Source organism: Actinosynnema sp. NPDC053489 (genome assembly GCF_044544865.1).
Taxonomy (GTDB): Bacteria; Actinomycetota; Actinomycetes; order Mycobacteriales; family Pseudonocardiaceae; genus Actinosynnema.
Window position 1 is genome coordinate 458,970 of the sequence record NZ_JBITXT010000005.1, and the last position, 57,671, is coordinate 516,640.

The window sequence follows — 57,671 nt, forward strand, 5'->3', positions numbered from 1 at the left end:
CCCAAGCTGGAGCACCCCGGTTACGCGGCCGTGCCCACCGACGCGCTCGGCGTCGAGGTGGCGACCTGGGTCGACGGCGAGGACCCGTACGCGCTGGTCAAGCGAGCGCTCAAGGGCAACCGCACGGCGGTCTCGGACATGATGCCCGCGCTGCACACCCTGAGGTTGCGCGACGTGGTCGGCCCCGACCAGGTGCTGGCCGGGCCGGTGCTGCGCGAACTGCGCATGCGCAAGGACGCGGCCGAGGTGGCGGCGTTGCGCAAGGCGGGCGCGGCGATCGACCGGGTGCACGCGCGGATGGCCGAGTGGTTGCGCCCCGGTCGCACGGAGGCCGAGGTCGGGGCGGACATCGCCGCCGCGATCGTCGCCGAGGGCCACGCGCTGGCCGAGTTCGTCATCGTCGGCTCCGGGCCGAACGGCGCGTCGCCGCACCACGACCTGTCCGACCGGGTGATCGAGGCCGGTGACGTGGTGGTGGTCGACATCGGCGGGCCGGTGGCCGAGGGCTACAACTCCGACTCCACCCGGAACTACGCGCTCGGCGAGCCGCGGGACGCGGACGTGTGGCGGACCTACGCGGTGTTGCAGGCCGCGCAGCGGGCGGCCGTGGAGGCGGTCCGGCCCGGTGTCACGTGCGAGGCGGTGGACGCCGCCGCCCGCGACGTCATCGCCGACGCGGGGTTCGGCGAGTTCTTCGTGCACCGCACCGGCCACGGCATCGGGCTGGACGTGCACGAGGACCCCTACATCGTGGCGGGCAACGACCTGCCGCTGGAGCCGGGCATGGCGTTCAGCGTCGAACCCGGCATCTACCTGCCGGGGCGGTGGGGCGCGCGGATCGAGGACATCGTGGTCGTGACCGCCGACGGCGTGGAGAACCTCAACAACCGTCCGCACGAGTTGGTGGTGTTGCCCGCGTGACGAACCTGGAGCCGATAGACCGGGCGATCCTGCGGGAGCTGGCCGCGGACGGCCGGTGCAGCTTCACCGACCTGGCCGAGCGGGTCGGGCTGAGCGTGTCGGCCGTGCACCAGCGGGTGCGGCGGCTGGAGCAGCGCGGCGTGGTGCGCGGCTACGCGGCGCGGCTGGACGGCGACGAGGTGGGCCTGCCGCTGACCGCGTTCATCTCGCTGACCCCGATCGACCCGGCGGCCCCGGACGACTACCCGAAGCGGGTGGAGCACCTGCCGCAGATCGAGGCGTGCTACTCCGTGGCCGGCGACGCGTCGTACGTGCTGCGGGTGCGGGTGGCGTCGCCGACGGCGCTGGAGGAGCTGCTGCGGCAGATCCGCGAGGTGGCGAACGTGTCCACCCGCACCACGGTGGTGCTGTCCACGCCGTACGAGGACCGCCCGCCCGCGGTCTAGTCGACCGGGTCGCCGGGGATCGCGTCGTAGGCGGCCTGGACGCGCGCGTGCGCGGGGTCGTCCGCGGCGAACTCCACGTCGTCGACGCGCGACACCGCGACCACGCCGATCGAGTTGGTGAGGAACGCGGCGCGGAACCGGCCCAGGTCGGTCAGCCGCACCACCTCCCGGCGCGACGGCAGCTCCCGTTCCAGCAGTTGCATGGTGATGCCGTGCAGGCAGTCCGCCTCGGGCCACACGATGTCGCCCGCGTGGTCGATGAAGGCGATGTTCGCGATCGCGCCCTCCACCACGACGCCGTCGGCGGTCAGCAGGGCGTCGTCGAACCCGGCCCGCTCGGCGCGCCGCCCGTGGTGGATCTGGCCGAAGCCGCCGATGTGCTTCACGTGCGGCAACGGGCGTGTGTAGGCCACCGGCACCAGGCTCCGGGGCGTGGTGGGCGGCGGGACCGGCGGGCGCACCGCGACCAGCACGGACGGCTCGTCGACGCCGAACGCGACGACCCGGACGGCGGCGTCGCGGACGTCGCCCAGCGCGTGGGCGACCAGGCCGCGAACGTGGTCGCCGTCCAGGCCGGACCCGTACAGCTCGTGGTTGGCCCGGTCGAGCCGGCGCAGGTGCAGGTCCAGGCCCTTCACCCGGCGGTCGCGGACCTGCATGGCGGTGAAGTGCCCGTAGTTGGCCAGCACCCCGGTCGCCAACCGCTCGGGCGTCGCCGCTTCGCCGTCGATCTCGATCCTCAGCACGGGCACGACCGTAGCGTGGCGGGATCCGAGGGTCGCCGGTCGTTGCCGCCGGCGCGGGCGGCGGAGAGGGTGGGCGTGTGGAGCGAGAGGTCCTGGTGATCGGATACGACGGTGCGGCGCTGACCGACATCGCGGGCCCGGCGGACGTGTTCGCCGGCGCGAACCGGGCGCTCACGGCGTGCGACCCGGGCGGCGACGGGTACCGGGTGCGGTTGGCGGCGGTCGGCGGCGGGTTCGCGGTGACCGGCGGGCTGCGCATGGAGGCGGAGGACCTGCGGGAGGTGTCCGGAGGGGTGGACACGGTCCTGGTGGTCGGCGGCTTCACGTTCGCCGACGCCGCCCGCGACGACGAGCTGCGGCACCACCTGCGCCGGGTCGCCGGCGACGCGCGGCGGGTCACCGCCGTGTGCACGGGCGCGTTCGTGCTGGCGGCGGCCGGGCTGCTGGACGGGGCGCGGGCCACGACGCACTGGGCCTACTGCGCCCGGCTCGCCGCCGACCACCCGGCGGTGGACGTGGTGCCGGACGCGATCTACGTGCACGACGGGCGGCTGGCCACGTCCGCCGGCGTCACCGCGGGCATCGACCTCGCGCTGGCGCTCGTGGAGCGCGACCACGACGCGGCGCTGGCCCGGCTGGTGGCCCGGTGGATGGTGGTGTTCCTCCAGCGGCCCGGCGGGCAGTCGCAGTTCAGCGTGCGGTCCCGGGTGCCGCCGGTGCGGGAGCCGGGGCTGCGGGCCGTGCTGGACGCCATCGCCGACGACCCGGCGGCCGGTTGGACGGTCGAGGAGATGGCCCGGCGCGCCGCGATGAGCCCCCGGCACTTCGCCCGGGTGTTCCCGCGCCGGGTCGGCGTCTCGCCCGCCCGGTACGTCGAACGGGCGCGGGTCGAGGCCGCCGCGACCGTGCTGGAGTCCGGCGACGAAGGGCTGGACGTCGTGGCCCGGCGCACGGGGTTCGGCTCCGCGGAGACGCTGCGCCGGGCGTTCCAGCGGGTGCTCGGCGTGACGCCGGGCGGTTACCGCGAACGGTTCCGCACCACCGGTGCGGCGTAGGAGGGGATCGGGATGGACGTCGCTTTCGTGCTCTACCCGCGGATGACCGCGCTGGACCTCGTCGGCCCGTACGAGGTGCTGGCGCACCAGCCGGAGGTGACCGCGCACTTCGTCGCCGCGTCGCCCGACCCGGTGGTCACCGACGCCGGCTTGGCGCTCGTGCCGACGACCACGTTCGCCGCGCTGGACCGCGCCGACGTGATCGTCGTGCCCGGCGGCGCCGGCTGGGCGGAGGTGCTGGCCGACGGCGTCGTCGCGGCCTGGTTGCGGGCGGTGCACCCGACCGCGACCTGGACCGCGTCGGTGTGCAGCGGGTCGACGCTGCTGGCGCAGGCCGGCCTCCTGGACGGTCGGCCCGCGACCACGCACTGGGCGTTGCGCGACGAGCTGGCCGCGCTGGGCGCGGTGGTGCGCACCGACCGCGTGGTGGTGGACGGGTCCGTCGTCACCGGCGCGGGGGTGTCGGCCGGGATCGACCTGGCGCTCACCCTCGCCGGCCTGGTCTGGGGCGACGAACGGGCCCGGTTCACGCAGCTGTTCCTCGAGTACGACCCGGCACCGCCCTACCGGGCGGGCGCTCCGGAGTCCGCGCCGCCCGCCCTCGTCGCCCTCGCCCGCCGCGCCTTCGACGCAGGCCGAACGGCGGGAACCGGCCCGGGCCGGACGTGGTGACCGCGCCGCCTCCCGCGTGAGTCCGCGGTCGTCCCCGCGACCTCCCTCACGGTCACCCTCCGGGCTTGTACGGTGACGTGCCGGACGCACGCCGCGCAACGCGCGACCCGGCAGGCCCGGGAAACTCATCGGTCGCCGCGGAGATCGGGGGAGCAGTTGGTCGGGGGCACGGGGTTCCGAGCGGTGTTCGCGGTGCCGGAGTTCCGGGTGCTGTGGTCGGCGGCGGTCCTGTCGACCGTCGGCGACCAGTTGGCCCGGGTGGCGCTGTCGGTGCTGGTGTTCCAGCGCACGGGGTCGGCGGCGTGGACCGCGCTGACCTACGCGTTGACGATGCTGCCGGCGCTGGTGTCCGGCGTGCTGCTGACGGGCCTGGCCGACCGGTACCCGAGGCGGACCGTGATGGTGGCGGCCGACGCGGTGCGGGCCGTGCTGCTGGCCGTGATGGCGGTGCCGGGCGTGCCGCTGCCCCTGGTGGCCGGGCTGCTGGTGGTGGCGCAGCTGGCCGAGCCGCCGTTCGCCGCCGCGCAGGGCGCGCTGCTGCCGACCGTGCTGGGCGAGGAGTACGAGGCCGGGCAGTCGGTGCACCTGATCACGCACCAGGCCGGGCTGCTGGCCGGGTTCGTCGGCGGCGGGCTGGTGGTGGCGTGGCTGGGCACGTCCGGGGCGCTGCTGGCCGACGCGGCGACGTTCGCGGCCTCGGCGCTGCTGCTGCGGTTCGGGCTGCGGCACCGGCCCGCTCCGGTGTCCGTGCCCGCCGCGCACGTGCGGATCCGGGCGGGCGCGGCCCTGGTGTGGCGGGACCGGCGGCTGCGGCTGCTGGTCGGCATGGGGTGGCTGGCGCTGTTCACCGTCGTGCCGGAAGGGCTCGCCGCGCCGTTCTCGGCGGAGGTCGGCGCGGGCGCGGCCGGCGTCGGGCTGCTGCTGGCCGCCGATCCGGCCGGGATGGTGCTGGGCACCGTGCTGCTGCGCTTCCTGCCCGGGTCCACGCGGGTGCGGCTGGTCGGCGTGCTGGCCGTCGCGACGGCGCTGCCGCTGGCCGGGTACCTGTTCGCGCCGAACCTCGTGGCCGCGGTGGCGTTGCTGGCGGTCAGCGGCGCGTTCAGCGCCTACCAGGTGACGGCGGGCGCGACGTTCGTCCGCCTGGTGCCCGACGAGCAGCGCGGCCAGGCGTTGGGCTTCGCCCGCAGCGGCCTGGTCGCCGCCCAGGGCGTCGGCGTCGCCGGCGGCGGCCTGCTGGCGTCCGCGACGGGCTCCCCGACCACCGCGATCGCCGTCGCGGGCATCGCGGGAGCCGTCCTGGCCGTCACCGCCACCACCGCGTGGGCCCGCGTCGCGCCCGCGGCGGTGGCCTGACCGCCGGGGTGCCGACCGCCGGAGTGCCGACCACCGGGGTGCTGTGGCGCAACCGGTCGTTCCTGCTGCTGTGGGCGGGGCAGGGGGTCTCCCTCGTCGGGTCGCAGGTGACGGTCGTGGCGATGCCCCTGGTGGCCGCGTGGACGTTGGGCGCGGGCGCGTGGGGGATCGGGGTGGTGGCCGCGTGCGGGCGGCTGCCGTACCTGGTGTTCGGGCTGCCGGCCGGGGTGTGGGTGGACCGGTTGCCGCGGCGGGTGGTGGCCGGGGTGTGCGCGCTGGGGCAAGCGGTGAGCACGGCGGTCGTGCCGGTCGCCGCCGCGCTGGAGGTGCTGTCGTTGCCGCTGCTGGCCGCCGTCGCGGCGGTGGCGGGGACGTTCGCGGTGTTCGGCGACATCGCCGGGCTCGCGCTGGTGCCGATGGTGGTGCCGCGCGCGGGGCTGACGCGGGCCCAGGGGGCGGTGGAGGTGGGGCAGGCCACGGCGCAGGTCACCGGGCCCGCGCTGGGCGGGTGGCTGGTCGGCGCGGTCACGGCGGCCGGCGCGTTGGCCGTCGACGCGGCCAGCTTCCTCGTCGCCGCGGTGGCGCTGACGTGGGTGCGGGTCGTCGAACGGCCGCGGGCCCGCGCCGGGGTGTGGGCCGGGGTGCGGGCCGTGTTCGGCCACCCGGGGCTGCGGCGGGTCACGCTGTGCACGGCCACGCAGGTGTTCTGGTTCAACGCCTTCACCGTCGTGGTCCTGCTGCACCTGGTGTCGGCGCTGGGGCTGTCCGCGGCCCGCGCCGGGCTCACGCTGTCCGTCGGTGCCGTCGGCGGCCTGGTCGGCGCGCTCGTCGCGGCCCGGCTGGGCGAGCGGTGGGGGCGGCGGCCGACGATGGTCGCCGCGATGGTGGTGACCGGCGCGGGGCAGGCGCTGGTCGCGGTGGACGGGCTGGTGATCGGCGCGGTGGCGGTGATGTGGTTCGCGTTGCAGGTCTACAACGTCCACCAGGTGCCGGTGCGGTACGAGGCGACACCTCCCGCGCTGCACGGGCGGGTGAACGCGACCATCCGCACCGCGGTCTGGGGCACCGCGCCCGCCGGCGCGCTCGTGGGCGGGCTGCTCGGCGACGCGGTGGGCCCGCGGGCGACGCTCGTGGTCAGCGGCCTGGGCGTGGCGGCCGCGTGCCTGTGGCTGGTCCGGGCGCGCGTCGGGTGACCGCGCCGGCCGACGGCGCCGTCCGGTCGCGTCGTCCGATCGCGCCGGCCGCGGCACGCGGGGTGCTCGCCGCGGCCCGCACGTGGCCTTGCGGGGACGTCGTTCACCGACGTCGGGAGGACCGGTCTTCACCAGATCTTGTCGCGCATGGCGGCGCACCTCCCCTCGCCGTGGTCGGGGACCGGGAACAGCGGACCTCGGGGATCACCAGATCTTGTCGCGCACGACGCACCTCGCTCCCGTCTCGACAGGGCCTGCGACCAGCGGTTTCACCAGATCTTGTCGCGCACCGCAATCACCTCCAGTGGGTTGCGTCACCCCGGTAGCGGCTGACATCGGCCCAGGTCACCATTACTGTGACCCTCCGTCCGGACGTCATGACGGTCCGGGGTAGACAGTCGTGAGGAACCATGGGCAGAGCGCGTTCGACGTCGTCGGGCGATCGACGCTGGTCACTATGGTCCCTGCCCGGGCAGGCCCTGGTGTACGTGCTGTCGGTGGATCTGCTCGCGCTCCTGGCGACCGCCGCGAGCACCGCGTGGCCGGTGCCGGCCGACTCGTGGACCCCGTTCGGCGTCCTGCTCGGCTGCGCCGCGCTGCACCTGCACTGCTCCCGCTGGATCGAGCGCATCCGCCGCGACCACAGCCACCTGCCGCACGTCGACCTGTGCAGCATCTGGATCCTGGCCGGCGCGCTGGTGCTGCCGCCCGCGCTCGCCGTCGCCCTCGTCGTGCTGATGTACGCCCACCGCTGGTGGGTGGTCGGCCGCTGGGACGCCTCGCGCCCACCGCACCGCAACGTGTTCACCACGGCGATGATGGTGCTGGCCACGCTCGCCGCGAGCACCGTGGCGGGCCTCACGGGGCTGCGCGAGGGCCTGTGGGCCGGGCGGTCCGGCGGCGCGCTGGACCTGGTCGGCTTCGTCGGCGCGGGCGCGGCGCAGTGGCTGGTCAACACCACCCTGGTCGCGGTCGTGATCCTGCTGACGGTCCGGCCGCGCTCGGTGCGGGACGCCGTGGGCAGCGCCGCCGACAACCTGCTGGAGGCCGGGCAGCTCGCGCTGGGCGGGTTCGTCGCCCTCGCGGTCGCGTGGTGGCCCGGGTACGCGCTGCCCATGGTCGTCGCCGCCGTCGCCCTGCACCGCACCGTGCTCATCCACCAGCTGGAGCTGGCCGCCCGCACCGACGCCAAGACCGGCCTGCTCAACGCCGAGGCGTGGCACCTGCAGGCGACGCTGGAGCTGCAGCGCACGCGCCAGCAGCCGCCCGGCGCGCGCATGGGCCTGTTCATGATCGACGTCGACCACTTCAAGGACATCAACGACACGCACGGCCACCAGACCGGCGACCTGGTGCTGCGGCGCATCGCCGCGGCGCTGGAGTGCGCGGTGCGGCGCGGTGACGCGGTCGGTCGGTTCGGCGGCGAGGAGTTCGCCGTGCTGCTGCCCGGCGTCGACCTCGACGAGGCGGTGGCGATCGCCGAGCGCATGCGCGCGGAGGTGCACCGGGTGCTCGTGGACGACGGCGACGGCGGCGTGGTGGCCGGGCTGACCGTCAGCATCGGCATCGCGGTGTGGCCGGAGGTCGCCGAGGACAGCGTGTCCGGGCTGCTCGCGGCGGCGGACTCCGCGCTGTACGAGGCGAAGCGGCTCGGCCGCGACCAGGTGCAGGCGGCGGGCGCGCACCGGCGCGCGAGGTGGACCCCCGCGGCCCGCTCCGAACGACCCGGCGTGTAACAACCGCGACTACCACGCGCGATCCGCTACAGGTCGGGCCGCCGGTGGCGTAGTTTCCTGCCCGCCACCCCCGACGCGGTGGCCCAGCCTCGGTTGCAAGGGTCGTGAGCCAGTGGACCTCGGTGCCCCGCACGGTATCCGCTTCCGCTTCGGAGCGGGGCTGCTGCGTGCCGTCCTGCTCGACGTGCACGGCAAGCCTCCGGTCGAGGCGCGCGAGGAGCTGACCGCCGAGGCCGGCGCTCGCGACCTGCTGGTCGAGCAGACCCGCGACGGGCACCTCCGCGCCGTGCTGCGGCAGCGGTTCGACCTGCCCGCGCCCGCGCGGTGGCGGTTGGCCGTCGACGCGCCCGCCACCCGCACCGCCGACGGCGTGTCGTTCGCCCTGCCGGACGCGGTGACCCTGCGGGTGTCGGCCTCGTCGCCGTGCGAGGTCGCCGAGGGCGGGGTGTGCGTGCGGCTGCCCGCCGGGGAGTCCGAACTGGACATCAGCGTGATCAGCGAGCCGGTGTTCGAGGTCGGCGACACGGTCGTGGTGTGCCGCCCGGACCAGGTGCTCGAAGCCGCGGTCGTGGTGTCGTGCCTGCCCGCGGACCGCGTCACGCCCGTCGTCGCGCTGCGGCCCGCGGACGCCTCGTCGCACCGCCGCGACGGGCTGGTCGCCGACCTGCTCGACGCGGTGGGCGTGCGGCGCGTGGTGTTCCTGGCCGAACCGGACGAGGAGCTGTTCGGCGGCCTGCCCGAACGGCTGCACCTGCCGTGCGAGGACCCCGTCGGGCTCACCGGGAAGGCGTGGGAGCTGCTGCGCGGCGGCGAACCCGGCCGCACGCTCGACGTCGCACCCGACGCCGACGCGGTGGCCGCCCTGTTCACCGCCCTGCGCGCGGGGGCCGCGCTGCGCGTGGTCGACGACGCGCCGCCCGTGCCGTTCGACGGGCACGACCCCGACGACGGCGACGAGGCCGTGCTGGTCGAGCGCACCGGCGAGGTCGAGGACCTGGTGGCCGCGGCGTACGCGCACCACCGCGGCGCACGGCTGGTGATCACGCCGAGACCGGACCTGGCCGCGGTGGGCGCGGTGGTGGCCGAGGAGCAGGAGCGGGTCACCGCGGCGGCGCGCGCGATCGGCGACGCCGTGAAGGGCATCGGGTTCGTGGAGGCGCTGTGGCGCTACCTGTCCACCGGCGGGCACGACCCCTACGCGGCGGTCGAGGCCGTGGTCACCGCGCAGGTGCCACCCGAGGCCGTCGCCGCCGTCGGCGACCGGCGGCTGACCGCGTTCACCACCGGCCTGCCCTACTCGTTCGTGCGCACCGGCGACGTGAACTGGGCCCGCAAGCCCATCGGGCACGTCGTGGCCGACCCGACGCTGGTCGTGCTCACCGAGCTGCACCGGGCGGGCGCGGCCCGCGAACCCGGCGCGTTCAGCCTCCTGGTCGACGCCGGCCCGGTCCGCGACCCCGGCGCGACCGAGGACCGGCTGTCGGGCACGATCACGCCACCGGGCCACCACACGCACCCGATCGTGCTGTCCGAACGCGACAGCTCGCCGGAGGTGCTGCGCGCCCTCGTCGCGGACCTGCCCGTCGAGCTGGTGTTCTTCAACCACCACGACGCCGACGACGCGATCGTGCTGGGCGGCCACGCGCTGCCCGACGAGGACCTGCCGCTGGAGCTGCGGCACCGGCCGATCGTGTTCAACAACTCGTGCCGGTCGTGGACGCGGCTGGGCCGCGAGTTCCTCCGGGCCGGCGCGCGCGGCTACATCGGCACCCTGTGGACCATCCCGCCCAACCTCGCCGCCGGGTTCGCCCGGACCGTCGTGCGGCGGCTCACCGCCGAGGAGACGCCCGCGGCGCACGCCATCGTCAACACCGGCACGCCCGGCGGCGTCGAGCGGTCCTACCTGTACGTCGGCACGGTCAACGGCCGGCTGGACGAGTGGCGCGACCGGTCCACCACCGACGCCGAGGCCGCGCTGACCGGCTGCGAGCTGCTGGCCGCCGCCGCCCGGGGTCGCGCCGCGCCGCTCGCGCCCGTGCTGCACCGGGAGATCCGCGCGCTGCGCGAGGTGGCCGAGACCGGCGAGGCGACCGACACCCCGGCCTACGCCGCCGTGCTGCTGGCCGAGCTGGAGCTGGAACCCGACGACGTGCGGGCCGCGGCCCTGGTCGAGCGGGTCGACGCGGTGCTGGACGGCCTGGACGTGCCGGAGGACGAGCTGGAGGCGCTGTGGGCGACCCGGTTCGAGCTGGCCGGCGCCCGGGCCGAGCGGCGCGGGGAATACGGGGCCGCGCTCGCGGACTTCGAACGGTGTGTGGGGTTGGGCGACGCGTGCCGCGACCGAGCGGACGTCCTGCTGCGGATGGCGAGGCTGCTGATGCGCGAAGGCAGAACCGACGAGGCCGGACAGGCGGCGCGGCTGGCGTACGAGGAGCACCGCGCCCGCCGCGACCGACCCGGGCAGCTGGAGTCGCTCACCGTGCTGCACGACCTCGGCGACGCCGACCCCGACACGGCCCTCCGCCACGCCGTGGAGGGCCACGACCTGGCCGAGGAGCTGGGCGACCCGGTGCGGCGGGCCGCGTTCAAGCTCGCCGAGTGCGACCGGCTGCGGGAGCGCGGCGACCTCGCCGGCGCGATCGAGGCCGGGTCGCGCGCCGTGGAGCTGTTCCGCGACCTGGGCGACGGTCGCCGGGAGCTGGCCGCGCTGCGCCGGCTCGGCGCGTGCCACCGGGACCGGGGCGACCTGGAGACCGCGCAGCACTACGCCGCCGTGGGCCTGGCCCGCGCCGAGCAGCTCGGCGCGGCGGCCGAGGTGGCGTCGTTCCACGACGACCTGGGCGGCGTGCTGACCGCGCGCGGGGAGCACGGCGAGGCGCTGGGGCACTACCGGCACGCGGTGGAGCAGCTCGTCGCCGGCGGCGCGTGGGAGCGCGGCGCGGAGCTGCTGCCGCACCTGGCCGTCGGCGCGGTGCGCGCGGGCGACCCGGAGGCGCTGTGGACCGCGGCGCTGTCGGGCGGCCTGATCTGCGAGGTCGCGCCGCGCGAGGTGTGGGCGTCGGTCGTGCCGCTGGTCGTCGACTCGCTGAAGCGGGCGATCGAGACCGGGCCGCTGGAGCTGACCCAGCGCGGCATGACCGACTTCGCCAGCGCGGTGACCGCGGGTCGGCGCGAGGACATGCCGTTCCAGGTGGGGCTGCTCGCCGACGCCGTGGTGGTGCTGCTGGCGTGGCTGATGGACCGGGTCGACCCGCACATCCGCGCGTTCGCCCGCGAGCTGGACCGCACCAGCGGCGGCGTGTTCGACCTGGCCGGCTACGTGGCCGTGCCGTACGCCGAACGCGCGCGCGACCCCGGGACGGGCCGGTCGCGGCCTACCAGTGGCGGCCCTCGCTGAGGTCGTCCAGCTCGGGCCGCGACACGTGCGGCACCCGGAAGCGGACCCCGGCGTCCGGCGCGGCGCTCCACAGGCTGAAGTGCACCAGCTCCCAGGAGCGCGGGTCGATCGCCAACGCCGTGCAGTGCAGCGCGGGGTCGTCCTTGAGCCGCGCCAGCTCCGCCAGCGCCCGGTCGATCTCCTCGACCGGGTCGGCGTCGGCGGGCAGCCGCCACGTGCGCTTGGTCGCCTCGGCCGGCGCCTCGGCGGTGCCGCGCTCGAACGCCAGGCCCGCCCAGTGCTGCACGGTCGGCCGGCCGAAGTCGGCGCTCAGGCCCCGGAACCCCGGCCCCCACAGGAAGCTGTTCATGCCCTCGACGGTGCGCCACAGGTAGAACGGCGCGTACTGGTTGACCGGCGAGCCGTCCACGCCGCGTTCCCGCACGCAGTACGCCTTCAGCGCCAGGCCGGGGAACGCGTCGAGCGCCGAACCGCGCGTGGCGACCCGGGTGCGGATGATCCCCATGTCGTAGTCGGCGGGCAGGGTGATCTCGTAGTGCATCGCGTGCATGGTCAATTCCCCGGGTAGGTGGCGGCGGTGTTCGGGTACAGCTCGCGGTAGGCCGCGAGGTGACCCCGCGGCGTGGTGACGGACTCGGCGCCGAGCAGGCCGTGGACCAGCGCGCGGGCGAACACGGCGCGGGCGGCGGCGAGCACCGGGGCCGGGTCGGCGTCGTGCGTGCCGGTCGAGGCGGCGAAGGCCGTGTCGCCGTCGGTGAGGCCGTGCGCCGGGCGGACGGCGGCGGCCAGCCCGTCCTGGGCGGCGTTGGCCAGGGCGAACAGGTGCGGCAGGCGGGCGTTCGTGGCGATCACGCCGATGACGGTGTTGAACGGCTGCCCGTGGCCGGTCATGGCGGCCCGGGCGGCGGCGAGGTCGTCGCCCCGCCCGGTGGTGGGGAACTCTCCGGGCAGGCCGAGGTGCGCGGCGAACGGCAACCCGGTGTCGACGTCGACCGCCGGGCCGACGGCGTTGAGCGCGGCGACCGCCCCGACCACCACCCCGCCGGGCAGCACGGCGCTCGCCGTGCCCAGACCGCCCTTCAGCGCGGCGTTGAGCGCACCCGTGCCCGCGCCGACGTTGCCCCGCGCGAAGTCGACCCGCGCGTCCCGCACGGCCCGCGCCCCGTCGTCCGGTCCGGGCCGGGCGTGGAAGTCGCCGCCCCGGCCGAGGTCGAACAACGCGGCGGCGGGCACGAACGAGCCGACCTCGCGCGCCGCGCCGTCGGCCGCGGCCAACCCGTACGCGCTCCCGCCGGTCAGCACGACGGCGCGCACCTCCCGCCCGCCGTACCGGGGGTCGAGCGCGGCGGTGTCCCGGGTGGCCGGCGCCCCACCGCGGACGTCCACAGTGGACACCGTGCCCGGCGGGAAGAGGACCGCCGTGGTGCCGGTCAACGCGCCGCCGCCGATCCGCGTGGCGTGCCCGACCAGCACCCCCGGGACGTCGGTGATCGCGTTGCGCACGTCCCCCATGCTACGGACGGCCCGGATCGCTAACCGCGCAGCACGCGCGCACCCAGTTCGCGGACCACGGAGACCAGGAGGTCCACGTCCTCCTCGGTCGTGCGCCAGTTCACGATCGCCGGGCGGAAGGCGACCACGCCCCGGTACACGGTGGTGCCCGCGAAGACCCGGCCGTCCTCGACCAGCGCCTCGCCCAACCTGCGGTTGAGGTCGTCGAGCGACTCGGGCGGCACGTCGCGCGGGTGGAAGCGGAAGCAGACGATGAACACGGTGATCGGCGCCAGCAGCTCCAGGTCCGGTGCCTCCTCGACGCGGCGGCCCAGGCGCAGCGCCAGGTCCTGGTGCCGCTCCACCATCGCCCGGTGGCCCTCGCGGCCGTAGGCGCGCAGCGTCGCCCAGATCGGGAACGCCCGCGCCCGCCGCGACGAGTCCGGGCCGCGGGTGTTGTAGTTGACGAACTCCCCGCCCGGTTCCGGCAGGTACGCGCTGTTCCAGCTGCCGAACGCCCGCTCCAGCGCCGGCGCGTCGCGGACGAAGGCCACCCCGCTGTCGTAGGGCACGTTGAGCCACTTGTGGCAGTCCACCGTCACCGAGTCCGCCCGCTCCACCCCGCGCACGTACCCCGCCGTGCGCGGCGACAGGGCGGCGAACAGGCCGAACGCCCCGTCCACGTGCAGCCACGCGTCGTGCCGCCGCGCCAGGTCCGCCAGCTCGTCGATCGGGTCGAAGTCGCCGCCGTTGACCTCGCCCGCGTTGCCGATCACCACCGCCGGACCGGACGAGGCCAGTTCCCGGTCGAGCGCCTCCACGTCCAGCCGGCCCGCGTCGTCGCGGCTCAGCACCCGCACGGAGTCGCGGCCCAGCCCCAGCACCTGCAGCGCCTTGCGGCTGCTCGGGTGCACGTACCCGCTGGAGAACACCGGCATCGCCGGCAACCCGGCCAACCCGTCGGCGGTCACGTCCACGCCGTGCCGGTCCGCCCACCAGTACCGCGCGCACGCCAACCCGGTCAGGTTCGCCGACGTCGCGCTCGACGTCAGCACCCCGCCGAACGAGTCGGGCAGCCCGAACAGCTCCTTCAACCACCGCAGCACCACCGTCTCGGCCTTGGCGGCCAGCGGCGAGGCCAGCCACATGCCGGCCGGCTGGTCCAGCAGCGACGTCACCCAGTCCGCCGCCTGCGCCGCCGGCGTCGCGCCACCCACCACGAAGTGGAAGAAGCGCGGCCCCGACGAGTGCGTGGCGGCCCGCGTCCCGATCCGCAGCAGGTCCGCGACCGCCGCGGTGGTCCCGTCGCCCGCCTCCGGCAACGGCCCGTCCAAGTCCTGCACGAGGTGTGCGTGCGCAGCGTCGCGCACCGGCAGGTGCGGCAACGCTTCCAGGTACGGTGCGGCGGCCCGCGCCACCATGCCCAACGCCTCGACCGCGTCGTCCCGAGCGTTCAGTGGATCACCCATCAGGGCAGGGTAGGCGGTGACGACGCGCCGGGGACAGGTCGCGCGACGGGGGGACCGACGGCGGGTTCGACGCCTCCTTCGGCCTCCGCCGCGCCGAGCCGCCGTTCGGAGCACGCCGGCCGGTCGCGCGGGACGCCCGCCGGTGCCGCGGCCGGGGTCAGCGCGGGTCGTCGCGCTCCCGCCGCACGGTGACCTTGCGGCCCTTGATCGTGGCGCCCCGCAGCGAGGCGATCACCTGCTGCGCCGCCGCGTCCGGCACCTCGACCAGCGAGAACCGGTCGGCGATCTCGATCGCGCCGATGTCGCGGCCGTTGAGCCGCGCCTCGCCCGCGATCGCGCCCACCAGGTCCTGCGGCCGGATGCCCGAGCTGCGGCCCGCGCCCACGAACAACCGCGTCATGCCCGCGGACGGGCGGCGCGGGCGGCGCGGCTCGCGGCGCTCGGCACCGTCCCGGCCGCGGCGCTCGCCGGAACCGGTCCGCGGCACGTACTCCGGGATCTCCTCCTCGTCCGCCGCCGCGCCGGTGGCCTCGTGCGCCAGCTTGACCGCCGCCAGCGCCACCTCCATGACGTCGAACTCGTCGGTCAGCGTCTCCACCACGACCCGGAAGCTCTCGAAGTCGTCCTCCAGCAGGCTCTCGTGCAGCGCCGCGCGGGTCAGCTCCAGCCGGCGCGCCCGCAGGTCGGCGATGGTGGGCACCTTCTCCACCTGGATGCGCTGCTTGGTGACCCGCTCGATGGTCTTGAGCATGCCGTGCTCGCGCGGCTCGGCCAGGGTGATCGCCACGCCCTCGCGGCCCGCCCGCCCGACCCGGCCGATGCGGTGCACGTAGGACTCCGGCGCGGACGGCACGTTGTAGTTGACGACGTGCGTGAGCTGCTCCACGTCCAGGCCGCGGGCCGCCACGTCGGTGGCGACCAGCAGGTCGGCCGTGCCGTTGCGCAGCCGCGCCATCACCCGGTCCCGCTGCTCCTGGCTGATGCCGCCGTGCAGCGACTCCGCCCGGTAGCCCCGGCCGTTCAACGTCTCGGTGAGCTGGTCGACCTCGTCGCGGGTGCGGCAGAACACGATCGCCGCGGTCGGCGCCTCGACGTCGAGCACGCGACCCAGGGCGGCCGGCTTGTGCGCCCGCGGCACGACGTACGCGCTCTGCCGCACGCGCGGCGCCTCGCCCGGCTCGGGCTGCTCGCGGCCGATGGTGATGCGCACCGGGTCGGTCAGGTGCCGGCGGGCCAGGCGGTCGATGCGGCCGGGCATGGTCGCGGAGAACAACACGGTCTGCCGCTGCTCGGGCGTCTCGGCCAGGATCGTGTCCAGGTCCTCGGCGAAGCCCATGTCGAGCATCTCGTCGGCCTCGTCCAGCACGACGACTTCGAGGTGGTCGAGCTTGAGCGTGCCGCGGCTGAGGTGGTCCACGGCGCGGCCCGGCGTGGCCACGACCACGTCCACGCCCTGCTCCAGCACGCGCAGCTGCCGCCCGATGGGCTGGCCGCCGTAGATCGGCAGCACCCGCGCGCCCAGCTCCCGGCCGTACCGGTGCACGGCCTCGGACACCTGCACCGCCAGTTCCCGCGTCGGCACCAGCACGAGCGCGAACGGGGCCCGCTCGGTGCGCTCGCCGCCCGACATGCGCTCCAGCACCGGCAGCGCGAACGCCGCCGTCTTGCCGGTGCCCGTGGCCGCCTGCCCGAGCAGGTCGCGGCCCGCGGCCAGCGGCGGGATGGCCTCCCGCTGGATGGGGGTGGGCTCCTCGTAGCCCAGACCGGACAACGCCCGGAGCAGTTCGGGGCGCAACCCGAGGTCGGCGAAGCTGGTCCGGTCGTCGGGCTCGTCGTTCATGCCCCAAGTCTCGCTGATCGCCCCTGAACCGCTCGGTGAGGGGGTGGCCGGCCGGACCCGGCCGGTGGACGCGACCGGTGACGCGACCGGTGACGCGGCCGGCGGCCGGGCCCGGTCGGGCGGGAGGCGCCGGGCCGGTCCGGTATTCCGCAGTCGTCGGGCCGGCGGAACGCGTCAGCGCGACGCCGCCGGCGCCGACGCGCGATCACGGCGCCCGCGCCGGCGGGCCCGTCCGAAATCACGGCGAATCGGGGTCCGCCCCGGGCGCGCGGCCCGGCGACCCGCGGGACGAAACGGAAATAACGCCGTCACGATGACGTGAAATACTTTTTGATCCGCGGGATCGGAGAAGGCGGCACGCGTGTTCGGGGGCGAACAGGGGCGGAGATTCACCCGCGGGCAACACTGAAGCCCCCCGCTATACCTCTCCTATACTTCGCGATCGGCTTCCCCGGCATGGTCAACTCACCGGTAGCGTGCCGCGAGATCGACACCGAGCGTGAGTGTCCGACCTGGGGGAGTGGTGTGCGTGGCGGTGGACGACCTGGACGGCCACACCGGGCACGACGTGCGGCCGGTCCTGTTCGGCCTCGACGGCGTGTGGTTCGAGATCCGCCTCGGCGCGGCGAACGCGGCCAGGCTGCGCGCCGCGCTCGACCGGTTCGTGCGGGCCGCGCGGCGGACGCCCGGCGCCCCTCCGATGCCGGTGAGCAGCACCGATGCCCACGTGGCGCGGGCCGTTCGCCGGTGGGCGCGCGAGCACGGGTACCGGATCTCCGACCGCGGCCGGCTGTCCGCGATCGTGCTGGACGCCTACGAGCGGGCCCATTCGGGACGGCGGCGCAACCGGGGTGTTCGGGCCACCCCCGATCACCCGAAGCGCCTAGGCGGCGGTGACGGGCGGTAGCCGTCACCGCCGTCGGGGCGAAGTTCGACGATCGCGGTAACAGCAGCCGGGGGTCGGAGCTGACCCGAACGGCGGCATACCGCCACGGCCCGTCCCACGTGGTTCAAATGATATTTCCCCCCATCGAGGCGGGCTGGGCAACATGACAAACGCTTTAGCCGGGGATTTGGGGTTCGGGCCGCCGGCTACAGCGCGCTCTGCGTCGTCTAGAGACTGGGGGTCGTGACCATGCAGGTGCAGATTCTCGGTGCTGTCGCCCTCGCACGTGAGGATCGTCGGATGGGTGTGGCCGCACGTCAGGTCCGCACCCTGCTCGCGCTGCTGGCGCTTTCCCCGGGCACCCCCGTTCCGTTCGACCAGTTGGTCGAGGAATTGTGGGCGGGTAAACAGATGGGAAACGCCCGCAACGCGCTCCAGGCGAATGTGGTGCGGCTGCGCAAACTGCTGGAGCAGTTCGCCGACGTGCCGGGCGACTGCCTGGTCCGCACGGTGAGCAGCGGCTACGTGCTGGACCTGCCCGCCGAGGCGGTGGACGCGCACCTGTTCCGCGACCTGGCCGACCGGGGTTCCGCGCTGGTGCTGCACCGCCCCGGCGAGGCGATCGACTCGCTGGAGCGGGCGCTGCGGCTGTGGCACGGCCCGGCGCTGTTCGACGTGAGCGACGGCCTGCGGTTCCGCATCGAGGCCGCGCGGCTGGACGAGCGCAGGCTCAGCGCCCGCGAGGACCTCATCGCCGCCAAGCTCGCCAACGGCGAGGACCGCGGCGTCGTGTCGGAGCTCAAGCAGCTCGCGGCGGAGTACCCGGAGCGGGAGCGGTTCAGCGAGCAGCTGATGGTCGCGCTGTACCGCAACGGGAGGCAGACGGAGGCGCTGGACGTCTTCCACCACACGCGCAGGCGCCTGGCCAGCGAGCTCGGGTTGGAGCCCGGCCGCGCGATGCGCCGGCTCTACCAGGCGATCCTCGTCCACGACCAGGTACTGCTGTAGGAGGCGAAGTGCTGGAGTTCCGGGTCCTGGGTCCGGTGGAGGCGCACCACGACGGGCAGGAGGTGCCGCTCGACGGGTCCAAACCGCGCACCGTGCTCACGGCGCTGCTGCTCGCCGACAACGGCGCCGTCTCCGACACCCAGATGAGCGATTTCCTGTGGGGGGACCACCCGCCGGCGACGTTCAACGCGCAGATCTACACCTACGTGTCGCGATTGCGGAAAACGCTGCGCGGCGAGGTCGGCATCACCCGCCGGTCCCGCGGCTACGAATTGCGGCTCGGCGAGTGCGCGTTCGACCTGCGGGAGTTCGAGGACCAGGCGGCGCAGGGCCAGACCGCGCTCGCCGCGGGCCGGTACGAGGAAGCGGCCCGGCAGCTGCGCGCGGCGCTGCGGCTGTGGCGCGGGCCCGCGCTGACCGGCGTGTCCGAGCACCTCGCCGACGCCGAGGCGCCGCGGCTGGAGGAGGCGCGGATCGCCGCGCTGGAGAGCCGCATCGAGGCCGACCTGGCGCTGGGCAGGCACGCGCAGCTGCTGCCCGAGCTGACCAGGCTCGTGCACCAGCACCCGTTGCAGGAGCGGTTCCGCGCCCAGCTCATGACCACGTTCTACCGCTGCGACCGGCAGGCCGACGCGCTCGTGCTCTACGAGGAGGGTCGCCGCATGCTCGCCGACGAGCTGGGCATCGACCCCGGCTCGCTGCTGCGCGAGGTGCACCTGGCGATCCTCACCGCGGACCCGGTGCTGGCCTCGCCGCGACGCGTGGCGGTGTAGCGCGGCCGACCGCCGTATAGCCCGCCGCATAGGCCGGATATAGCCCCGAAAAGCATTCTGGGAACCGGTAGGCAGAAACCCGTGTTCCCGGAGGTGCGCAATGACCAGCTCGGTGCAGATCGACGCGGACGGCAAGGCGAAGATCAAGGAGATCGTGTCGGAAATCCTCGAGATCGACCCCGAGGAGATGACCGACACGAGCCTTTTCAAGGAGGACCACGACGCCGACTCGCTCGGCGCCATCGAAATCCTGTCCGCGTTGGAGCGCACCTTCGGCGTCGAGATCGACCAGGCCGAGCTGACCCGGATGGTCAACCTCGAAGGCGTGATCGCCGTCGTCGCCGAAGCCCAGGCCGCCAAGTAACCGCCCGCCGGTCGAGCGGTCCGGCACCGGACTGGGAGGACGCGATGCACGACGGAGGGCGGCAGCCGCGCCGAGTGGTGATCACGGGTCTGGGCGTGGTCACCAGCATCGGCATCGGCGTCACCGAGTTCCTGGCCGGCCTGCGCGAGGGTCGCAGCGGGGTCAAGCCCATCACCTCGTTCGACACCGCGGGCTTCGGCCACGCCAACGGCGCGGAGGTCGCCGACTTCGACCCGGCGGCGTGGCTCAGCCGGGTGGACCCGGAGGAGCTGGGCCGGGCCGCGCAGTTCTCCGCCGCCGCGGCGCGGATGGCCGTCGCGGACGCGGGCCTGGCGCTGGACGAGCTGCGCGGCAAGCGGGTCCTGGTGTCGGTCGGCACGACCGACGCCGAGTCCCGCGACCTGGACAACCTCGTGGCCCAGCAGCTGGAGGACGGCCCGGAGTCGTGGAACCCGGTCGTCGCGCGCCGCTCCACGGCGGGCCGGTTGTCCTCCGCCATCGTGCGGGAGCTGGCGCTCACCGACGTGGAGGCGGTCACCATCCCCACCGCGTGCGCCGCGGGCAACTACGCCATCGGCAACGGCTTCGACGCCATCCGCGAGGGGGAGGTGGAGGTGGCGCTCGTAGGCGGCGCGGACGCGGTGTGCCGCAAGACGTTCACCGGCTTCTACCGCCTGGGCACGATCGCCCCGCAGGTGTGCGCGCCGTTCGACAAGGACCGCAAGGGCATCCTCACCGGCGAGGGCGGCGGCGTCCTGGTGCTGGAGTCGCTGGAGTCCGCGCTGGCCCGCGGCGCCCGGATCTACGCCGAGGTGCTGGGCTACGGCCTCAACTGCGACGCCAACCACCCCGTGGCGCCCGACCGGGACAGCCTGGCCCGGTGCATCGAGCTGGCGCACCGCAACGCGGGCGTCAAGCCCGAGGACGTCGACTTCATCTCCGCGCACGGCACCGGGACCAAGGCCAACGACGTCACCGAGTCCGGCGCGATCCGGCAGGTGTTCGACGCGCCGCCGCCCACCGTGTCGATCAAGTCGATGCTGGGGCACTCGATGGGAGCGGCGTCCGCGCTGGCGTCCGCGGCGTGCGCCCTGGCGATCACCGAGGGCTTCATCCCGCCCACGATCAACCACCGCGAGACCGACCCCGAGGTGGGGTTGGACTGCGTGCCCAACCAGGCGCGGCCGGCCACGCTGGACGTGGTGCAGAACAACGCGCTGGCCTTCGCGGGCAACAACTCGGTGCTGATCCTGGGCCGGTACCGGGACGCGGTGTGATGCGGGGCGGCGGCGGGGTCCGGGCGCTGTTCCTGCACGGCCTGGCGGGCAAGGCGGCCGTGTGGGACGCGCTGGACCTGCCGCCCCGCTTCGCCGCCGCCCGGCCGGAGCTGCCCTGGCACGGGATGGCCGACCCGGCGTGGGCCCACGGGCCAGACCCCGGCCGGTTCGTGGTCGACGTCGCCGGTGGGCACGACGTCGTGGTGGCGCACTCCCTCGGCGCGAACCTGCTGCTGGAGTGCTACGCCGACGGCCGCGTGCCACCGCGCCCCACCGTGCTGGTGTGCCCGTTCTACCGACCGGAGCCCGCCGACTTCGACTGGCCCACGATCTCCTACTACCTCAACGACTTCCACCGCACGTTCACCGAGGCGCTGCGCGTCGGGGAGACCTCCCGCTTCCCCGAGGCCAAGCGCGAGTGGCTGGCCAGGGCGCTGCGCGACCAGGTCGGCCCGTACGGCTGGACGCGGTGGTTCCAGACCTACCTGCGCACCCCGTTCCTGGACCTGTCCCGGGTCGACGCGCCGGTGCTCGTGGTGAGCGGTGTCGACGACGTCGCCGCCCGGCCCGACGACGGGCGCGCCCTGGCGAAGGCCCTGCCGCGCGGCCGGTTCGAGCCGCTGGACGGGTGCGGCCACTTCCCGATGATCGAACAGCCCGACCGCCTCGCGGCCCTGGTCCGCGACTTCTTCGACGAACACCTGGAGCTGACGTGACCACCACGACCGTCTCGCTGCGTCCCCGCTACGAGGGCTCGAACATCTGCACCTGGATCGGCTTCAAGCACGTCAACTACCTGGTCGAGGAAGCGGTGCTGGACCACCTGCGGCAGAGCGGGTTCCCGGCGGGCGCGCTGTACGAGCGGTTCGGGCTGTGCACCGACCTCACCGACCTGGACACCAAGATCCTCACCGCGTTCCACATCGACGACCTCGCGCAGGCCACCGTCACGCGCGTGGCCGGCGACGGGCCCCTCAAGCTCCTCGTCGAGCTGACCGTGCAGCGGGACGGCAAGACCGTGAAGGCGGTCAAGTCGAAGGTGGCGGTGTCGTTCCGGCTGGACCCGCACGGCTTCGACGCCGAGCCGGCACCGGCCGAGCTGCTGCCGCACGTGGTGGACGCCATCGGCGCGCCCGAGGCCGCGGTGCTGGACCGGGTCGGCGCGGTCGAGCCGGTCCGGGTCGGCGACGCCGACCCGCTGGACCTGCTCACCGCGGGCAGGAACGCGTTCGCGTGGGCGTGGCGGATGCCCTACTTCTACTGCCACTTCACCGAGCGGGTGCAGATGTCGGGCTACCTCCGCCAGATGGAGGAGATCCTGGACCTGTTCGTGGAGGACCGGGGCGTGTCGATCAAGAAGCTGCTGGACGAGCAGAACTGGATCCCGGTCGTGCCGCACTCGCGGATCACGTTCCTGGGCGAGGCGCGGATGGAGGAGACGCTCTACACGGTGTTCACCGTGGAGGAGGTCTTCAAGCGGTTCACCTTCACCGCCCGGATGGACTGCTACGCGCTGCGCGACGGCGAGCTGGTGCCGACCGCGACCGGCCGCATCACCCACGGCTGGGCCGTGATCGAGAACCGCAAGGACTGGAGCCTGGTCGACTTCGACGACCGCCTCCTCGGCGCCATCACCGGCAAGGCGGGCTCGCTCAGCGGGCGTGGTGCGTCGTGACCGCGCCCGTCGTGCCCGCGTCCGTCGTGGACGCGCTGGTCATCTCGGCGTGGTCGGCGGTGTCGCCGTTCGGGATGGGCGCGGAGGCGTTCGCCGACGGCGTGCGGGCGGGCGTCCCGGTGCTCGCCCCGGCCCCGGGCGGCCCGTTCGAGCAGGCGGCTCTGGTGCCCGACTTCAGCGCGGCGGGCGCGCTGGGCAAGAAGGGCACCCGCACCATGGACCGCGTCACGGCGCTGGCCGTGAGCACGGTCGGCCGGCTGCTGGAGGAGTGCGGCCCGGCCCTGCTGGAGCACCCCGACCGGGTGGGCGTGGTGCTGGGCACCGGCTCCGGCAGCGTGCAGTCCATCATGGACTTCACCCGCGACGGCCTCACCGGCGAGAAGCCCTACCACGTCGACCCGGCGCTGTTCCCCAACACGGTGATGAACCGGGCCGCCGGGCAGAGCGCCATCTGGCACCGGATCAAGGGCCCCAACACCACCATCGCGGGCGGCGCGCTGACCGGGCTGCTGGCCCTGAACTACGCGGCGCGGCTGCTGCGCGGCGGGCACGCCGACCGGGTGCTGGTCGGCGCGGCCGAGGAGTACTCCGAGCAGCGGGCGTGGCTGGAGTGGCGCGGCAGCGAGGGCGCGGCCGGCCCGCTCGGCGAGGGCGGCGCGGTGTTCCTGCTGGAACGCGAGTCCGGCCGGGCCGGGCGGCCCGTGCTGGCCCGCGTCGTGGCGACCCGGTTCCGGGGCTTCTTCGAGCCCGCCGGCGCGGCCGACGCGCTGCGCGAGTGCGTGCGGGCGGCCCTGACCGAGGCGGGCGCGGACCCGGCGGACGTGGTGGTCGTCTCCACCGACGGCGCGGAGGAGCGGGCCGTCGCCGAGGCGCTGGGCCGCACGCCCGAGTGGCTGCGGTGCGCGCCGCTCGTCGGCGACACGTCCGCGGCGGCGGCGAGCTTCCAGCTCGCGGCGGCGGTCGCGTCCGGCCGGTCGGGCCTCGCGCTGGTGACCGGTGTCGAGCGCGACGGCACCGTCGGCTGCGTCGTGCTGGACCTGCCGTGACCACCGTCCACGTCGACCCGGCGGACCCCGTGTTCGCCGGGCACTACCCGGGCTTCCCGATCCTGCCGGGCCTGTTCGTGCTCGACCACGTCCGGGCCGCGCTGCCCGGTCGCCGGGTCGTGGCGCTGGACCGGGCGAAGTTCGTGCGGCCGGTGTTCCCCGGCGACACGCTGACGGTGGAGACGACCCTGACCGACCAGGAGGACCACGTGCGGTGCGCGGCGACGGTGTCCACGGGCGCGGGCGTGGTGGCGGAGTTCAGGCTGCGGCTGGTGGCGTCGTGACGGGCCCGGCCGGCATCCGCCGGGTCATCCCGCACCGGTTCCCCGTGCTGCTGGTCGACCGGGTGGCCGAAGTGGACCCGGGCAGCGCCATCGTGACGCTGAAGGCGGTCAGCGGCCGGGAGCCGTGCTACGCCGACCTTGACGCCGAGGACGCCTACCCGCTCGGGCTGCTCCTGGAGTCCTGGGCGCAGTCCGCGGTGCTGCTGACCCGCTGGGGCAACCCGAACCCGGACGTCCTGGCGGACAAGGTCGAGCTGATCAGCGGCATCCGCGACGTCGTCGTGCACGGCGAGGTGGTGCCCGGCGACGTGGTGGAGCACCACGTCCGGCTGGTCCGGGAGGTGGCCGACGCGGCGATCCTCGCCGGCCGCAGCCTGGTCGCCGGGCGCGAGGTGCTGGAGGTCGGCTCGTTCACGATGGCACGGCGCAGGGCGGAGGAACTGGCATGAGGCGCGTGGCGCTGGTGACCGGCGGGTCGCGGGGCATCGGGCACCAGGTGGTGGCCCGGCTCGCGCGCGACGGGTTCGACGTGGCGTTCTGCTACCAGTCGAACCGCGACGCCGCCGAGGTGGTGGAGAAGGAGGCCGCCGCGGCCGGCGCGGCGGTGTTCGCCGCGCGGGTGGACGTGGCCGAGAAGGGCGAGGTGGACCGGTTCGTCAAGGACGTCGAACGCGAGCTGGGCCCGCTGCACGCCGTGGTGTCGTGCGCGGGCATCGTCCGCGACAACCCGCTGGTGCTGCTGAAGGAGGACGACTGGCAGCGGGTGCTGCGGGTCAACCTCGACGGCACGTTCCACGTGGCCAAGGCCGCGGTGTTCGCGATGATGAAGCGCAAGGCGGGCTCGGTGGTGACCCTGTCGTCGGTGGCCGGCGTGCACGGCAACGCGACCCAGACGAACTACTCCGCGTCCAAGGCCGGGATCATCGGGTTCAGCAAGGCGCTGGCCAAGGAGGTCGGCAGGTACGGCATCCGCGTCAACGCCGTCGCGCCGGGGTTCATCGACACCGACATGGTCTCCGGTCTCGGCGACGACTTCGCCGCCCGGGTGTCGGCGCAGATCCCGCTGGGCCGGTTCGGCCGGCCGGAGGAGGTGGCCGACCTGGTGTCGTTCCTGGTGTCGGACCGGGCGTCCTACGTCACGGGCCAGGTGTTCGGCGTCGACGGCGGGCTGGTGATCTGAGGTGGCGCGCAACCCCCGGTTCTACTTCTCGCTGCGCAGCCCGTACTCGTGGCTGGCCTACCACGACCTGCTGCGCGAGCACCGGGACGTGGCGGACGCGATCGAGTGGGCGCCGTTCTGGGAACCCGACGAGCGCAACGAGCGGGCGCTGGCCGAGCGCGGCGAGCAGTTCCCCTACGCGGCCATGTCGCGCGCCAAGCACTTCTACATCCTCCAGGACGTGGCCAGGCTCGCGGCGGCCCGCGGGCTGGAGCTGACCTGGCCCGTGGACCGCGACCCGGTCTGGGAGGTCCCGCACCTGGGCTACCTGGTGGCGTTGCGCGACGGGCTGGGCCCGGAGTACATCGCGGCGGCCTACCGGGCGCGGTGGGAGCAGGGGCGCGACATCTGCGACCGCGACACCGTCGCGGAGATCGCCGCGGAGCTGGGGCTGGACCCCGCCGAGGTGGCGGGCGCCGGCGAGCACCCCGAGCTGCGGGCGCGGGGGGTCGAGCTGCTGGTGGACGTGTGCAGGGACGGCGCGTTCGGCGTGCCGTTCTTCGTGCACCGGTTCACCCGGTTCTGGGGCGTGGACCGGCTGCCCGACTTCGTCGCGCACGTGCGGTCGAAGCTCGCGCCCGCCGCCGCGCTGCCCGCGTCGTCGAGCGCGGTGGGGCTGGGGCGGTCGTCGGACGAGGGGCACGCGGGCGGCTGCGGCTGACCCGGTCCGCTGCGGTCGAAGGGGGACTCCTCGCGGGGTCCCCCTTCGACCGCGTGAGGCGGTGCTAGCAGCGCCACACCGTCGGCTTGTTCTGCTGGCCGGACACCCGGCTCCAGCCGGCCACCTCCCCGCTGTCGGCCGCCACCGCGAGTCCCAGCGTGCCGGGGACGGTGGTCACCAGGGTGCCGAGCTGCCACACGGCCCACGTCAGCGCGGTGTCGGTGGTCCAGCCGACCGACCGGCCGGCGCGGTTGACCGAGTGCAGCGCACCGGAGCCGGCGGGCCGCAGCGGCGTGCCGTCGTGCTCCCACAGCACCCCGCGACCGTCCGCCGTGGCGGAGGCGTGGGTCGTACCGGTCACCCGACCGTTGGCCACGCTCGTGCCCTGCACGGTCGCGCTGCCCGACGGGAGCGCGAGCCGGCGGGCCGTCCCGGCGCGCCACAGCAGCAGGCCGGTGGCGGCGAACGCGTCCGTGCGGCTCGGGTAGTGCTCGACCAGCACCGTGCCGTCCTGGTCGACGCCGACGGCCTTGGTCTGCCCGGTGGTCGGCAGGCCGGGCAGCGCCACCACGGTGCCCGGCGCGGCGGCCGGCCAGAGCACCGCCGTGTGCACGGTGTAGACGGTCACGCCCTGCTGGAGGTCCACTCCGACGTCGCCGACCACGTCGCCGCTGTCGTTGACGCCGGTGGCCCGCGAGCTGTCCGTGCCCGCCGGCACCGGCAGCGCCTCCAGCTTCCCCGCGTTCGAGCGGAACGCCCGGTCGGCCACACCGGGTGCGTAGCCGACCACCGTGCCGGCGCGGTTCACGCCCGTCACGACCGCGTCGTCGCCCTGGCCCGCGAGCGTGCCGAGGTCGGTCACCGCGCCGCCGGACCAGCGCAGCGCGTGGGTCGCCCGACCGCCGAACGGGACCGGCACGTACCCGGCGCCCGCCCAGCCGCCGGCACCGTCCGCCGCCGTGACCGCGCCTCCGGCGACGCCGGTGGGCAGCGGCAGGGTGCTCGACGCGCACGCCGCCGCCGCGACGGGACCGGGCGCGACGGGACCGGGCGCGGCCAGGGCCCGCGGCCCGACCGCCGTCGTCGCCAGCACGAGCGAGGCCGCCAGCGCCGTGGTCGTGCTGAGGTGTCTGGACATGCTCCTCCTTCAACGGGAACCCGCGAACGCGGGTACACCACGGTGGCGAAGCGTCCTGACCGGCGGCTGACCGCCGCCTGATGCGGTTAAACGGTTAAGCGGCGCCGTGTGGAGCCGCTGCGCCGGGGCGTCCTCGGGGTTACCTGCCCCATCGCCGGGCGCGTGCTGCCCGCGATCCACGCGACGCCGGGGCAACGCGGTGGTCGCGGTGGCCGCCCGCGTGGGCTGGCGCGCGGCGGCGGAGGAGGTGGCGCGGCCCTTCGGGGCACGCGTGCACGACGGCTACGACCGGCTGCCGGCCGACCTGGTGGTGGGCGACATGTACCGCTTCCGCTCGCAGCAACGGCGTGCCGCGGCGCTGCCGGCCTCCGGCGTGGTCATGCCGCTAATCTCGCCCGCCCACTCCGCGCGCACGGCCCGGGTCGGCGAGGCGCTGGTCCGGTCGGCCGCGACCGGCGCCGAGGTGGGCCTGCGGCGCCGGCCGTGACACCTCAGTCCAGTGCCGCCGCGGCCTCCACCGGCGGTGTCCGCAGCACGTAGGCCGTGGACAGCAGGGTCGACAGCAGCGTCAGCGCCGTCGCCGAGCCCACCACGACCAGGTAGATCCCGATCGGGCCCCGCGGCCAGTACGTGCCGTCCAACGCGATGGCGAACGGCACGAGCGTCACCAGCGACACGATCGCGCCCAGGATGATCCCGCCGAGCGAGATCACCACCGACTCGACGCCGACCATCCGCAGGATCTGCCCGTGCGTGGCGCCGATCAGCCGTTGCAGCGCGAACTCGCGCCGCCGCTCGCCCGTCGCGATCACCAGCGTGTTCACCAGGGAGATCACCGTGTAGGCCAGGATCATGCCGACCAGCAGGTAGTTCACCCACGCGCCGGTCTGCTCGCCGCCGCCGCCCGCGGCCAACGCCTGCTCCCGGTCCGCGACCCGCAGCTCCGGGTGCCGCGCGGTCAGCGGCGCGAGCGCCGACTCCGGGCCCTTCACCAGCACCTGCGACGCCTGCCCGACGGTGGTGTGGGCGATGACCAGCTCCGCGGGCATCAGGGCCGCGTCGAACGCGCCCGTGTGCACGGCCGCCACCTCCAGGTCGACCTGCGCGCCGTCGCCCAGCTTCATCGTGACCGGGTCGCCGACGGCGGCGCCCAGCCGCTCCGCCCACCCGCTCGGCAGCGCCACCGCGTCGCCGCGCAGGTCGTCCAGCGACCCGGCGGTGACGTCGACGCCCAGGGTGCGCGTGACACCGCCGGGCGTCACGCCCAGCACGGTGATCTCGTCGTCACCGTCCCCGTGGTGGGGGAAGTACGCCTCGGTGTCGACCACGGCCGACGCCGCCTCGACGCCCGGCAGCGCCCGCACCTCGTCCACCACCTCCAGCGGCACGCCCCCGGTCGTGCTGGTCACCACGGCGTCGGCGCGCAGGCTCTCCGCGAACGAGCCGGACGCCGCGCCGGCCTGCGTGGTCTGCAGGTAGATCAACGCCGTCGCGAGGCCCGTGGCCAGCATGACCGGCGTGATGGCGCCGGCCACGCGCACCCGCCGCGCCCCGGTGTTGAGCACCGCGAGGTACCCCGCCAGGCCCGACACCGCGCGCACGGGCCGGCGCAGGACCGCGACCAGCACCCTCGCCGCGGCGGGGGAGAGCAGCGCGATGCCCGACGCCCACAGCATCGCCGTCGGGCCGGCCGTGCTCGCCGCCACCGGGCCGGACATGACCAGCGCGGTGATGATGCTCAACGCCGTGCCGCCGCCCAGGCACAGCAGCGCGAACACCAGCCTGGGCACGCTGAACCAGCGCGTCTGCAGGCCGGCCGCCACCAACGCCTCGGTCGGCCGCGTCACGGCCGCGCCGCGCCCCGCGACGAACGCCGCGACCAGGGCGCTGAGCAACGAGATCCCGACCCCGGCCAGCACCGGGATCCAGCCCTGCCGGTACGCCATCACCTCCGGCGCGACGCCGGCGCCCGCCAGTTGGCCGAGCAACCACTCGCCCAGGTACCCGCTCACCGGCCAGCCGAGGGCGGTCGCGAGCACCGCCACCACCGCCGTCTCGCCCAGCACCAGCCTGCGCAGCTGCCCCGGGGTCGTGCCGATCGCCCGCAGCAGGGCCATCTCGCGGTGGCGCTGCTGCACGGACAGGCCGAGCGTGCCCGCCACGACGAACATCGCGACCATGATCGCCAGACCACCGAACACCGCGGCCAGCGTGATGATCGCCTCGCCGCCACCCTGCGCGTCGGGGAACTCGGCGAGCCCCCGCTGATCGCCCGCCAGCACGGTCACGTCCCGGTCGGCGACCGCGGCCGCGAGGGCCTCGCGCACGCCGTCCACCGTCGCGCCCGGTTCGAGCAGCACGCCGATCAGGTCGACCTCGCCGGGCTTGGCGAACAGCCGGCGCGCCTCGTCGTCGGTGAAGAACACGGCCCCGGCGTCGACCGCGGCCCGCGCGACGCCCACCACCCGGTACTCGACGTCCCGGGAGCCGATCCGCAGCGTGACCGGACCGCCCGGACCGACGCCGGCGTTCGCGTCCACGACGACCTCGTCCGCGGCCTGCGGCGCACGGCCCCGGTCCACTGTGTACGGCGCGAGGCGCGCACCGGACCACGTGTGGCCGGTCGCGTCACCGCCGCCGGGCAGGGTGACCGGGAACGTTACGTCCGGCACGGCCTCGGCGACGCCCTCGACGGCCGCGGCCTCGGCCACGAGCCGGGCGTCGATCGGCGACCGCTCCAGGTACGACGGGTCGCCGGTGACGACCAGGGGCGCGGCGGCCAGCCGTTGCGGCGGCACGGCGTCGCGGATGCCGGTCTCCATCAACCCGCCGCACGCCATCACGATCGCGGCGCCCAGGAACAGCGCGATGAACGAGGCGGTGAACCCGCCCACCCGGTGGCGCAGCGTGCGCAGCGCGAGGCGCAGCATCAGCGCACCCCGCCGGCGAGGTCGGCCGCGGGCACGTCGGCCCACGCGCCGAGCTGGGTCATCCGCTCGCTGACGGCGTGCGCGGTCGGCGACGTCAGCTCGCCGGCGATCCGCCCGTCCGCCAGGAAGACGACGCGGTCGGCGTGCGCGGCGGCCACCGGGTCGTGCGTCACGACGACCACCGTCTGGCCGTCGCGCACCGCCTGGCGCAGCAGGGCGAGCACCTCCAGCGCGGTGCGGGTGTCCAGGGCGCCGGTCGGCTCGTCGCCGAAGATCACCGCGGGATCGGTGATGAGCGCGCGGGCGATCGCCACGCGCTGCTGCTGGCCGCCGGACAGCTCGCCGGGCCGGTGGTTCCGGCGTTCGGACAGGCCGACGCGGGCGATCACGTCGTCCACCCGGGAGCGCTTGGGGCGGCGGCCTGCCAGGCGCAGCGGCAGCCCGACGTTCTCCACGACGGTCAGCGCCGGCAGCAGGTTGAAGGACTGGAAGACGAAGCCGACGCGCTCGCGGCGCAGCCGGGTCAGGTCGCGCTCGCCCAGGCCGGTGATCTCCCGGCCGTCGAGCAGCACGGAACCCGAGGTGGGCCGGTCGAGGCCGGCGGCGCAGTGCAGGGCGGTGCTCTTGCCCGAACCGGAGGGGCCCATCACCGCCGTGAAGGTGCCCCGGGCGATGCCGAGCGTGACTCCATCAAGGGCGACTACGCCGTTCCGCTCATTGCCGTATACCTTGCGGACGGAATGCAGTCGGACGACGTCGTCCACGCCTTGAATCGGAGGCTGGTTCACGTTCTTGCTCCCCACGTGGGACCTGTCGGTGTGTGCCCGCGCCGCAGACCATACGTACGGGGCGGGGTGAACGGCACTGGTGCTGTCCCCCGCATCGCCCATCGGGCCTGCCGGTGGAGTTCCTGTCCGCAGCGGTGCGGACTCGGCGGGGAACCGACTATCAAGTAGGTACGTGCGGGAGATCGTAGCCACCGTTTCCATAATTTCTGTTGAGAACTCAACGAATAGTTGGCGGTAGCGTGAACTCCTCCTCGCGCGTTCTCGGGTGGGGTAGGTTGGAACGGCCGCCCGGCACGAGCGAAGGCGGGACGGGAAATCCCCGAACCCGCCGTAGTTAGTGGACCCCGAGTAACGACGCGAAGGGGTTGGATGCATGCACCTGGAGATACGTCACGCCAGGGTGGTCACCACCCTTGCCGAGGCCGGCAGCATCTCGAAGGCCGCGGCGAAGCTGTCCCTGCCCCAACCGAGCCTCACCGCCCAATTGAGACGGATCGAGAAGGCGGTCGGCGGCGACCTGTTCGTGCGCTCGGCCTTCGGGATCACCCCGACGCCGCTGGGCGAGCGGTTGATACCCATGCTGGCCGATCTGGCCACGCGCGCCGACGCCGTGGTGGCCGAGGCGTCGTCGCTGTCCTCCGGGATCCTGCGCATCGGCAACGCCGAGTGGACCCCCGTGACGCTGCGGCGCGCCCTGCAGTCGTCGCTGCCCTCGGTCGAGGTGCAGACGGTGACGCTGGACCCGGCGCTGGGCGTGGACGCGGTCAGCCGCGGTGAGCTGACCGCGGCGCTCGTGCCCAGCCCGGAGGCGGTCGACGGGGTGCGGGAGCTGGATCCCGCGCTGGCCAAGGAGGTCATCGTGCGCGAGCCGATCTGGCTGGCGCTGCCCCGCGATCACGCCCTGGCCCGCAGGACTACGGTGAGCCGAAGGCACATGCTGTCGCTGAGCTGGGTGCACCACGTGCCGGGGCACTGGTTCCACGTCGTCGAGGAGCACCTGTTCCGCAAGCTCGACCACCCCACGCCGGAGGTCATGCACTACGCGGGCGGGCATGCCGAGGCGATGAGCTGGGTCCGCGACGCGGGGGCGGCGGCCCTCGCCACGCCCACCGGGTCCACGTCGGACGTGAGCCTCGTGGCGCTGACCGAACCGTTGCGCAGCAGGCTGCTGCTCGTGTGGCGGCCGGGATCGATCCACCCGAACACGCTGCGGCAGCTGATCGACGCGCTGCGCCGGTACTACTGCGAGTACGCCCGCACGATCCCGCGCTACTGGAACTGGATGACGGAGCGGCCGACCGACTTCCCGGAGCTGGCCGCGTTCCTGCCGCGGCCGAGCCGGTGGTGGCCGCGCGACGCCGCGCCCGACCAGCAGGGCACGGGCTCGCGCACCGCCGCGACCTGACGCGTCCACTGGGGATGAAGGGCCACCTCGACCCCGGTCGGGGTGGCCTCTGCCATCCCACGAGCCCTACCCCCAACCCTCGTGAGTCGTACCTCCAGCCCTCGTGAGTCGTACCTCCAGGGCCCGAGAGTCCTACGTTCAGCGCCCGAGAGTCCTACGTTCGCGACCCCCGAGTTCAACGCTCGCGGCACGGCCGGGGTACCCGAGCGTTGAACTCACGGGTCCTGAACGTAGGACTCACGCGACGCGAACGTAGGACTCACGAGGCCCGAGGGGACGACACACGAGGGCTGGACGTAGGACTCACGGCGGTCAGCTCGCGGTCAGCACGGTGTCAGCGGGGCTTGCGAACCTTGATCCGGCAACGGACCAGGGCGAGCGAGGAGGACCCACATGACGGCGTTGGTGGCGGTGTCGAGTCACCTGCCGGAGACGGTGGCCGTCGCGGACCTGGCGGAACCGCTCGGCCTCGACGACCAGCAGGTGCGCCGGTTCACCCGGCTCTACGGCCTGGACCGGATCTGCAAGTCCGAGCTGTCCGAGGCCCAGCTGCTCGTCGCGGCGGCGGAGAAGCTCGACGCGCTGCGCGGCCGGGAGGAGCGGGTCCGCTACCTCATCCGCGCCAAGGGCATGCGCACCACCGCGCCCTACCCCGTCACCCCCCTGCACGAGGTGCGCGAGGCGCTGGGCCTGCGCCACGCGAAGACGCTCGCCGTCGCCGACCACGGCTGCGCCACCGGCCTGCTCGCCCTCGACGTCGCCGGCACGCTGCTGGCCGCCGACGGCGACCCCGACGCGCTCGCCCTCATCCTGGCCGGCGACAAGACGTTCACCCCGTTCACCCAGTGGGTCCGCGACACCTCCATCATGGGCGAGGGCATGGCCGCGGTCCTGGTGGCCGCCGACGGCGACCGCGACCACGTGCGCGGCTACGCCAGCCGCATCCACGGCCGCGACGACGGCGTCATCGACCTCACCCCCGAGATCGCCAAGGACGCCCGCCGCATCTACCAGGACGCGCTGGCCGAGGTCGTCGGCGCGGCCACCGAGGAGGCCGGCATCGGCGTCGCCGACCTCGACCTGGTGCTGCCGCACAACGTCAACCGCGTGTCGTGGACGGTCGCGGCCAAGAACCTCGGCCTGCCCAACGACCGCTTCTTCCTGGACAACCTCGGCGCCACCGGCCACTGCTTCTGCGCCGACCCGTTCATCAACTACCAGACGGTCACCGAACTCGGCCTGCTCAAGCCCGGCGACAAGTACCTGATGACGGCCGCCGGCCTCGGCCAGACGTTCGCCGCCGCCGTCCTGGAGCACTGAGATGCACCGGAGCGCAGACATGGACGACTTCACCCGCCGGCTCAAGACCGCGCTGCTCGGCACCCCCGACGCCTCCCTGGCCTTCCTCGGCAACTTCGAGGTCGAGGAGCGGTGGGCGCTCGGCGAGCACACCCTGCCCCGCCTGTCCGCGGCCGGCGGCGCCGCCGTGGTCAACCACATGGACGAGTTCGCGCTCCTGCTGGCGGGCGGCGACGACCACGTCGTCCTCAAGGCCGCACCCGACCCCGTCTACCTCGCCTACCTCACCGAGCTGGGCATCGACCTGCCGACCGTGCACGTCGTGGCCGACTCCGACCCCCGCCGCACGGTCACCGCCGACGCCCTCGCCGACCCCGGCACGATCAAGACCCTCGCCGGCCTCGCCGAACGCGGCGTGCGGCTGACCGCGCACGGCGTCTCCGACCTGGAGGTCGACCTGGCCGAGCGCACCGGCATGGCCCTCGCCGCGCCCGACGCCACCACGTGCAAGGCGGTCAACAGCAAGGTCTACAGCCGGCGCGCGGCCGACGAACTGGGCCTGCGCCAACCCACCGGCTGGGCCTGCGAGACCGTCGACGAGCTGCGCGAGGCGTTCGACCGGGCCCGCCCGCTGGTCGCCGAGGGCCGCAAGGTCGTGGTGAAGGAGGCGCTCGGCGTCTCCGGCAAGGGCATCGCCGTGCTGGAGGGCGAGCGCCGCATGGACCGGCTGCTCGGGATGGTCGCCAAGCAGGTCGCCAAGTCCGGGCAGCCCCGGCTCGCCTTCGTGGTCGAGGAGTGGGTCGCCAAGCGGGCCGACCTCAACTACCAGTTCACCGTGGCCCGCGACGGCGACGTGCGCTTCGACTTCGTCAAGGAGCTGCACACCGAGGGCGGCGTCCACAAGGGACACCGGATGCCCGCCCGGCTGTCGGCGGGCCAGGTCGCCGAACTCGCCGACACCGCCCACCGGCTGGGCAAGAAGCTCGCCGCCGACGGCTACTTTGGCGTGGTCGGCGTGGACGCCATGGTCGACCCCGACGACGGCCTCTACCCGGTGGTCGAGATCAACGCCCGCAACAACATGTCCACCTACCAGGCGCGCGTGCAGGAGCGGTTCGTCGGGCCCGACCGGATCGCGCTGGCCCGGCACTACCCCGTGCGGCTGCGCCGCAGGCTGCCGTTCGCCGAGGTCCGCGAGCTGCTGCGCGGCCTGCTGCTCGACCGCGCCGGCGGCACCGGCCTGCTGGTCAACAACTTCGCCACGGTCAACGCGGGCCACCGCGCCGACTCGGCGTTCGACGGGCGGCTCTACGGCCTGCTCGTCGCCTCGTCGGACGAGCGGCTGCGCGCCCTGGACGACGACATCACCGCCCGATTGGAGACGCGACCGTGAGCGCAGAGTTCGAGGTCCAGGGCATCGGGATCACCGAGATCGCCGAGCGGTACGGCACCCCGCTGTACCTGTACGACGGCGCCGAGCTGGAGGCCCGCGTCGACGGGCTCAAGGAGCTGCTGCACCCGCGGCTCGAGTTCTTCTTCTCCCTCAAGTCCAACCCCAACATCGGCGTGCTGTCCGTGCTGCACGGCCGCGGCGCGCGCGCCGAGGTGTCCTCCCTGGCCGAACTGGTCACCGCCCGGCGCGCCGGCGTCGACCCGGCCGACATCATCTTCCTCGGACCGGGCAAGAGCGCCGACGAGCTGGCCGCGTGCCTGGACGAGGGCGTCTACGCGATCGTGTGCGAGTCGTTCGGCGAGCTGGCGCTCATCGACGAGTTCGCCGCCCTGCGCGGGCTGCGCGCCCCGGTCGCGCTGCGGGTCAACCCCAGCTTCTCGGTCAAGGGCTCCGGCCTGACCATGGGCGGCAAGCCGCGCCAGTTCGGCATCGACGAACCGCAGCTGTTCGCCACCGACGACCTGGTCGCCCGCCACCCGAACGTGCGGTTCCTGGGCGTGCAGGTCTACATGGGCACCCGCATCCTGTCCGAGGAGGCGGTCGCCGAGAACACCGAGCGCATCTTCGAGCTGGCCGACCGGCTGGCCGAGCACCTCGGCATCCCGCTGGAGCTGGTCGACATCGGCGGCGGCCTCGGCGTCGCCTACTTCGACGGCGAGCGCGACCTCGACCTGGAACTCCTCGCCGCCCGCGTCAACCCGATCATCGCCGGGTTCGCCGACCGGCACCCCGGCACCCGGCTGGTGATGGAGCTGGGCCGCTACCTCACCGCCACCTCCGGCACCTACGTCGTGCGCGTGCGGTACGTGAAGGAGTCGATGGGGGAGCGGTTCGCGGTCGCCGACGGCGGCACCAACCACCACATGGCGGCGGTCGGCATCGGCTCGTTCGTCAAGCGGAACTTCCCCATGCGAGTGCTCAACCGGGTCGACGAGCCCGCCACCGAGAGCTGGCACGTCACCGGCCCGCTGTGCACGCCCAACGACACCCTCGGCAAGAAGGTCGACCTGCCGCCCGTGCGGCCCGGCGACCTCGTCGGGGTGCTGCGCTCCGGCGCGTACGGCCCGACCGCCTCGCCGGTGCTGTTCCTCAGCCACGGCTACCCGGCCGAGGTGCTCGTCCACGGCGGGCGCGCCCACCTCGTGCGGTCCCGCGACGAGACCGAGGACCTGCTGCGCCACCAACACCTCCCCGACCGCGCCGCCGCCACTGCCCTCACCGAAGGAACCGCATCATGAGCGAATCCACCACCGTCGCGCCGCGCGAGCGGATCGTCGGCGCCATCACCTCCGTGCTGGCCCAGGTGCTCGACTACGACCTGCCGGAGCTGACCGAGCAGTCCCGGCTGTTCGACGAGCTGGGCCTGGACTCGACCGGCGTCTTCGAGCTGCTGATGCAGCTGGAGGAGGCGCTGGAGGTCGAGTTCGACACCGACAACCTGGAGATGGCGCACTTCGAGACGGTCCGCTCGCTGGCCGACTTCGTCGCCGCGGAAATGGACCGCTGACCGTGTACCGGACCACCGCGCCGACCCCGTCCCGCCCGGCGGGAACGCGGGCGCTCGGGGTGGCGCGGGTCGTGCGGACCCGCGCCACCCCCGACCGCTCGCTCGACGACGAGTTCTCGCTGCGCCACTTCACCGACCTGACCTCCGGGTACGGCGTGGAGCTGCGACCCGACGTCCTCGCCGCGCCCGGCACCACGTTCACCGCGTTGACGCGGTCGCTGCACGCGCGGCTCGAACCGCTGGGCCCCGTGCAACTGGCGATCGTCGCCCACGCCACCCCCGACCTGGACTGCCGGCTGGCGGCCGCCACGTACCTGGCCGAGGCCGTGCCGGGGGCGCCGCTGTCGTTCTCCGTGTCCGACGTCGGCCGGTGCGCGCCGTTCGCGGCGCTGCGGATCGCCTCGGACTACGCGACGCGGCACGGCTACTCGCGCGCGCTCGTGGTCATCGCCGACCAGGCCACGCTGCCCTACGAGGTGGCCGACCGGCCGGCCGGCGACGCCGGGGTGGCGCTGCTGCTGGAGCCCGGCGGCGCGCCGTTGGCGCTGGCGCACACGCCCGGCGTCTCGTCGGCCGACCTGCCGGACGCGCTGGCCGCCGGGCTGGCGTCGCTGGTGGGCGGGGACGAGCGGGTGACCGTGGTGGTCGGTGCCGGGATCGACCCGGGCGTGGTGCGGCACGGCGGGACCGTGCGGTCGGCGCCGGCCGGGTACCCGTGCACGGCGCTGTGGGAGGGGTTGGCCGGGTCGGCGGAGCCCGTGGTGCTCGTGGAGCACGACGCGGCGACCGGCGACCTCGGGCTGGCCGCGGTCGGGGAGGTCCGGTGACGACGTCGGTGCGGTTGGGCGCGGACGAGGTGTCGCGCTGCCACCTGGTGGCGCGCGACGAGGGGCTGGCGCCCGCGTTGACGCTGCTCGGTTCGCTCGTGGCGCCCGGCCTGCTGCCCGCCGGGCCCGCCGGGCACGCGGTCGTGCCGCAGGAGGTGGCGGCGTCGGCGGACCGGGTGTGGCTGGACGGTGCCGTGGCGGAGCGCGCGCTGCTGGACGAGTCCCCGGTCGGTACGGTGGAGCTGCCCGGTGGCGCGGTCGTGCTGCTGCGGACCCTGGGTACACGATCGGGTGAAGTCGGCCCGGATCTGTACGGAAACGGTGTTACCACACCTCGGTTGAGAGAAGCGGACCCCGAGACCACCCCCGGCCTCCCCGACCGGCGGGCCGCGTGGGCCCTGGGCCTGGTGTGGCTGCGGCTCGGGCTGTCGGAGGCGCTGCGCGAGACGTGCATGCGCCACCTGAACGGCCGGCGCACCGGCTCCACCACGCTGCTCCAGCAGCAGATGGTGAAGTCGACCGTCGCCGACGGGCTGATCGAGCACCTGGAGGTGCGCGCGGTCCTGACGGGCGTGGCGCCGGGCGAGCTGCCGGGCGTGATCCTGGCCCACCTGCACGCCCGCATCACCGCCGCCGACCGGTGGCTGGTGAACCTGCTCGGCGCGAGCGGGTACCTGACCGGCGGGCCCGGGCAGGTGGCGCACGTGTCGGAGCTGCTCGCCGAGGCCCACGTGCGCACCCGCGCTGCGGCGGGCGAGCCCGCGGGCGTGGAGTCGTGAGCGGGTTGGACGCGCGGCTGGTGGCGTTGCGCGACCAGGTGCGCGAGTGGGGCGCGGACTTCCGCCGCCTCGGCCTCGAACTCGACCGCGACCCCGAGCTGATCCGCGGGCACTTCGACCTGCCCGCGGTGCGGTACCTGTCGACCATGGGCATCCCGCCCGAGTACGGCAACGTGCCGATCCCCATCGCGGGCAACCGGTTCTACGGCACGCTGGCCCTCGAACGGGCGATCATCATGGAGGAGCTGGCCTGCGCCGACGTCGGGATGCTGGTCGCCTCGCCCGGTCCGCTGCTGGCCGGGGTCCTGGTCGACCTGCTCGCCGACCGGGAGCAGAAGGAGTGGTTCTACGGGCGGATGCTCGCCGAGCCGCTGTGGACGTTCTTCGCGCTCACCGAACCCGACCGCGGGTCCGACGCGGGCGGGCTGACCACGACGTTGACGCCCGTCGACGGCGGCGCGGTGCTCGCGGGCGAGAAGCGCTACGTCGGCAACGCCTGCCGGGCGCAGCTCGGGGTGGTGTTCGCCCGCGTCGGCTCCGGCCCCCTGGGCGTCAACGCCGTCCTGGTCGAGACGCCCGCGCCCGGCTTCTCGGCGACCGCGCTGGACAGCATCGGCCTGCGCGGCGCGCGGATCAGCGCGATCACGATGGACGACGTGCACGTGCCCGCCTCCCGGTTCGTCGGCAGGCACCTGTCGCCGTCACGGCGCGGCACGTGGGCGTTCGTGCAGACGTTCAACCTGCTCCGGCCCGGTGTCGCGGCGATCGCGCTCGGCATCGCGCGGGCGGCGCACGAGTACGTCCTGGAGCACCGCACGACCCTGCGGCGCGACGAGCGCGACCGGCTCGACGAGCTGGGCCGGCGGATCACGGCGGCACGGGCGCTGGTGCACCTGGCCGCCCGCGCCGTCGACGCCCGCACCTCCGACGGCTACCTGGCGTCCGCGGCGAAGGCCCGCGCGGCGCGGCTCGCCCTCGACGCGACCCACGCGGCCTGCGGGTTCTTCGGCCTCGGCGCCCGCTTCGACCACCCGCGGCTGGACAAGCTCGTGCGCGACGCGCGCGGCATGGAGTTCATCGAGGGCACGTCGAACATGCAGAAGCTGAACCTGTTCCAGGGCCTGTTCACCGGGAAGCTGGACCGCGACGACCCGTTCCGGGTCGGCGTCGGCTCACCGCGCTGAACCCGGCCAGCCACCGGGCCACCGCGGCGGAGGACCGCAGCCGCACCCACGGCACCCCGGCCCGCGCCAGCCGGCCGGGGTAGTCGGCCCGGTGCCTGCGGCGGGCCTTGACCGCCCAGACCAGCACCGAGTCGGGCCCGACCAGGAAGCTCGCCCGCTCCCGGTTGCCGTTCCACAGCACGGTCCGCCGCACGACCCGGCTCGTCGTGCGGCGGACCAGCCGCGGCAGCGCCACCCACAGCGGCAGGTCCAGCCACACGATCAGGTCCGCCCGGTGCCACAGCACGTCCGCGGTGATCGAGGCGAGGTTGCCGTCCACCACCCACGCGGGACCGCCCGTGGCCTCCGCCAGCCAGGCCCGGATCTCCTCCGCGGGCGGGGTCGACCAGCCCGGGCCGTGCTGCACCGCGTCCAGCTCCACGTGCGGGCCGTCCACGAGCCGGGCCAGCTCGCGCGCCACCGTCGACTTGCCCGCGCCGCTCACGCCGAGCACGACGATCCGGCGCACCGCGAACGAGTCCACGGCACCACTCGACCACATCGCCGCGTGGCCGTCCAGCGGGTTCACCGACCGGCCGTCGCGTGCGCCCGGGTGAGGGCCGCGGCGGCGGCGAAGCCGAGGACCGGGTCCGGCCGGTCCGACAGCAGGCTGGCGTACAGCGGCCGGTAGTGCGCGACCTTGCGCGGGGTGCGGCCGTCGCTGCCGTGCTCGGCCAGCAGCTCCGCGCCCCGGAACGCGAACCCGGTCATCGCCGTGTGGTCGAGCCAGACCTCCACGTCGCCGCACGCCACGACGCTGGACTTGCTGCTGGCGCCGGTCCGCCAGGTGGTGCGCAGCCGGGCCGTGCCGACCGCGCCGCGCGAGCGGAACGACGCCGTCGCCCAGCAGGCGTCGCCCTCGTCGCGCAGCGAGGTCACCGCCGCGACCTCCACCAGCCGGGCCAGCACGGTGAGCTGGTTGATCCCCGAGTCCGCCCACGCCGAGACGTACGAGGCGAACGCCCGCTCGCCCTTGGGCGCGTACGGGTCGCAGAACGCCGACGTGATCGCCGTGACCGGTCCCCACCCCGGGTTCGCGGCCAGCAGCGCGGCGGCCCACTCGACCTCGGGCGAGAACGCGAAGTGGTGCGCGGCGAACAACCGGTCGCTCCCCGCGCGGCCCAACCGGTCCAGCGAGGCCGCGTCCAGCGCCAGCGGCTTCTCCACCAGCACCCGCGCGCCCGAGCCCGTCAACGCCGCCACGGCGAGGTCGACGTGCGAGTCCGCCGGCGTCGCGACCACCACCAGGTCCGGCTCGTGCGCGGCCAGCGCGCCGGCGAGGTCGGCGTGGTGCGCGGGCGTCGCGCCGCGGAACGACGGCGGCCCGGTGTTCGGGTCGACCGTGAACACCAGGTCCACGTCGGACCGCTCCGCCAGCACCTCCAGGTGGGTGCGGGCGATCGTGCCCACCCCGACCAGACCAACCCGTGTCGTCGCCACCCCACGAGTATCCACGGTGGACGCGCGGCGACGAGCCCGCCGGGTCGGGGGGGACCGGCGGGCTCGTCTTCTTCCCGGGGGGAGGGAAGGGCCTACTTGCCGTGCAGCTGCTTGAGGTACTCGTAGGTGCTCGGCAGGGTGGTCAGCAGTTCCTTCTGCGTCTGCTTGATCTGCGCGAACACCGGCTCCGCGGAGTCGAGCACGTCCTGCCGCGCGGCCAGGGCGGGCAGCGAGTGGTCGGGCAGGTAGTCCAGCCCGGCGAAGATGCAGTAGTAGTTGGAGTTGTTCCAGAAGTTGCGGAACTCCGCGTCGAAGTTCGCGTAGTAGGTCGACTCGTCGGTGATCGGCATGTTCACCGCCAGGCCGGCCTTGTACATGCGGACCTTCTCCTGGAAGTCGTCCGCCAGCCGCAGCTCCTTGCACGCCTGCCAGAACGCGGTGTCGTTGCGCGGCGCGAAGCTGAAGTGGCCCTGCACGAAGTCCCGCGAGTCGTCGAACATCGTCTCGATCTCCGCGTTGAAGCGGTCCTGCAGGATCGAGTCGAAGTTCTTGTCCGGGAAGTACTTCGCCAGCTGGTACAGCGCCGCGTACACGAAGTAGATGCCGGTCGACTCCAGCGGCTCCAGGAAGCAGGAGGCCAGGCCGATCGAGACGACGTTCTTCACCCACGCGCGGCGGTTGCGGCCGACGCGGAACTTGATCTGGTTGAGGTTCGCCGTCTCCGGGTCCAGGCCCCACATCCGGCAGAACTCCAGCGTCGCGTCGTCACGCGACTGGAACCGGCTGGAGAACACGTAACCGGTGCCGAAGCGGCCCAGCATCGGGATCTTCCACGCCCACCCGCTCGACATCGCGATCGAGGAGGTGTAGGGCTCCACGCCGTTGGCCGCGTCGTCGTGCGGCACCTGCGTCGCCACCGCGCTGTCGTTGAGCAGGTGGTCGCTCATGTCCAGGAACGGCTCCTTCATCGCCTGGTTGATGAGCAGGCCGCGGAAGCCCGAGCAGTCGATGAACAGGTCGCCCTCGATGGTGCGACCGCCCTCGGTCTTGAGCGCCGAGACGTGGCCGCGCTGGTCGATGACCGCCTCGGTCATCTTGTCCTCGATGTGGATCGCGCCCTGGTTCTCGGTGGCCCACCGGCGCAGGAACGGCGAGATCAGGTTGGTGTCGAAGTGCCACGCGTAGTTGGTCCACTTCGTGCCGTCCAGGTAGCGCGGCGACAGCTTCGCGTCCAGGATCGGGGGCTCGCGGTAGCAGGCGTAGTCGAACGGCTCGTCGGTCTGCCCGGCCAGCTTCTTGTGCGCCCAGTAGTGCGACAGCGGCTGGTTCTCGTGGTTGGGCAGCAGGCCGAACAGGTGGTAGTAGTGGTCGGTGCCGTCGCCGTGCGGGCGCGGGTTCGCCTCGCCGCGGCCCGGGGTGCGCCAGTTGACGAACTTGATGCCCATCTTGTAGCTGGCGTTGCACTCGCGCATCCAGTCCTCTTCGGCGATGCCGAGGAACTCGAAGAACGTCTTGTGCAGGTTGGGGACGGTGGCCTCGCCGACGCCGATCTTCGGGATCGACGGCGCCTCCAGCACGGTGATGGTCACACCGGGGCCCAGCGCCTTGCCGAGGTACGCCGCGGCCATCCAGCCCGCGGTGCCGCCACCGAGCACCACGACCTTCTTGATCCTACGATCTTCCATCGAGGTTTGTCCTCCCGTCATGATCACGACAAAGGCCGCGGAACCCGACTTCGTCGCGGTGCTGCCGGTGTTCGAAGGGCGAGTGCCCGGATTTCAGTGTCGGGACAACCTGAACGCAAATAGCTATGTATTTCCTATACCCACCGCCCGTCAGTGGCGTGTCAGCGGCTCGTCAGCCGTGTTCGCGAGCATGTTGTGGTGACCGCTGCCCGGACGGGTCGGCGCTGCTCCAGGACTTGCACACGAAAGGGACGGTATCGTGGCACCTGCCTTCGCGGTAATTTCCGGCGCTCAGGTGGACCAGGTATTGCGAGGGCGGGAGAAGCACGTGGTCGAACTCGTCGAAGCCGCCTACCGGTGGCACGGTGAAGGCGCCACGATCAATCCTCCGTCCTATTTCCTCCGGTTCCCGGAGGACCCGTCCTCGCGGATCATCGCGCTGCCCGCGTCCATCGGCGGCGACGTTGGCGTGCACGGCGTGAAGTGGATCTCGAGCTTCCCCGCGAACGTCGCCGCCGGCCTGCCGCGCGCCTCCGCCGTGCTGATCCTCAACGACCGCGAGACCGGCTACCCGATCGCCTGCCTGGAGAGCTCCATCGTCAGCGCGGTGCGCACGGCCGCCTCGGCCGCCCTGGCCGCGGACTGGCTCAGCCGCGGCCGCACCCGGCCCACCCGCGTCGGGTTCGTCGGCGCGGGCCTGATCGCGCGCTACGTCCACACCTACCTGGCCGGCACCGGTTGGAGCTTCGACGAGGTCGGCGTGCACGACCTGAGCGCCGAGTCCGCCCGCGGCTTCCGCGGGTACGCCGAGTCCGCCGCCGACGGCGCGGTGCGGGTCCACGACAGCGCGGAGAGCCTGATCCGCTCCAGCGACCTGGTGGTGTTCGCCACCGTCGCGGGCAGGCCCCACGTCACCGACCCGGGCTGGTTCGACCACAACCCGCTGGTGCTGCACGTGTCGCTGCGCGACCTGTCGCCCGAGGTGATCCTCGCGTCCACCAACGTGGTGGACGACGTCGAGCACTGCCTCAAGGCAGACACCTCGCCGCACCTGGCCGAGCAGCTCACCGGCGACCGCGCGTTCCTGTCCGGCACGTTGTACGACGTCATGACCGGCGCGGTGACGCCGCCGGCGGACCGGCCGCTGGTGTTCTCCCCGTTCGGCCTGGGCGTGCTGGACCTCGCGGTCGGCAAGCACGTCCTCGACGAGGTGTCACGGGCGGGCGAGCTGGCCGTGGTCCCGGACTTCTTCTTCGACCTCGACCGCTACGGCAAGCGCTGAGCCGCCTGACCGTGCACCTCGCCTAGGAGTCGGCGCATGCCTGTCATATCGACGCCCCAGGAGTTCAACGTGGACGACCTCTACGTGGACCTCCGGCGGCTCTCCGGCCACCCGCTGTACCTGAAGTGCGAAGGGTTCAACTTCGCCGGGTCCATCAAGCTCAAGGCCGCCAACGAGATGGTGTCCGCGGCCGTGCGCGCCGGCACCCTCCGGGAGGGCGACACCCTGGTGGAGAGCTCGTCGGGCAACCTCGGGGTGGCGTTGGCCCTGGTGGCGGCGAGCCGCGGCTACGGGTTCCTGTGCGTCACCGACGCCCGCTGCAACCTCGCCACCCGGCAGCTCATGGAGGCGCTGGGCGCGCGGGTCCACGTCGTCACCGAGCCCGACCCGCGGACCGGCTACCTCGGCGCCCGCATCCGGTTCGTGCGGCAGAAGAGCGAGGAAGAGGGCTACGTGTGGCTCAACCAGTACGCCAACCCGGCGAACTGGATGGCGCACTACCAGACCACCGGCCCGGAGATCCTCAAGAGCTTCCCCGACGTCGACGTGGTGTTCATCGGCGCGGGCAGCACCGGCACGCTGATGGGCTGCGCGCGCTACTTCAGGGACACCAAGCCGTCGGTGCGGATCGTCGCGGTCGACGCGGTCGGCTCGGTCACCTTCGGCACGCCCGCGCAGCCGCGGATGGTGCCGGGACTGGGCACCAGCGTCCGCCCGGCGCTGCTCGACGAGTCCTACGTGGACGAGGTGCTGCACGTCGCGGAGCGCGACACCGTGCGCGCCTGCCGGACCCTGCTGCGGCACGGGTTCCTGTTCGGCGGCTCGACCGGCACGGTGCTGTCCGGTGCGACCGGGTGGCTCGACCGCAACCGGCCCGACGGCGACGTCACGGCGGTCGCCATCGCGCCCGACCTCGGCGACCGGTACCTGGACACCGTCTACCACGACCAGTGGGTCGCGGACATCTACGGCGCGGACCTGCTCGGCGACCAGCTCGCCGCGGCCGATCCCGCGACGCTTGCGAGGAGACTGCCATGACCGAAGCGGTGGACCTGCCCCTCTCCGCCGGACAGGCCGAGATCTGGTTCGACGAGAAGCTCAACGGGCGGGGCGTCGCTTACAACTCGGCGGGCTACCTCGACATCCGGGGTCCCCTGGACGTGGCCGCCCTGGTCGCCGCCGCCCGGGGCATGGTCGACGAGGCCGAGTGCACGCGGACCCGGTACGTCGAGGTGGACGGCGCGCCCCGGCAGGTCGTGACCGAACTGCCGGAGCTGCCCCTGGTCGAGCTGGCGCTGACCGCCGACGAGGCGGCCGACTGGATGCGCGCCGACCTGGCGACGCCGTTCTCGCTGGACGAGTTCCCGCTGTTCCGGCTCGCCGTGATCAAGGTCGCCGAGGACCGGCACTTCTTCTACATGCGCATCCACCACCTGCTGTGCGACGGGTACAGCCAGGTGGTGTTCTGGCGCCGGCTCGCCGAGCTGTACGCCGGTGTCGAGGGCACGCCGATCCCGCCGCTGAGCGCGCTGCTGGACGCTGAGCGCGCCTACGAGGAGTCGGCGGCGTCCGGCAGGGACAAGGACTTCTGGGCCGGCGCGTTCGACGAGACGCCCGACCTGGTCAGCCTGTCCACGCGCACCGCACCCGGCCCCGAGGTGCGCGGCTTCCTGCGCCGCACCGGCGTGCTGTCGAAGGACACCGCGCAGGCGCTGCGGGAGCTGGCGAGCCGGTCGGCGTCCACGTGGCCCGCCGTGGTGCTGTCCGCGGTCGCCGTCTACACCCAGCGCCTGACCGGCGCCGGCGACGTGCTGCTCACCCTGCCCGCGACCGCCCGGATGGGCGCGACCATGCGCGCGGTGCCCGGGATGGTGGCCAACTACCTGCCGCTGCGCGTCCGCGTGCGCCCGCACGAGACCCGCGCCGAGCTGCTGCGCGGCACGTCCCGCGAGCTGGCCAAGGCGCTCAAGCACCAGCGCTACCGGGTGAGCCGCATCCGCCGGGGCATGGGGCTGGCCGGCGACGACCGGCGGCCGTTCGGCCCCTTCGTCAACATCCTGCCGCAGCAGACGACGTTCCCGCTCGGCGAGTGCGAGGTCGAGGTCGACAACCTGTCGACCGGGCTCGTCGAGGACCTGATGCTGACCGTGGTGGACGCGCCCGACGGCGGGCTGCAGGTCCACCTCAACGGCAACCCCGAGCTGTACACCGACGAGGAGGCGCGGGAGCACCTGGCCCGCTTCACCGCGTTCCTCGACCGGTTCGCGCGCGCCGCCGACGACGAGCCGCTGGCCCGGCTGGACGTGCTGGACCCGGCCGAGCGGGCGGCGTGGCTCGGCGCGACGACCGGCGCGACCCGGCCGGACTCGTTCACCGACGTGGTGGAGCGGGTCCGCGCGTTCGCCGAACGGCGCCCGCACGCCGTCGCGGTGGTGGAGGACGACTTCGACGTCACCTACGCCTCCCTCGTGGCACGGGCGAGCGCGTTGTCGCGCAGGCTCGTCGGCTCCGACCTCGTCGGCGTGCTGGCCGCGCCCGGAGCCGGGTTCGTCTCGGCGGTGCTGGGCGTGCTCGGCGCCGGCGCCGCCTACGTCCCGCTGGACACCCGCGCGCCCGCCGTGCGGACGGCGGAGCTGGTGCGGGACAACGGGATCCGGGTGCTCGTCGTCGACCCCGCCCACCGCGGGCCGGCCGAGGAGCTCGGCGTCGAGGCCGTCGTGCTGGACGGCGCCGAGGACACCGACCTCGCGCCCGTGCTCGGCGGACCGGACGACCTGGCGTACGTGATCTTCACGTCCGGGTCGACGGGCAAGCCCAAGGGCGCGATGGTGCACCGGCGCGGCATGGTCAACCACCTGCTGGCCAAGGTCGAGGACCTCGACCTGACCGACCGCGACAGCGTGGTGCAGAACGCGCCGCTGACGTTCGACATCTCGGTGTGGCAGATGCTCGCGCCGCTGGTCGCGGGCGGCCGGGTGCGGGTGGTCGGCCGGGACACCGCCGCCGACCCCGACCAGCTGTTCGGCCTGGTCGCCGACGAGCGGGTCAGCGTGCTGGAGCTGGTGCCGTCGCTGCTGCGGGCCGCGCTGGACGCGTGGGACGTGGTGCAGGCGCGGCCCAAGCTGCCCTCGCTGCGGCACCTCGTGGTGACCGGCGAGGCGCTGCCGCCCGACCTGTGCCTGCGCTGGTTCGCCCGCTTCCCGACCGTGTCGCTGGTCAACGCCTACGGCCCCACCGAGTGCTCCGACGACGTGACGCACGCCTTCGTCGCGGTCGAGGACGCGGCGGGCACCACGCGGGTGCCCATCGGCCGCGCGGTCCGCAACACCACCCTGTACGTGCTGGGCGACGACCTGAGCCCGGTGCCCACCGGCGTGCCCGGCGAGCTGTACGTCGGCGGCGTCGGCGTCGGCCGCGGCTACCTCGGCGACCCCCGGCGCACCGCGGCGGCGTTCGTCGCCGACCCGTTCGGCGATCCCGCGTCCGGAACCGGCCGCATGTACCGCACCGGCGACCGCGTGGTGCGGCGCGAGGACGGCCAACTGGAGTTCGTGGAGCGCCGCGACCACCAGGTCAAGGTGCGCGGGCACCGGATCGAGCTGGGCGAGGTCGAGACGACCCTGCGCGGCCTGTCGGGCATCGCCGACGCCGCCGTGCGGGTGGCGGCCGATCCCTCCGGCGGCAAGCGGCTCGTCGGGTACGTGGTGGCCGCCGACGGCAGGCACCCGGGCGACCTGCGGGCCCGGCTCGCCGAGGTGCTGCCCGAGCACCTGGTGCCGTCGGCGTTCGTGGAGCTGCCCGCCCTGCCGCTGACCGCGCACGGCAAGGTCGACCGCAAGGCGCTGCCGGAGCCCGACTTCGCCGCCGGCGCGTCCCGCGCGCCGCGCACGCCCCGGGAACGGGTGCTGTGCGAGGTCGTCGCCGAGGTGCTGGGCCTGCGCGACGTCGGACCCGACGACGACTTCTTCACCCTGGGCGGCGACAGCATCAGCTCCATCCAGGTGGTCAGCCGCGCCCGCCGCGCCGGCCTCGTGTTCACCTCCCGCGACGTGCTCCGGCACCGCACGCCCGCCGCGCTCGCCGCGGTGGCCGCCGACGCGCACGGCCCCGCCGTCGCCGCGGACGACGGCGTCGGCGAGGTCGAGCTGACGCCCATCGCGCACCAGCTGCGGGAGGACCTCGCCGAGCTGACCGACGTCACCCGCCAGTACAGCCAGCACGTCGTGCTGCACGTGCCCACGGGGCTGGACGCGGTGAAGCTGGCCGGCGCGGTGCAGACCGTGCTCGACCACCACGACGCGCTGCGCGCCAGGCTCTCGGTGCCCCTGCCCGGCCTGTGGTCGCTGGAGGTGCTGCCGGTCGGCGCGATCCGCGCCACCAAGCTCGTCCGCCGGGCGCAGCCTGCCGAGTCCGACGACCTGGACCGGGCGGTGGCCGGGGAGGTGGCCCGCGCGCGGGCGGCGCTCGCGCCCGAGGAGGGCCGCGTGCTCCAGGCCGTGCTGGTGGACTCCGGTGTCGAGGCCCGGCTGGTGCTGGTGGTCCACCACCTGGTGGTGGACGGCGTCACGTGGCGCATCCTGGTGCCCGACCTGGTCGACGCGCTGGCCGGCACGCCGTTGCAGCCCGTCGGCACGTCCTACCGGCGCTGGTCGAAGGTGCTCGCCGAGCACGCCCGCGCGAGCACCCGGGTCACCGAGCTGCCGCTGTGGACCGCGCAGGTGCGCCCCGGCGACGTGCCGCTGGGCGACCGCCCGCTCGACCCCGCCCGCGACACCTACGGCACCGCGCGGTCCCTGCGGCTCGTGCTGCCGACGGAGCCGACGGCCGCCCTGCTGACCCGGGTGCCCGCCGCCTTCCACGCCGAGATCAACGACGTGCTGCTGGCCGGGCTCGCCGTCGCGGTCGCCGACTGGCGGCGGCGCAGGCTGGGCGCGTCCGACTCCGCGGTCCTGGTCGAGGTCGAGGGGCACGGCCGCGAGCAGGTCGTGGACGAGCTGGACCTCTCCCGCACGGCGGGCTGGTTCACCAGCGCCTTCCCGCTGCGCGTCGACCCGGGCGAGCTGGACCGCGCCGACCTGTGGGCCGGCGGCACGAGCGCCGGCACGGCCGTCAAGCGGGTCAAGGAGCAGCTGCGCGCCCTGCCCGACCGCGGCATCGGCTTCGGCCTGCTGCGCTACCTCAACCCGCAGACCGTCGGCGCGCTGGCCCGGTTCGCCACGCCGCAGATCGGGTTCAACTACCTGGGCCGGTTCACCGCGGGCCGGGGCGACGCCTGGTCGCTGGACGCGGCCACGGCCATCGGCACGGGCGTGCACCCGGACATGCCGCTGCGGCACGTCCTGGCCGTCACCCCGGTCACCGAGGACGGCCCGCACGGGCCGAACCTGGTCGCCGACTGGCTGTGGGCCGACGGGCTGCTGTCCGAGGCCGACGTCGAGGACGTCGCCCGCACCTGGTTCCGCGCCCTGGAGGCGTTCGTCGAGCACGTCGCGCTGCCCGGCGCGGGCGGGCACAGCCCGTCCGACTTCGACCTGGTCGACCTGACCGAGCCCGAGATCGCCGACCTGGAGCGCGAGACCGGCGCGGTGCTGGACGTGCTGCCCCTGTCGCCGCTGCAGAAGGGCCTGCTGTTCCAGGCCGAGTTCGACCGCGACGGCGCCGACGTCTACACCCTCCAGGTCGTCGTGGACGTCGAGGGCGAGCTGGACCTGCGGGCGTTCCGCGCCGCCGCCGAGGCGCTGCTGCGCAGGCACCCGAACCTGCGCGCGTCGTTCCACTCCCGCCCGTCCGGCGACGCGGTGCAGGTGATCCCCGCCGCCGCGGCCCTGCCCTGGGAGGAGGTCGACCTCACCGGCATGGACGCCGACGACGCGGCGCGCGAGCTGGCGCGGCTCACCGACGCCGACTGGGTGCGCCGCTTCGACATGGCCGACCCGCCGCTGCTGCGGTTCACCGCGGTCCGGCTGGCCGGCGACCGGTTCCGGCTGATCTGGGCCGTGCACCACATCCTGGTGGACGGCTGGTCGATGCCGATCTTCGCCCGCGAGCTGTTCACCCTCACGGCCAACGGCGCGGACCCGACCGCGCTGCCGCCGGTCGCGCCGTCGCGCGGCTACCTGGAGTGGCTGGCCCGGCAGGACGGGGACGCCGCGCGCGAGGCGTGGCGGACGGCCCTGGCCGGCGTGGAGGACGCGACCCGGATCGGCCCGGTCGAGCGGCCCCGCGTCACCGAACCGCCCGCGTCGCTGGTCGTGGACCTGCCCGAGGACTTCACCCGCCGGCTGTCGGGCTGGGCGCGGGCGCGCGGCCTGACGCTGAACACCGTCATGCAGGGCGCGTGGGCGATCCTGCTCGGCCGCCTCACCGGCCGGCGGGACGTGGTGTTCGGCGCGGTGCACTCCGGCCGGCCGGTGGACCTGCCCGGCATGGAGTCGATGGTCGGCCTGTTCCTCAACACCCTGCCGGTGCGGGTGCGGCTGGACCCGGCCGCGTCCGCGGCCGACCTGCTGGCCCGGGTGCAGGACGAGCAGTTCGACCTGACCCCGCACCACTTCCTCGGGCTGGCCGAGGTGCAGCAGCTGGTCGGCGTCGGCGAGCTGTTCGACACCGTGGTCAGCTTCCACAACTACCCGATGGACACCGACGGCCTGTCCGGGATCGTCCCCGGCGTCCGGCTGACCGGCGCCGAGGGCAGGCTGGTGGCCGAGTACCCGTTCGCGCTGTCGGTCTACCCGGGCCGCGAGGTGCGGCTGCTGGCCCAGTACCGGTCCGACGTCTTCGACGAGGACCACATCCGGTCCGTGGTCGACCGCTTCACGCGCCTGCTGCACACGCTGGTCGAGGAGCCCGACGTCCGCGTCGGGCGGATCGACCTGCTCTCCGCCGACGAGCGCGACCTCGTCCTGGACGAGTGGGGCGGCGCGATCGCGCCCGTGCCGGACGTCGTGGTCACCGACCTGTTCGAGGCGCGCACCGCCGCCGCGCCCGACTCGACCGCGGCCGTCTTCCAGGGCACGCGCCTGTCCTACGCCGAGCTGAACGCCCGCGCGAACCGGCTGGCCCGGATGCTCGTCGCCCGGGGCGTCGGACCCGAGGGCGTGGTCGCGCTGGCCCTGCCGCGGTCGCTGGAGATGCTGGTCGCGGTCCTGGCGGTGCTCAAGGCGGGCGCGGCCTACCTGCCGATCGACGCCAAGTACCCGGCCGACCGGGTCGACTTCCTCCTCGCCGACGCCACGCCGAGCGTGCTGCTGTCCACCGCGGACGTCGCCGCCACCCTGGACGTGGCCGTCGAGGTGGTCGCCCTCGACGCGATCGACCTGAGCGGCTTCCCCGACGGCGACCTCACCGACGACCACCGCGTCGCGCCGCTGCGCCCGGGGCACCCCGCCTACGTCATCCACACCTCCGGCTCCACCGGCACGCCCAAGGGCGTCGTGGTCGACCACGCGGGCTTCGTCGCGATGGTGCTCAGCCTGATCGACAAGTTCGACGTCACCCCCGACACGCGGGTGCTGCAGTTCGCCTCCTACAGCTTCGACGCCACGGTGTGGGAGATGGGCCTGGCGCTGTGCGGCGGCGGCACGGTCGTGGTCGCCGGCGACGACGCGCGCGGCCCCGGCCAGGCGCTGATCGACCTGATCAACGACAACCGGGTGAACCTGGCCGCGCTGCCGCCGGTGGTGGCGGGCGGCATGCCCGAGGGCACCGTGCTGCCCGCCGACCTGACCATGGTCGTGGCGGGCGAGGCGTGCCCGCCGGAGGTGGTGGCGCGCTGGTCGGTCACCCACCGCATGTTCAACGGCTACGGGCCCACCGAGTCGGTGCTGGCCGCCACGGTCGGCGGGCCGCTGTCGCCGGGCGGTCGCCCGCCCATCGGCAGGCCCACCGCCGCGCACCGCGTGTACGTGCTGGACCCGCTGCTCCAGCCGGTGCCGGTCGGCGTCACGGGCGAGCTGTACGTCAGCGGCGGCCTCGCCCGCGGCTACCTCGACCGGCCGGGCCTGACCGCCCAGCGCTTCGTCGCCGACCCGTTCGGCGGTCCGGGCGCGCGCATGTACCGCACCGGCGACCTGGTGAAGTGGCACCCGGACGGCCAACTGGACTACCTGGGCCGCGCCGACGACCAGGTGCAGCTGCGCGGGTTCCGGATCGAGCTGGGCGAGGTCGAGTCCGCGCTGCTGGCGCACGAGGGCGTGGCCCTCGCCGCCGCCGTCGTGCGCGAGGACGAGGAGGGCGACCGCAAGCTCGTCGCCTACGTCGTCACCCACGGGGGCGGGGCGGTGCCCGCCGGCCTGCGCGAGCGGCTGGTCGAGGCGCTGCCCGAGTACATGGTGCCCTCGGCGATCGTCGTGCTGGACGAGCTGCCGCTGACCACGCAGGGCAAGCTGGACCGCAAGGCGCTGCCGGCGCCCGACTTCGCGGGCCAGTCCCGCGGCCGCGGCCCGCGCAACCCGGTCGAGGAGATCCTCTGCGGGGTCTTCGCCGACGTGCTGCAATTGCCCCGGGTCGGCATCGACGACGACTTCTTCGCCCTGGGCGGGCACTCCCTGCTGGCCACCAAGGTGATCAGCCGGGCGCGGGCCGCGCTGGGCGTGGAGCTGCCGATCCGGGCGCTGTTCGAGGCCCGCACGGTCGCGGGCGTCGCCGAGCAGGTCGCCGCCGCGTCCGACGCCCGCCCGCCGCTGCGGCCGTTCCCGCGCGACGAGCGCATCCCCCTGTCGTTCGCCCAGCGGCGGCTGTGGTTCCTGGACAGGTTCGAGGACGGCGCGACCGGCACCTACAACGTGCCGATGGCCGTGCGGCTGTCCGGCGACCTCGACCTGCCCGCGCTGCGGGGCGCGCTGCGCGACCTGGTGCAGCGGCACGAGGTGCTGCGGTCGGTGTTCCCGGACGTCGAGGGCACGCCGTACCAGCGCGTGGTGGACGTGCCCGCCGACTACCCGGAGCTGCCGCTGACCCGGCTGCCCGAGGCGGAGCTGCCCGACGTGCTCACCGCCGAGGCCGACCGCGGCTTCGACCTGGCGACCGAGCCGGTGCTGCGGGCGCGGCTGTTCGGTGTCGCGCCCTCGGAGCACGTGCTGCTGCTGGTGTTCCACCACATCGCCTTCGACGGCTGGTCGATCGCGCCGCTGGTCAAGGACCTGGCCACGGCCTACCGGGCGCGGGTGGCGGGCACGCGGCCCGACTGGGCACCACTGGCCGTGCAGTACGCGGACTACGCGCTGTGGCAGCGGGAGCTGCTCGGCGACGAGCACGACACCGGGAGCCTGCTGTCGCGCCAGCTCGCCTACTGGACCCGGGCGCTGGAGGGCGTGCCGGAGGAGCTGGAGCTGCCCACCGACTTCCCCCGGCCCGCCGTGAGCGCCTACGACGGCGACGAGCTGCGGTTCGAGGTCGACGCCGAGCTGTACCGGCGGGTGGTCGCGCTGGCCCGCGAGGCGGGCGCGAGCGTGTTCATGGTGTTCCAGGCCGCGCTGTCGGCGCTGCTGACCAAGCTCGGCGCGGGCACCGACATCCCGCTGGGCACGCCCACCGCCGGCCGCGCGGACGACGAGCTGGGCGAGCTGATCGGCTTCTTCGTCAACACGCTGGTGCTGCGCACCGACACCAGCGGCGACCCGACGTTCCAGGAGCTGCTGCGCCGGGTGCGCGAGACGAACCTCGCCGCCTACCAGCACCAGGACGTGCCGTTCGAGCACCTGGTCGACAAGCTCAACCCGGAGCGGTCGCTGAACAAGCAGCCGCTGTTCCAGGTCATGCTGGCGCTGCAGACCGGTGACGACGTCCCGCTGCACCTGCCGGGCCTGTCCGGGCGGGTCGAGCCGGTGCGCTCCCAGCGAGCCAAGTTCGACTTCACCGTGCTGCTGGAGGAGCGCTACGCCGAGGGCGTCCCGACCGGGATGCACGGCGTGCTGGAGTACAGCACCGAGCTGTTCACCGAGGACTCGGCGCGCCGGCTCGCCGACCGCCTGGTCGCGTTCCTGCGCACGGTGGTGGCCGACCCGGCCGCGCCGCTGAGCCGGGTCGACGTGCTCGACCCGGCCGAGCGGGAGCGCGTGCTGGCCGCCGGCACCGGCCCGGTCCGGCCGCAGCCCTACGAGGGCGTGGTCGAGCGGGTCCGCCGGCTGGCGCTGGAACGGCCCGACGCGGTGGCCGTGGTGGACGACCGCGGCGCCGTCACCTACGCCGAGCTGGTGGGCCGGGCGAGCGCCTTCTCCCGGCGGGTCGGCGACGGGCTGACCGCGGTGCTCGCGGCGCCGGGCGTCGGCTTCGTCACCGCCGTGCTGGGCGTGCTGGGCGCGGGCGGCGCGTACGTGCCGCTGGACGTGCAGGCGCCGGTCGCCCGCGTCGCCGCGCTGCTGGCCGACAGCGGCGCGCGGCGGCTGGCCGTGGACGAGGCGCACCTCGACCTGGCCCGGGAGGTCGCCGGCGGGGTCGAGGTGGTGCTGCTCGACGACGCGGTGGACGCGGACCTGGCCCCGGCCCTCGGCGAGCCCGACGACCTCGCGTACGTGATCTTCACGTCCGGGTCGACGGGCAAGCCCAAGGGCGCGATGGTGCACCGCCGGGGCATGGTGAACCACCTGTGGTGCAAGGTGGACGACCTGGAACTGTCCTCTTCGGACCGGATCGTGCACAACGCGCCGGTCACGTTCGACATCTCGGTGTGGCAGATGCTCGCCGCGCTGGTGGTGGGCGGCCGGGTCCGGGTCGTCGGGCGCGACACCGCCGTGGACCCGAACGCGTTGTTCGCCGCGGTGCCCGACGAGGGCGTGACCGTCCTGGAGGTCGTGCCGTCCCTGCTGCGCGCCGCGCTCGACGCCTGGGACATCACCGAGGAGGCGCCGCGGCTGCCCGGCCTGCGGTGGCTGGTCGTCACCGGCGAGGCGCTGCCGCCCGACCTGTGCCACCGCTGGTTCGCCCGCTACCCGGGCATCCCGCTGGTCAACGCCTACGGCCCCACCGAGTGCTCCGACGACGTGACCCACGCCGTCATCCGGCACGGCGACCCGCTCGGCGACGCCCGCGTGCCGATCGGCCGCCCGGTCCGCAACACCCGGCTGTACGTGCTGGGCGACGACCTGCGGCCGGTGCCCGCCGGCGTGGCGGGGGAGCTGTACGTCGGCGGCGTCGGCGTCGGCCGCGGCTACCTGGGCGACCGCGCCCGGACCGCGGTCACGTTCCTCGGCGACCCGTTCGGCGAGCCCGGCGCCCGCATGTACCGCACGGGCGACCGGGTGGTGCTGCGGCCGGACGGCCGGCTGGAGTTCCTGGAGCGCCGCGACCACCAGGTCAAGGTCCGCGGCCACCGCATCGAGCTGGGCGAGGTCGAGGCCGCGCTGCGCGCCGTGCCCGAGGTGGGCGACGCGGCCGTGGCCGTCGGCGCCGACCAGGGCGGCCACAAGCGGCTCATCGGCTACGTCGTCGCCGCGCCGGGCGTGACGCCGGACGTCACCGCGGTCCGCGAGGCGCTGGGCGGCGTGCTGCCCGACTACATGGTCCCGGCCGCGATGGTGGTGCTCGACGCCCTGCCCCTCACGCCCAACGGCAAGGTGGACCGCAAGGCGCTGCCCGAGCCCGACCCGGCGGCGGGCGCCAGGGGGCGCGGTCCGCGCACCCCGGTCGAGGAGATCCTCAGCGGCGTCTTCGGCGAGGTGCTCGGCACCGCCGAGGTCGGCGTGGAGGACGACTTCTTCGAGCTGGGCGGCCACTCGCTGCTGGCCACCCGGGTCGTCAGCCGCATCCGCACGGTGCTCGACGTGGAGCTGCCGGTGCGGGCGCTGTTCGAGGCCCGCACGGTCGCGGGCCTGGCCCGGCTGGTCGCCGGCGCGGACCGGGCCCGGCCCGCGCTGCGACCGGTCGAGCGCTCCGGCGACGAGGGCCTGCCGCTGTCGTACGCGCAACGCCGGCTGTGGTTCCTCAACCAGCTCGAGGAGGGCTCCACCGGCACCTACAACATCCCGCTGGCGGTGCGGCTGACCGGCGCGCTGGACGTGGCCGCGCTCGGCGCGGCCGTGGACGACGTGGTGGCCCGCAACGAGATCCTGCGCACCGTCTTCCCCGACGTGGACGGCGTGCCGTACCAGCGGGTGCTGCCCGCCCGGCCCGGCGCGCTGGCGGTGGGCCGCGCGGACGACGTGGCGGCCACCCTCGCCGAGGAGGTGGACCGGGGCTTCGACCTCGGCGTCGAACCCGGCCTGCGGGCCCGCCTGTACGAGGTGGGGGAGCAGGAGCACGTGCTGCTGCTGGTGTTCCACCACATCGCGTTCGACGGCTGGTCGACCGCGCCGCTGGCCCGCGACCTCGCCACCGCCTACGCGGCCCGCCGCACGGGCGGGGCGCCGTCGTGGCAGCCGCTGCCCGTGCAGTACGCGGACTACGCGGTGTGGCAGCGGCAGTGGCTGGGCGACGAGCACGACCCCGGCAGCGTGCTGGCCGAGCAGCTGGCCTACTGGACGCACGCGCTGGCCGACCTGCCCGAGGAGCTCGACCTGCCGACGGACTTCCCCCGGCCGGCGGTCAGCGACCACGAGGGCGACGTGCACCAGTTCGCCGTGCCGCCCGAGCTGCACGCGGGGCTGCTCGCGCTGTCCCGCGAGACCGGCGCCAGCGTGTTCATGCTCGTGCAGGCGGCGGTGTCGGCCCTGCTGACCAAGCTCGGCGCGGGCACCGACATCCCGCTGGGCAGCCCCATCGCCGGCCGCACCGACGAGGCGCTGCACGACATGGTCGGCTTCTTCGTCAACACGCTGGTGCTGCGCACCGACACCAGCGGCGACCCGACGTTCCACGAGCTGGTGCGCCGGGTCCGCGACGCCGACCTGGCCGCCTACGCCCACCAGGACCTGCCGTTCGAGTACCTGGTGGAGGCGCTGAACCCGACCCGGTCGCTGTCGCGCCACCCGCTGTTCCAGGTGATGCTGGCGTTCCAGAACGACGACGACGCCACCGAGGCGCTCCCCGGCGTGCACGCCGCCGTGGAGCCGATGAAGGCCGAGCGGTCCAAGTTCGACCTGACGTTCGACCTGGTCGAGCGGCAGATCGACGGCGTGCCGGCCGGCCTGGACGGCGTGCTGGCCTACCGCACCGACCTGTTCCGCCGGGCCACGGTCGACGCGATCGCCCAACGCCTGGTCAGGGTGCTCACCGCCGTGGTGGCCGACCCGGACGCCCCGCTGAGCGACGTCGACGTGCTCAGCCCCGCCGAGCGGCACCGCATCCTGGTCGAGTGGAACGACACCGCGCGCCGGTTCGACCGCGCGCTCGTGCCCGACGTGGTGGCCGACCGCACCAAGCAGATCCCCGGCGTCACCGCCGTGGTCGGCGCGGGCGGCGAGCTGACCTACCGGCAGCTCGGCGCGCGGTCCAACCGGCTCGCGCGGGAGCTGATCCGGCGCGGCGCGGGCCCGGAGAAGATCGTGGCCATCGCCGTGCCGCGGTCGGCCGACCTGGTGGTGGCGGCGCTCGCGGTGCTCAAGTCCGGCGCCGCGTTCCTGCCCGTCGACCCCGGGCACCCGGCCGACCGCGTCCGGCTCACCCTGGACGACGCCCGCCCGACCCTGGTGATCACCACCAGCGGCACGGAACTGCCCCACGACGGCACGCCGAGGCTCCTCCTCGACGCGCCCGAGGTGGACCGGCTGCTGCGCGGCCGGGGCGGCGCGGCCGAGCTGACCGACCGCGACCGGCTCGCGCCGCTGCGGCCCGAGCACCCGGCGTACGTGATCTACACGTCGGGTTCGACCGGCCGGCCGAAGGGCGTGGTGGTCCCGCACCGGGCCCTGCGCAACCTCATCGCCGACATGCGGCTGCGGCTGGCGATGAGCCGCGACGACCGGCTGCTGGCCGTGACCACGTTCGGCTTCGACATCTCCGTCCTGGAGCTGTTCGTGCCGCTGGTCTCGGGCGCGACCCTCGTCGTGGCCGACCGCGAGGTGGTGCGCGACCCGGTCGCGCTGGGCGCGGCCGTGGTCGACTCGCGGGCCACCGTCATGCAGGCCACGCCGAGCCTGTGGCAGGCGCTCGTCGAGGCCGACCCGGGGGCGCTGCGCCGGCTGCGGGTGGTGCTCACCGGCGGCGAGGCGCTCAGCGAGTCGCTGGCCGCGTCGCTGCGCGAGCACGCGCACGACGTGCGCAACGTGTACGGGCCGACGGAGACCACGATCTGGTCCACGGTGGCCGAGGTCGACGGCGGCAGGCCGACCATCGGCAAGCCGATCGCCAACACCAGGGTGTACGTGCTCGACCACGCGCTGCGGCCGGTCCCGGTCGGCGTGCCGGGCGAGCTGTACATCGGCGGCGAGGGCCTGGCGCGCGGGTACCACGGGCGCACCGCGCTGACCGCCGACCGGTTCCCCGCCGACCCGTTCGCCGGGGCGGGGGAGCGGATGTACCGCACCGGCG

The 57,671-nt window shown here is 74.4% G+C and carries 43 protein-coding genes (2 of these 43 cut by a window edge); 32 read left to right on the forward strand and 11 right to left on the reverse strand.

Annotated features, from left to right (window positions below; translation table 11 throughout):
• On the forward strand, window positions 1-921 hold the 3' portion of the coding sequence (locus ACIGNX_RS14470; protein WP_396539981.1) for a M24 family metallopeptidase. Its footprint begins 207 nt before the window's first position; only the last 921 of its 1,128 coding nucleotides appear in the window; its start codon lies beyond the left edge, outside the window; the stop codon is at window positions 919-921.
• Window positions 918-1,367, forward strand: a complete 450-nt coding sequence (locus ACIGNX_RS14475) for an Lrp/AsnC family transcriptional regulator (RefSeq protein ID WP_396539983.1) — start codon at window positions 918-920, stop codon at window positions 1,365-1,367. The genes ACIGNX_RS14470 and ACIGNX_RS14475 overlap by 4 nt, the downstream gene beginning before the upstream one ends.
• On the opposite strand, the gene ACIGNX_RS14480 is transcribed toward ACIGNX_RS14475, so the two are convergent.
• On the reverse strand, window positions 1,364-2,113 hold the full coding sequence (locus ACIGNX_RS14480) for an aminotransferase class IV (protein WP_396539985.1): 750 nt from the start codon (window positions 2,111-2,113) through the stop codon (window positions 1,364-1,366). The two genes, ACIGNX_RS14475 and ACIGNX_RS14480, sit on opposite strands and share 4 nt — an antisense overlap.
• Window positions 2,114-2,190: 77 nt before the next feature.
• Between ACIGNX_RS14480 and ACIGNX_RS14485 the strand changes: the two genes are divergently transcribed.
• The 6 genes from ACIGNX_RS14485 (at window position 2,191) to ACIGNX_RS14510 (ending at window position 11,519) form a co-directional block, all read left to right on the forward strand.
• Window positions 2,191-3,168: a GlxA family transcriptional regulator gene (locus ACIGNX_RS14485; protein WP_396539987.1), complete on the forward strand. Its 978-nt coding sequence runs from the start codon at window positions 2,191-2,193 to the stop codon at window positions 3,166-3,168.
• Window positions 3,169-3,180: 12 nt separating this feature from the next.
• On the forward strand, window positions 3,181-3,840 hold the full coding sequence (locus tag ACIGNX_RS14490; RefSeq protein WP_396539989.1) for a DJ-1/PfpI family protein: 660 nt from the start codon (window positions 3,181-3,183) through the stop codon (window positions 3,838-3,840).
• Window positions 3,841-4,023: 183 nt separating this feature from the next.
• Window positions 4,024-5,193 (forward strand): MFS transporter, encoded by a 1,170-nt coding sequence (locus ACIGNX_RS14495; RefSeq protein WP_396539991.1) that lies wholly within the window; start codon window positions 4,024-4,026, stop codon window positions 5,191-5,193.
• A gap of 8 nt (window positions 5,194-5,201) precedes the next feature.
• Window positions 5,202-6,386: an MFS transporter gene (locus tag ACIGNX_RS14500; protein ID WP_396539993.1), complete on the forward strand. Its 1,185-nt coding sequence runs from the start codon at window positions 5,202-5,204 to the stop codon at window positions 6,384-6,386.
• Window positions 6,387-6,796: 410 nt separating this feature from the next.
• Window positions 6,797-8,122, forward strand: a complete 1,326-nt coding sequence (locus ACIGNX_RS14505; RefSeq protein ID WP_396539994.1) for a diguanylate cyclase — start codon at window positions 6,797-6,799, stop codon at window positions 8,120-8,122.
• 112 nt (window positions 8,123-8,234) lie between these two features.
• Window positions 8,235-11,519, forward strand: coding sequence for a hypothetical protein (locus ACIGNX_RS14510; RefSeq protein ID WP_396539996.1), 3,285 nt, complete (start codon window positions 8,235-8,237; stop codon window positions 11,517-11,519).
• Here the strand turns inward: ACIGNX_RS14510 and ACIGNX_RS14515 are convergent.
• The 4 genes from ACIGNX_RS14515 to ACIGNX_RS14530 all read right to left on the reverse strand — a co-directional run bounded on the left by ACIGNX_RS14515 (window position 11,497) and on the right by ACIGNX_RS14530 (window position 16,319).
• On the reverse strand, window positions 11,497-12,069 hold the full coding sequence (locus ACIGNX_RS14515; protein ID WP_396539998.1) for a DUF4865 family protein: 573 nt from the start codon (window positions 12,067-12,069) through the stop codon (window positions 11,497-11,499). The two genes, ACIGNX_RS14510 and ACIGNX_RS14515, sit on opposite strands and share 23 nt — an antisense overlap.
• Window positions 12,070-12,071: 2 nt before the next feature.
• Window positions 12,072-13,022 (reverse strand): P1 family peptidase, encoded by a 951-nt coding sequence (locus ACIGNX_RS14520; protein ID WP_396540000.1) that lies wholly within the window; start codon window positions 13,020-13,022, stop codon window positions 12,072-12,074.
• A 29-nt stretch (window positions 13,023-13,051) separates the two neighbouring features.
• On the reverse strand, window positions 13,052-14,479 hold the full coding sequence (locus ACIGNX_RS14525; RefSeq protein ID WP_396540002.1) for a pyridoxal phosphate-dependent decarboxylase family protein: 1,428 nt from the start codon (window positions 14,477-14,479) through the stop codon (window positions 13,052-13,054).
• A 157-nt stretch (window positions 14,480-14,636) separates the two neighbouring features.
• A complete protein-coding gene (locus tag ACIGNX_RS14530; protein WP_396540004.1) occupies window positions 14,637-16,319 on the reverse strand; it encodes a DEAD/DEAH box helicase in 1,683 nt (560 codons plus the stop codon).
• Window positions 16,320-16,848: 529 nt separating this feature from the next.
• On the opposite strand from ACIGNX_RS14530, the gene ACIGNX_RS14535 reads away from it, so the two are divergent.
• The 12 genes from ACIGNX_RS14535 (at window position 16,849) to ACIGNX_RS14590 (ending at window position 25,512) form a co-directional block, all read left to right on the forward strand.
• On the forward strand, window positions 16,849-17,226 hold the full coding sequence (locus ACIGNX_RS14535) for a histone-like nucleoid-structuring protein Lsr2 (RefSeq protein ID WP_396540006.1): 378 nt from the start codon (window positions 16,849-16,851) through the stop codon (window positions 17,224-17,226).
• 279 nt (window positions 17,227-17,505) lie between these two features.
• A complete protein-coding gene (locus tag ACIGNX_RS14540) occupies window positions 17,506-18,213 on the forward strand; it encodes a BTAD domain-containing putative transcriptional regulator (protein WP_396540008.1) in 708 nt (235 codons plus the stop codon).
• Between the two features lie 8 nt (window positions 18,214-18,221).
• Window positions 18,222-18,986 (forward strand): BTAD domain-containing putative transcriptional regulator, encoded by a 765-nt coding sequence (locus tag ACIGNX_RS14545; protein ID WP_396540010.1) that lies wholly within the window; start codon window positions 18,222-18,224, stop codon window positions 18,984-18,986.
• Between the two features lie 100 nt (window positions 18,987-19,086).
• Window positions 19,087-19,350 (forward strand): acyl carrier protein, encoded by a 264-nt coding sequence (locus tag ACIGNX_RS14550; protein WP_360447794.1) that lies wholly within the window; start codon window positions 19,087-19,089, stop codon window positions 19,348-19,350.
• A gap of 44 nt (window positions 19,351-19,394) precedes the next feature.
• Window positions 19,395-20,627 carry a beta-ketoacyl-[acyl-carrier-protein] synthase family protein gene (locus ACIGNX_RS14555; RefSeq protein ID WP_396540012.1) on the forward strand — a complete coding sequence of 411 codons (1,233 nt, stop codon included), beginning with the start codon at window positions 19,395-19,397 and terminating at the stop codon, window positions 20,625-20,627.
• Entirely contained in the window at window positions 20,627-21,343 is a 717-nt protein-coding gene (locus ACIGNX_RS14560) for an alpha/beta fold hydrolase (protein ID WP_396540014.1), read from the forward strand. The genes ACIGNX_RS14555 and ACIGNX_RS14560 overlap by 1 nt, the downstream gene beginning before the upstream one ends.
• On the forward strand, window positions 21,340-22,302 hold the full coding sequence (locus ACIGNX_RS14565; protein WP_396540016.1) for an acyl-CoA thioesterase: 963 nt from the start codon (window positions 21,340-21,342) through the stop codon (window positions 22,300-22,302). Before ACIGNX_RS14560 ends, ACIGNX_RS14565 begins: the two co-directional genes overlap by 4 nt.
• Window positions 22,299-23,348: a beta-ketoacyl synthase N-terminal-like domain-containing protein gene (locus ACIGNX_RS14570; RefSeq protein ID WP_396540018.1), complete on the forward strand. Its 1,050-nt coding sequence runs from the start codon at window positions 22,299-22,301 to the stop codon at window positions 23,346-23,348. The genes ACIGNX_RS14565 and ACIGNX_RS14570 overlap by 4 nt, the downstream gene beginning before the upstream one ends.
• Window positions 23,345-23,632: a hypothetical protein gene (locus tag ACIGNX_RS14575; protein WP_396540020.1), complete on the forward strand. Its 288-nt coding sequence runs from the start codon at window positions 23,345-23,347 to the stop codon at window positions 23,630-23,632. Before ACIGNX_RS14570 ends, ACIGNX_RS14575 begins: the two co-directional genes overlap by 4 nt.
• Window positions 23,629-24,081, forward strand: coding sequence for a 3-hydroxyacyl-ACP dehydratase FabZ family protein (locus ACIGNX_RS14580; RefSeq protein WP_396540022.1), 453 nt, complete (start codon window positions 23,629-23,631; stop codon window positions 24,079-24,081). Before ACIGNX_RS14575 ends, ACIGNX_RS14580 begins: the two co-directional genes overlap by 4 nt.
• A complete protein-coding gene (gene fabG / locus ACIGNX_RS14585) occupies window positions 24,078-24,812 on the forward strand; it encodes a 3-oxoacyl-[acyl-carrier-protein] reductase (protein WP_396540024.1) in 735 nt (244 codons plus the stop codon). Before ACIGNX_RS14580 ends, fabG begins: the two co-directional genes overlap by 4 nt.
• Window position 24,813: 1 nt before the next feature.
• The gene (locus ACIGNX_RS14590; RefSeq protein WP_396540026.1) at window positions 24,814-25,512 is read left to right on the forward strand and encodes a 2-hydroxychromene-2-carboxylate isomerase; all 699 of its coding nucleotides are present in this window, start codon (window positions 24,814-24,816) and stop codon (window positions 25,510-25,512) included.
• Between the two features lie 64 nt (window positions 25,513-25,576).
• Here ACIGNX_RS14590 and ACIGNX_RS14595 read toward each other — a convergent pair whose 3' ends face one another.
• Window positions 25,577-26,650 (reverse strand): hypothetical protein, encoded by a 1,074-nt coding sequence (locus ACIGNX_RS14595; protein ID WP_396540028.1) that lies wholly within the window; start codon window positions 26,648-26,650, stop codon window positions 25,577-25,579.
• Window positions 26,651-26,858: 208 nt separating this feature from the next.
• Here ACIGNX_RS14595 and ACIGNX_RS14600 point away from each other — a divergent pair, with 208 nt between their 5' ends.
• Window positions 26,859-27,137, forward strand: coding sequence for a hypothetical protein (locus ACIGNX_RS14600; RefSeq protein ID WP_396540030.1), 279 nt, complete (start codon window positions 26,859-26,861; stop codon window positions 27,135-27,137).
• 4 nt (window positions 27,138-27,141) lie between these two features.
• Here the strand turns inward: ACIGNX_RS14600 and ACIGNX_RS14605 are convergent, their stop codons facing one another.
• Entirely contained in the window at window positions 27,142-29,580 is a 2,439-nt protein-coding gene (locus ACIGNX_RS14605; RefSeq protein ID WP_396540032.1) for an ABC transporter permease, read from the reverse strand.
• Window positions 29,580-30,368: an ABC transporter ATP-binding protein gene (locus ACIGNX_RS14610; protein ID WP_396540034.1), complete on the reverse strand. Its 789-nt coding sequence runs from the start codon at window positions 30,366-30,368 to the stop codon at window positions 29,580-29,582. The genes ACIGNX_RS14605 and ACIGNX_RS14610 overlap by 1 nt, the downstream gene beginning before the upstream one ends.
• 373 nt (window positions 30,369-30,741) lie before the next feature.
• On the opposite strand from ACIGNX_RS14610, the gene ACIGNX_RS14615 reads away from it, so the two are divergent.
• The 8 genes from ACIGNX_RS14615 (at window position 30,742) to ACIGNX_RS14650 (ending at window position 38,822) form a co-directional block, all read left to right on the forward strand.
• The gene (locus ACIGNX_RS14615; protein ID WP_396540036.1) at window positions 30,742-31,773 is read left to right on the forward strand and encodes a LysR family transcriptional regulator; all 1,032 of its coding nucleotides are present in this window, start codon (window positions 30,742-30,744) and stop codon (window positions 31,771-31,773) included.
• A 393-nt stretch (window positions 31,774-32,166) separates the two neighbouring features.
• Window positions 32,167-33,093 carry a 3-oxoacyl-[acyl-carrier-protein] synthase III C-terminal domain-containing protein gene (locus tag ACIGNX_RS14620; RefSeq protein WP_396540038.1) on the forward strand — a complete coding sequence of 309 codons (927 nt, stop codon included), beginning with the start codon at window positions 32,167-32,169 and terminating at the stop codon, window positions 33,091-33,093.
• Between the two features lies 1 nt (window position 33,094).
• Window positions 33,095-34,465: an ATP-grasp domain-containing protein gene (locus ACIGNX_RS14625; RefSeq protein WP_396540040.1), complete on the forward strand. Its 1,371-nt coding sequence runs from the start codon at window positions 33,095-33,097 to the stop codon at window positions 34,463-34,465.
• Window positions 34,462-35,763, forward strand: a complete 1,302-nt coding sequence (locus ACIGNX_RS14630) for a type III PLP-dependent enzyme (RefSeq protein ID WP_396540042.1) — start codon at window positions 34,462-34,464, stop codon at window positions 35,761-35,763. Before ACIGNX_RS14625 ends, ACIGNX_RS14630 begins: the two co-directional genes overlap by 4 nt.
• The gene (locus ACIGNX_RS14635) at window positions 35,760-36,032 is read left to right on the forward strand and encodes an acyl carrier protein (protein WP_396540044.1); all 273 of its coding nucleotides are present in this window, start codon (window positions 35,760-35,762) and stop codon (window positions 36,030-36,032) included. Before ACIGNX_RS14630 ends, ACIGNX_RS14635 begins: the two co-directional genes overlap by 4 nt.
• Window positions 36,033-36,034: 2 nt before the next feature.
• Window positions 36,035-36,859 carry a hypothetical protein gene (locus tag ACIGNX_RS14640; RefSeq protein WP_396540046.1) on the forward strand — a complete coding sequence of 275 codons (825 nt, stop codon included), beginning with the start codon at window positions 36,035-36,037 and terminating at the stop codon, window positions 36,857-36,859.
• Window positions 36,856-37,638: a DUF2786 domain-containing protein gene (locus ACIGNX_RS14645; RefSeq protein ID WP_396540048.1), complete on the forward strand. Its 783-nt coding sequence runs from the start codon at window positions 36,856-36,858 to the stop codon at window positions 37,636-37,638. The genes ACIGNX_RS14640 and ACIGNX_RS14645 overlap by 4 nt, the downstream gene beginning before the upstream one ends.
• Window positions 37,635-38,822, forward strand: a complete 1,188-nt coding sequence (locus ACIGNX_RS14650) for an acyl-CoA dehydrogenase family protein (RefSeq protein ID WP_396540050.1) — start codon at window positions 37,635-37,637, stop codon at window positions 38,820-38,822. Before ACIGNX_RS14645 ends, ACIGNX_RS14650 begins: the two co-directional genes overlap by 4 nt.
• Here the strand turns inward: ACIGNX_RS14650 and ACIGNX_RS14655 are convergent.
• The 3 genes from ACIGNX_RS14655 to ACIGNX_RS14665 form a co-directional block, all read right to left on the reverse strand.
• Window positions 38,764-39,390, reverse strand: a complete 627-nt coding sequence (locus ACIGNX_RS14655; RefSeq protein ID WP_396540052.1) for an adenylate kinase — start codon at window positions 39,388-39,390, stop codon at window positions 38,764-38,766. The genes ACIGNX_RS14650 and ACIGNX_RS14655 overlap by 59 nt on opposite strands.
• Window positions 39,387-40,301: a Gfo/Idh/MocA family protein gene (locus tag ACIGNX_RS14660; RefSeq protein ID WP_396540054.1), complete on the reverse strand. Its 915-nt coding sequence runs from the start codon at window positions 40,299-40,301 to the stop codon at window positions 39,387-39,389. Before ACIGNX_RS14660 ends, ACIGNX_RS14655 begins: the two co-directional genes overlap by 4 nt.
• 92 nt (window positions 40,302-40,393) lie before the next feature.
• Complete coding sequence (locus tag ACIGNX_RS14665) at window positions 40,394-41,986, reverse strand: tryptophan halogenase family protein (protein ID WP_396540056.1); 1,593 nt, start codon at window positions 41,984-41,986, stop codon at window positions 40,394-40,396.
• A gap of 259 nt (window positions 41,987-42,245) precedes the next feature.
• Here ACIGNX_RS14665 and sbnB point away from each other — a divergent pair, with 259 nt between their 5' ends.
• The 3 genes in view from sbnB to ACIGNX_RS14680 are tightly spaced (at most 36 nt apart) and all read left to right on the forward strand, a layout consistent with a single transcriptional unit that may run on beyond the window.
• A complete protein-coding gene (sbnB, locus tag ACIGNX_RS14670) occupies window positions 42,246-43,268 on the forward strand; it encodes a 2,3-diaminopropionate biosynthesis protein SbnB (protein WP_396540058.1) in 1,023 nt (340 codons plus the stop codon).
• 36 nt (window positions 43,269-43,304) lie between these two features.
• Window positions 43,305-44,306: a 2,3-diaminopropionate biosynthesis protein SbnA gene (gene sbnA / locus ACIGNX_RS14675; protein ID WP_396540060.1), complete on the forward strand. Its 1,002-nt coding sequence runs from the start codon at window positions 43,305-43,307 to the stop codon at window positions 44,304-44,306.
• Window positions 44,303-57,671 carry the 5' portion of an amino acid adenylation domain-containing protein gene (locus ACIGNX_RS14680; RefSeq protein ID WP_396540062.1) on the forward strand. Its footprint extends 1,514 nt past the window's final position, so 13,369 of the gene's 14,883 nt are visible here — the first part of the coding sequence; it begins with the start codon at window positions 44,303-44,305; its stop codon lies beyond the right edge, outside the window. The genes sbnA and ACIGNX_RS14680 overlap by 4 nt, the downstream gene beginning before the upstream one ends.

Coding starts and splice junctions, on each gene's coding strand:
- ACIGNX_RS14525 (WP_396540002.1), bottom strand. CDS start 14,479: ATGGGTGATCCACTGAACGCTCGGGACGACGCGGTCGAGGCGTTGGGC.
- ACIGNX_RS14555 (WP_396540012.1), top strand. CDS start 19,395: ATGCACGACGGAGGGCGGCAGCCGCGCCGAGTGGTGATCACGGGTCTG.
- fabG (WP_396540024.1), top strand. CDS start 24,078: ATGAGGCGCGTGGCGCTGGTGACCGGCGGGTCGCGGGGCATCGGGCAC.
- ACIGNX_RS14665 (WP_396540056.1), bottom strand. CDS start 41,986: ATGGAAGATCGTAGGATCAAGAAGGTCGTGGTGCTCGGTGGCGGCACC.
- ACIGNX_RS14490 (WP_396539989.1), top strand. CDS start 3,181: ATGGACGTCGCTTTCGTGCTCTACCCGCGGATGACCGCGCTGGACCTC.
- sbnA (WP_396540060.1), top strand. CDS start 43,305: ATGCCTGTCATATCGACGCCCCAGGAGTTCAACGTGGACGACCTCTAC.
- ACIGNX_RS14505 (WP_396539994.1), top strand. CDS start 6,797: ATGGGCAGAGCGCGTTCGACGTCGTCGGGCGATCGACGCTGGTCACTA.
- ACIGNX_RS14540 (WP_396540008.1), top strand. CDS start 17,506: ATGGGTGTGGCCGCACGTCAGGTCCGCACCCTGCTCGCGCTGCTGGCG.
- ACIGNX_RS14620 (WP_396540038.1), top strand. CDS start 32,167: ATGACGGCGTTGGTGGCGGTGTCGAGTCACCTGCCGGAGACGGTGGCC.
- ACIGNX_RS14530 (WP_396540004.1), bottom strand. CDS start 16,319: ATGAACGACGAGCCCGACGACCGGACCAGCTTCGCCGACCTCGGGTTG.
- ACIGNX_RS14635 (WP_396540044.1), top strand. CDS start 35,760: ATGAGCGAATCCACCACCGTCGCGCCGCGCGAGCGGATCGTCGGCGCC.
- ACIGNX_RS14615 (WP_396540036.1), top strand. CDS start 30,742: ATGCACCTGGAGATACGTCACGCCAGGGTGGTCACCACCCTTGCCGAG.
- ACIGNX_RS14605 (WP_396540032.1), bottom strand. CDS start 29,580: ATGCTGCGCCTCGCGCTGCGCACGCTGCGCCACCGGGTGGGCGGGTTC.
- ACIGNX_RS14550 (WP_360447794.1), top strand. CDS start 19,087: ATGACCAGCTCGGTGCAGATCGACGCGGACGGCAAGGCGAAGATCAAG.
- ACIGNX_RS14515 (WP_396539998.1), bottom strand. CDS start 12,069: ATGCACGCGATGCACTACGAGATCACCCTGCCCGCCGACTACGACATG.
- ACIGNX_RS14560 (WP_396540014.1), top strand. CDS start 20,627: ATGCGGGGCGGCGGCGGGGTCCGGGCGCTGTTCCTGCACGGCCTGGCG.
- ACIGNX_RS14595 (WP_396540028.1), bottom strand. CDS start 26,650: ATGTCCAGACACCTCAGCACGACCACGGCGCTGGCGGCCTCGCTCGTG.
- ACIGNX_RS14625 (WP_396540040.1), top strand. CDS start 33,095: ATGCACCGGAGCGCAGACATGGACGACTTCACCCGCCGGCTCAAGACC.